This window comes from Aeromonas taiwanensis (assembly GCF_000820165.1).
Classification (GTDB): Bacteria; Pseudomonadota; Gammaproteobacteria; order Enterobacterales; family Aeromonadaceae; genus Aeromonas; species Aeromonas taiwanensis.
In genome coordinates, this window is record NZ_CDDD01000059.1 from 56129 (window position 1) to 97930 (window position 41802).

42 protein-coding genes and 1 tRNA gene (1 of these 43 running past the window's edge) are annotated in these 41802 nt (G+C 62.2%); 19 read left to right on the plus strand and 24 right to left on the minus strand.

Annotated features, from left to right (window positions below):
* Together rpoD and BN1136_RS11420 are read left to right on the plus strand one after the other, a co-directional pair.
* Positions 1–537: the 3' end of an RNA polymerase sigma factor RpoD gene (rpoD, locus tag BN1136_RS11415; RefSeq protein WP_289711753.1), read on the plus strand. The gene continues 1359 nt to the left of window position 1, outside the view; the window shows 537 of its 1896 coding nt (coding positions 1360–1896); its start codon lies beyond the left edge, outside the window; its stop codon occupies positions 535–537.
* Between the two features lie 185 nt (positions 538–722).
* Positions 723–799: transfer RNA gene (locus BN1136_RS11420), tRNA-Ile, on the plus strand.
* A 50-nt stretch (positions 800–849) separates the two neighbouring features.
* Here BN1136_RS11420 and BN1136_RS11425 read toward each other — a convergent pair.
* From BN1136_RS11425 to purH, 6 genes are all read right to left on the minus strand, one after another.
* Positions 850–1320, minus strand: coding sequence for a tetratricopeptide repeat protein (locus BN1136_RS11425; protein ID WP_043764160.1), 471 nt, complete (start codon positions 1318–1320; stop codon positions 850–852).
* A gap of 135 nt (positions 1321–1455) precedes the next feature.
* Positions 1456–4032, minus strand: coding sequence for an alpha amylase C-terminal domain-containing protein (locus tag BN1136_RS11430; protein ID WP_043764161.1), 2577 nt, complete (start codon positions 4030–4032; stop codon positions 1456–1458).
* Between the two features lie 266 nt (positions 4033–4298).
* Positions 4299–4853, minus strand: coding sequence for a cytochrome b/b6 domain-containing protein (locus BN1136_RS11435; RefSeq protein WP_043764162.1), 555 nt, complete (start codon positions 4851–4853; stop codon positions 4299–4301).
* Positions 4834–5208, minus strand: a complete 375-nt coding sequence (locus tag BN1136_RS11440) for a cytochrome b562 (protein ID WP_043764163.1) — start codon at positions 5206–5208, stop codon at positions 4834–4836. Before BN1136_RS11440 ends, BN1136_RS11435 begins: the two co-directional genes overlap by 20 nt.
* A 322-nt stretch (positions 5209–5530) precedes the next feature.
* Positions 5531–6820, minus strand: coding sequence for a phosphoribosylamine--glycine ligase (purD, locus tag BN1136_RS11445; RefSeq protein ID WP_043764164.1), 1290 nt, complete (start codon positions 6818–6820; stop codon positions 5531–5533).
* Positions 6821–6931: 111 nt separating this feature from the next.
* Positions 6932–8524, minus strand: coding sequence for a bifunctional phosphoribosylaminoimidazolecarboxamide formyltransferase/IMP cyclohydrolase (gene purH, locus BN1136_RS11450; protein WP_043764165.1), 1593 nt, complete (start codon positions 8522–8524; stop codon positions 6932–6934).
* 434 nt (positions 8525–8958) lie between these two features.
* Between purH and zntR the strand changes: the two genes are divergently transcribed.
* The 3 genes from zntR (at position 8959) to BN1136_RS11465 (ending at position 10267) form a co-directional block, all read left to right on the plus strand.
* Positions 8959–9396 (plus strand): Zn(2+)-responsive transcriptional regulator, encoded by a 438-nt coding sequence (gene zntR / locus BN1136_RS11455; protein WP_043764212.1) that lies wholly within the window; start codon positions 8959–8961, stop codon positions 9394–9396.
* Positions 9386–9922, plus strand: a complete 537-nt coding sequence (locus BN1136_RS11460) for a dihydrofolate reductase family protein (protein ID WP_043764167.1) — start codon at positions 9386–9388, stop codon at positions 9920–9922. Before zntR ends, BN1136_RS11460 begins: the two co-directional genes overlap by 11 nt.
* Before the next feature lie 126 nt (positions 9923–10048).
* Positions 10049–10267: an alternative ribosome-rescue factor A gene (locus BN1136_RS11465; RefSeq protein ID WP_043764168.1), complete on the plus strand. Its 219-nt coding sequence runs from the start codon at positions 10049–10051 to the stop codon at positions 10265–10267.
* A 113-nt stretch (positions 10268–10380) separates the two neighbouring features.
* Here BN1136_RS11465 and hemW read toward each other — a convergent pair whose 3' ends face one another.
* Together hemW and rdgB are read right to left on the minus strand one after the other, a co-directional pair.
* Entirely contained in the window at positions 10381–11526 is a 1146-nt protein-coding gene (gene hemW / locus BN1136_RS11470; protein WP_043764169.1) for a radical SAM family heme chaperone HemW, read from the minus strand.
* A 133-nt stretch (positions 11527–11659) separates the two neighbouring features.
* Positions 11660–12256: an RdgB/HAM1 family non-canonical purine NTP pyrophosphatase gene (gene rdgB, locus BN1136_RS11475; RefSeq protein WP_043764171.1), complete on the minus strand. Its 597-nt coding sequence runs from the start codon at positions 12254–12256 to the stop codon at positions 11660–11662.
* Positions 12257–12488: 232 nt separating this feature from the next.
* Between rdgB and BN1136_RS11480 the strand changes: the two genes are divergently transcribed.
* The 3 genes from BN1136_RS11480 (at position 12489) to BN1136_RS11490 (ending at position 15359) form a co-directional block, all read left to right on the plus strand.
* Positions 12489–13652 (plus strand): multidrug effflux MFS transporter, encoded by a 1164-nt coding sequence (locus BN1136_RS11480; RefSeq protein ID WP_043808509.1) that lies wholly within the window; start codon positions 12489–12491, stop codon positions 13650–13652.
* A 106-nt stretch (positions 13653–13758) separates the two neighbouring features.
* Positions 13759–14808 (plus strand): oxidoreductase, encoded by a 1050-nt coding sequence (locus BN1136_RS11485; protein WP_043764172.1) that lies wholly within the window; start codon positions 13759–13761, stop codon positions 14806–14808.
* Positions 14809–15113: 305 nt separating this feature from the next.
* Positions 15114–15359 carry a hypothetical protein gene (locus BN1136_RS11490; RefSeq protein WP_043764213.1) on the plus strand — a complete coding sequence of 82 codons (246 nt, stop codon included), beginning with the start codon at positions 15114–15116 and terminating at the stop codon, positions 15357–15359.
* 76 nt (positions 15360–15435) lie between these two features.
* On the opposite strand, the gene BN1136_RS11495 is transcribed toward BN1136_RS11490, so the two are convergent.
* Both BN1136_RS11495 and BN1136_RS11500 read right to left on the minus strand, forming a co-directional pair.
* Positions 15436–15891 carry an NfeD family protein gene (locus tag BN1136_RS11495; protein WP_043764173.1) on the minus strand — a complete coding sequence of 152 codons (456 nt, stop codon included), beginning with the start codon at positions 15889–15891 and terminating at the stop codon, positions 15436–15438.
* Entirely contained in the window at positions 15888–16808 is a 921-nt protein-coding gene (locus BN1136_RS11500) for an SPFH domain-containing protein (protein WP_043764174.1), read from the minus strand. Before BN1136_RS11500 ends, BN1136_RS11495 begins: the two co-directional genes overlap by 4 nt.
* Positions 16809–17003: 195 nt before the next feature.
* Between BN1136_RS11500 and cysG the strand changes: the two genes are divergently transcribed.
* The 5 genes from cysG to cysC all read left to right on the plus strand — a co-directional run bounded on the left by cysG (position 17004) and on the right by cysC (position 23313).
* Entirely contained in the window at positions 17004–18428 is a 1425-nt protein-coding gene (gene cysG / locus BN1136_RS11505) for a siroheme synthase CysG (RefSeq protein WP_043764176.1), read from the plus strand.
* A 103-nt stretch (positions 18429–18531) separates the two neighbouring features.
* The gene (cysD, locus tag BN1136_RS11510) at positions 18532–19440 is read left to right on the plus strand and encodes a sulfate adenylyltransferase subunit CysD (RefSeq protein ID WP_043764177.1); all 909 of its coding nucleotides are present in this window, start codon (positions 18532–18534) and stop codon (positions 19438–19440) included.
* A gap of 24 nt (positions 19441–19464) precedes the next feature.
* Complete coding sequence (cysN, locus tag BN1136_RS11515; RefSeq protein WP_043764178.1) at positions 19465–20892, plus strand: sulfate adenylyltransferase subunit CysN; 1428 nt, start codon at positions 19465–19467, stop codon at positions 20890–20892.
* Positions 20893–20896: 4 nt separating this feature from the next.
* The gene (locus tag BN1136_RS11520; RefSeq protein ID WP_043808511.1) at positions 20897–22621 is read left to right on the plus strand and encodes an SLC13 family permease; all 1725 of its coding nucleotides are present in this window, start codon (positions 20897–20899) and stop codon (positions 22619–22621) included.
* A gap of 101 nt (positions 22622–22722) precedes the next feature.
* A complete protein-coding gene (cysC, locus tag BN1136_RS11525; protein ID WP_043764179.1) occupies positions 22723–23313 on the plus strand; it encodes an adenylyl-sulfate kinase in 591 nt (196 codons plus the stop codon).
* Between the two features lie 1092 nt (positions 23314–24405).
* Here the strand turns inward: cysC and BN1136_RS19895 are convergent.
* The 10 genes from BN1136_RS19895 to BN1136_RS11570 form a co-directional block, all read right to left on the minus strand.
* Positions 24406–25209 carry an HNH endonuclease gene (locus BN1136_RS19895; RefSeq protein WP_081843920.1) on the minus strand — a complete coding sequence of 268 codons (804 nt, stop codon included), beginning with the start codon at positions 25207–25209 and terminating at the stop codon, positions 24406–24408.
* 680 nt (positions 25210–25889) lie between these two features.
* A complete protein-coding gene (locus BN1136_RS11530; protein WP_043764180.1) occupies positions 25890–27530 on the minus strand; it encodes a methyl-accepting chemotaxis protein in 1641 nt (546 codons plus the stop codon).
* A gap of 236 nt (positions 27531–27766) precedes the next feature.
* Positions 27767–28609 (minus strand): TIGR03899 family protein, encoded by an 843-nt coding sequence (locus tag BN1136_RS11535; protein ID WP_043764181.1) that lies wholly within the window; start codon positions 28607–28609, stop codon positions 27767–27769.
* A gap of 120 nt (positions 28610–28729) precedes the next feature.
* On the minus strand, positions 28730–29203 hold the full coding sequence (locus tag BN1136_RS11540; RefSeq protein ID WP_043764182.1) for a DUF3299 domain-containing protein: 474 nt from the start codon (positions 29201–29203) through the stop codon (positions 28730–28732).
* A 208-nt stretch (positions 29204–29411) separates the two neighbouring features.
* Positions 29412–30659 carry an ABC transporter permease gene (locus tag BN1136_RS11545; RefSeq protein ID WP_043764183.1) on the minus strand — a complete coding sequence of 416 codons (1248 nt, stop codon included), beginning with the start codon at positions 30657–30659 and terminating at the stop codon, positions 29412–29414.
* A 55-nt stretch (positions 30660–30714) separates the two neighbouring features.
* A complete protein-coding gene (locus BN1136_RS11550; RefSeq protein WP_043764184.1) occupies positions 30715–31401 on the minus strand; it encodes an ABC transporter ATP-binding protein in 687 nt (228 codons plus the stop codon).
* A gap of 4 nt (positions 31402–31405) precedes the next feature.
* Entirely contained in the window at positions 31406–32008 is a 603-nt protein-coding gene (locus BN1136_RS11555; protein ID WP_043764185.1) for a DUF2796 domain-containing protein, read from the minus strand.
* 34 nt (positions 32009–32042) lie between these two features.
* On the minus strand, positions 32043–32333 hold the full coding sequence (locus BN1136_RS11560; RefSeq protein WP_043808512.1) for a hypothetical protein: 291 nt from the start codon (positions 32331–32333) through the stop codon (positions 32043–32045).
* A 44-nt stretch (positions 32334–32377) separates the two neighbouring features.
* Positions 32378–32920, minus strand: coding sequence for a YtfJ family protein (locus tag BN1136_RS11565; RefSeq protein WP_043764188.1), 543 nt, complete (start codon positions 32918–32920; stop codon positions 32378–32380).
* Between the two features lie 204 nt (positions 32921–33124).
* Positions 33125–34003 carry a hypothetical protein gene (locus BN1136_RS11570; RefSeq protein ID WP_043764189.1) on the minus strand — a complete coding sequence of 293 codons (879 nt, stop codon included), beginning with the start codon at positions 34001–34003 and terminating at the stop codon, positions 33125–33127.
* A 124-nt stretch (positions 34004–34127) separates the two neighbouring features.
* Between BN1136_RS11570 and BN1136_RS11575 the strand changes: the two genes are divergently transcribed.
* Positions 34128–34478 carry a hypothetical protein gene (locus BN1136_RS11575; protein ID WP_152552650.1) on the plus strand — a complete coding sequence of 117 codons (351 nt, stop codon included), beginning with the start codon at positions 34128–34130 and terminating at the stop codon, positions 34476–34478.
* A 25-nt stretch (positions 34479–34503) separates the two neighbouring features.
* On the opposite strand, the gene ppa is transcribed toward BN1136_RS11575, so the two are convergent.
* On the minus strand, positions 34504–35034 hold the full coding sequence (gene ppa, locus BN1136_RS11580) for an inorganic diphosphatase (RefSeq protein WP_005335667.1): 531 nt from the start codon (positions 35032–35034) through the stop codon (positions 34504–34506).
* A gap of 234 nt (positions 35035–35268) precedes the next feature.
* Here ppa and mpl point away from each other — a divergent pair, with 234 nt between their 5' ends.
* Positions 35269–36636 carry a UDP-N-acetylmuramate:L-alanyl-gamma-D-glutamyl-meso-diaminopimelate ligase gene (gene mpl, locus BN1136_RS11585; protein WP_043764190.1) on the plus strand — a complete coding sequence of 456 codons (1368 nt, stop codon included), beginning with the start codon at positions 35269–35271 and terminating at the stop codon, positions 36634–36636.
* Complete coding sequence (locus BN1136_RS11590) at positions 36636–37247, plus strand: flavin prenyltransferase UbiX (RefSeq protein WP_043764215.1); 612 nt, start codon at positions 36636–36638, stop codon at positions 37245–37247. Before mpl ends, BN1136_RS11590 begins: the two co-directional genes overlap by 1 nt.
* A gap of 72 nt (positions 37248–37319) precedes the next feature.
* Here the strand turns inward: BN1136_RS11590 and BN1136_RS11595 are convergent, their stop codons facing one another.
* Complete coding sequence (locus BN1136_RS11595; RefSeq protein WP_043764191.1) at positions 37320–37931, minus strand: TetR/AcrR family transcriptional regulator; 612 nt, start codon at positions 37929–37931, stop codon at positions 37320–37322.
* Between the two features lie 201 nt (positions 37932–38132).
* Between BN1136_RS11595 and hpt the strand changes: the two genes are divergently transcribed.
* The 3 genes from hpt (at position 38133) to BN1136_RS11610 (ending at position 40461) form a co-directional block, all read left to right on the plus strand.
* Positions 38133–38663: a hypoxanthine phosphoribosyltransferase gene (gene hpt, locus BN1136_RS11600; RefSeq protein WP_043764192.1), complete on the plus strand. Its 531-nt coding sequence runs from the start codon at positions 38133–38135 to the stop codon at positions 38661–38663.
* Between the two features lie 110 nt (positions 38664–38773).
* Positions 38774–39691 (plus strand): ABC transporter ATP-binding protein, encoded by a 918-nt coding sequence (locus BN1136_RS11605; RefSeq protein WP_043764193.1) that lies wholly within the window; start codon positions 38774–38776, stop codon positions 39689–39691.
* Entirely contained in the window at positions 39688–40461 is a 774-nt protein-coding gene (locus tag BN1136_RS11610; RefSeq protein ID WP_043764194.1) for an ABC transporter permease, read from the plus strand. Before BN1136_RS11605 ends, BN1136_RS11610 begins: the two co-directional genes overlap by 4 nt.
* Before the next feature lie 60 nt (positions 40462–40521).
* On the opposite strand, the gene BN1136_RS11615 is transcribed toward BN1136_RS11610, so the two are convergent.
* Both BN1136_RS11615 and panC read right to left on the minus strand, forming a co-directional pair.
* Positions 40522–40869: a putative quinol monooxygenase gene (locus BN1136_RS11615; RefSeq protein WP_043764195.1), complete on the minus strand. Its 348-nt coding sequence runs from the start codon at positions 40867–40869 to the stop codon at positions 40522–40524.
* Positions 40870–40887: 18 nt separating this feature from the next.
* On the minus strand, positions 40888–41742 hold the full coding sequence (panC, locus tag BN1136_RS11620) for a pantoate--beta-alanine ligase (RefSeq protein WP_043764196.1): 855 nt from the start codon (positions 41740–41742) through the stop codon (positions 40888–40890).
* Between the last annotated feature and the right edge of the window lie 60 nt (positions 41743–41802).

Consider the following 41802-nt stretch of genomic DNA (forward strand, 5'->3'; position numbering starts at 1 on the left):
CGTCAGGCCATCACCCGCTCCATCGCGGATCAGGCCCGTACCATACGTATCCCGGTGCACATGATCGAGACCATCAACAAGCTCAACCGTATCTCCCGTCAGATGCTGCAGGAGATGGGTCGCGAACCGAACCCGGAAGAGCTGGCCATGCGCATGGGCATGCCGGAAGACAAGATCCGCAAGGTATTGAAGATCGCCAAAGAGCCCATCTCCATGGAGACGCCCATCGGCGATGATGAAGACTCCCACTTGGGCGATTTCATCGAAGATACCACTTTGGCCCTGCCGGCCGATGCGGCCACCAGCGAGAGCCTGCGCAACGCGACCCGCGAGGTGCTGGCCGGCCTGACCGCCCGCGAAGCCAAGGTGCTGCGCATGCGTTTCGGTATCGACATGAACACCGACCACACCCTCGAGGAAGTGGGCAAGCAGTTCGACGTCACTCGTGAACGTATCCGTCAGATCGAAGCCAAGGCCCTGCGCAAACTGCGCCACCCGAGCCGCTCGGAAGTGCTGCGCAGCTTCCTGGACGAGTAACCCTCGACCATCTGCTCCGGCTTGGAGCCGCAGCCAAAAAGCCCCGCCATGCGGGGCTTTGTTTTATCCGCCGTATGGGATGACCGAGTCCCTGTCGAGATGGACAAAATCTCGCCAAGTGGTTGATATGACTATGGACGGGTTATCTCGCATCCCCTATAATCCACGCCGCAAACCAGCATCATGGCCCCTTAGCTCAGTTGGTTAGAGCAGTCGACTCATAATCGATTGGTCGCCCGTTCAAGTCGGGCAGGGGCCACCACATTTCAGCCAAAGCCGCTCCTCGTGAGCGGCTTTGTCGTTTCTGGCGTGTCACCAGCGTCTGTCCAGATCCTCGGCATAGAGGGCGATGGCGCGCCGATAGGGTGCGATCGCGGGATCCGTGGTCGTTGCCGCCAGCACCGCCAGCAGGCTCTCCATCCCCTCCTTGTGGCGTCCCAGGTTGTAGCAGGTCATGGCACGAAACACCTTGAACTCCACGGCATCGGGGAAGCGGGCCAGCGCCTCATCGAAGGTGGCCAGGGCCTCGGCATAGTGCCCCGTGGTGCGATATGAGCTGCCGAGGCCGAGCCAGGCACCGCGCAAGGATGCATTGCCCAGCCCCAGTTCGATTGCCTTGCGGTAGAGCGGGATGGCCTGGGCCTCGCGCCCGAGCATGTCGTGCAGACTGGCCACCTCATAATGCAGCTCGGCGTGGGCCGGGTGTTCGATGAGTTGCAACAGGCTGTGCTGGCGGGCTTCCTCGATCCGTCCCTCGGCCTTGAGAGTATTCAACTGTTTCATATGCGCTCCTGCATGGGGATGAAGGATCAGTATGCCTGTCTATGGGGTGGCGGGGAACGTGCCATGGGGCCATGAAAAAGGCCTCCCGCCGATGGCGGGAGGCCTGGTTACAATGCATTGGGCGTGTGTCCAGCCTTACTGGGCGCTCAGGCTGTAGGCCAGGGTCTGGTCATTGAAACGCACCACGTAGACGCCAACCACTGCGGTGGCGATGTCTGCCCCGGCCAGCTCGGCCACGCCATCCTTGTTGGTGTCGCCGTAGTTCTGGGTCCAATCCCCCTTGACGTCGAACTTGAAGCGCTGGCCGCCGTTGCCATCCCCGCTACCGGTGAAGGTGACGCTGGCCTGCCAGAGGTGATCCCCCACCAGTGACATGGGTGTGGTGCCCCAGCTGTTGGTGGTGCCGCGAATGTTGAGGCTGGCGACATTCTTGGCATAGGTGACGCTCACCGGGGTTAGGCTGTATTGCAGGGTCTGATCGTTGAAGCGTACCCGGTACTGGCCGGTGACCGTGGTGTAGATGTCGCTGCCAGTTAGTTCGGCCACGCCGTCCTTGTTGCTGTCGCCATAGTTCTGGGTCCAGTCCCCCTTGACGTCGAACTTGAAGCGCTGGTTGGTCTGCCCGTCGAAGGTGACCAGGGCTTCCCATTGATTGTCGGCGACCAGCGTCATGGCAAGGGAGCCCCAGGCATTGGGGGTGCCGCGGAAGTTCAGGGTGGGCAGCACGCTGGCATAGGTGCCGTTGTCGTCGGTGACGGTCACGGTGGCGCTGGCACTGGCGGTCAACCCTTCCGCATCGGTCACGGTGACCGTCACGGTATGGGTACCCGGGGTATCGAACCGGACTGTCTCCGTGGCGGCGGTGCCCCCGCTGGACCAGCTGTAGCTCAGCACGCCGCCGTCATCGCTGGAGGTGGAAGCGTCGAATACCACGCTCTCGCCCGTCTTGACGCTGAGGGTCTTGGGGGAGAGGGTGGCCACCGGTGCCTGGTTGCTGGTGAGGGGGGTGACCGTGTAGCGCAGATCGCTCTCGCTCAGGGTGATGCGGTAGGTGCCCGCCCCGCTGACCAGGATATCCTTGCTGCTGCCCTTGTCGGCGATGCCATCCCCTTCGTTGTCGCCGTAGTTCTCGGTCCAGTTGCCGAAGACATCGAACTTGAAGCGCTGGGTACCGGTGGCGTCACCGTTGCCGGTCAGGGTGAGGGTGACGGACCAGACACGGTTGGCATCGACGGTCATGGGGGTGTTGCCCCAGGCGTTGTGGGTACCGCGCAGGTTCATGCTGCTGAACTTGTTGCCCGGCAGGATGGAACCGCCGCAGGGGCTGGCCTTGGTGCAACCGGCGAGGATGGCTGCGGCCTTCATGCCGGGCACGTTCAGGCTGGCCTTGCCGCTGCCATCGACGGTCACATAGCCGCCGCTGCAGTAGTCAGTGCCCCCCAGGAGGTTGCAGTACTCGCCGGCCGGCAGGCCGGTCTGCACCGAGGCCACCAGGCTGCCGCTCTCGTTGTTGATGGCGACGAAGCCCTTGTCACCGCGGCCGAAGGCTATCTGGTTGTTGCCGTTGTCCCACCAGTGGCTGACGGGCTGGCCTTCGGTTCTGTTGTGGAACAGGGCCATGTTCATGATGGTCGGGCGCCGCTGTTCGCAGTTCCACTGGCTGTCGGAGCAGGGCGTGCTGCCTGGTGCCCCCTTGTCGGTTTCATAAGTGCTCATGTTCTCGAAGCGGTAACCCGACATCACCTGCTTCCAGCCATAGGGCCAGGCCATCATGAAGGTGTTGGCCAGCTCATAGCGAGCGCCGTTCATGAAGGTGAGCATGCCACCGCCACCATGGCCCCGCTCGCGGTCGTGGTTGACCACGAAGACGAAGGCCTTGTTCGAGGGGAGCAGGCCCCAGCTCTCGCCCAGGGTCTTGAGGTTCTTGATCTGGCCGTTGAAGTTGGCGGCGAGATCCGTGCCGTATTTGAAGTCGGTGACGGTGTCTATGTAGGTGTAGCGAGGGGGCTGGATGTCGGTGGATTCCCCGCCTGCGCCGATCACCTCGAGGTAGGCTCTGGGGCTGCCCGCCTTGTCGAGGATGGCCTTCACGTCGGCCGGGGCCATGTGCTTGGCCGCATCGATGCGAAAGCCCGCCACGCCCCAGCCGAGCAGGGTCTTCATGTAGGTGGCGATCTGATCCTGCACGTAGGCGGAGCCGGTATTGAGGTCCGGCATGCCGTAGAGGGCGCCGTTCCAGACGTTGTTGCTGTCGCCGTAGTTGGTGATGTCGCCGCTGTGGTGGAAGTCGTTGTAGCCGAACTGGGGATACTGGAATTGCCCCGAGTTGTAGCTGCCACCGCCGGTGGCGGTGCCGGTGCCCGAGGCCAGCTGGTTGAAGACGGCGTCGGCGTAGACCTTGACCCCGGCCGCGTTGCAGCGGGCGATCATGCTTCTGAGCTCCGCCTCGCTACCGCCGAAGCTGTTGAAGTTGCTGAAGCTGACCGGTTGATAGACGGTCCACCAGACCTGGCTGCCCTGCTTGTGTTCGGCGGGGGGGGTTATCTGGACGCCGCCGAACCCCTTGGGCCCGAGCACGGTCTCGCACTCGTTGGCGATGTCGTTGAACTTCCATTGGAACAGGTGAACCATGACCCCTTCGGCGCTGGCAGTGTGGCTGAAAGAGCCGAGTGCTGCCGCCAGCAGGGCGGTTCGAAACAGTGTGGTGTGCATGACGATTTTCCCTTCGATCTTGTTATTGACGTATCACTGTCTATGAATCGAACGGACAACAAACTTCCTCGTTCAGCTCAGTAGCATTCATGAAAATCTGCTGGTTGAACATTGAACAGCCTGAATTAATTAAGAAATGTGAATGAAAATGCTTTCATGCGTCCCTGTCGGAAGAGGACGCGACAGCGCCTGTGCAGGTCGCTGCACGGGCCGGGAGAAGGGCGGGGGAAGAGACAAGAACGGGGCCCGCCAGGGCCCCGGGAGAGTCAGGTGTTGGGTTCCTGTTGCTGAACCCGGGCATCGCGTCTGCGCCTTGGCAGCATGCGGGTCACCAGGTTGCTGCGCTGGCGCCAGGAGGTGTAGACGACGGCGCTCAGGTGCAGGGCGATCATGCCCTGCAGCGCCCAGGTACACCACTCGTGCCAGTCATCGGCCCCGAGCTCGAAGCCGGTCTCGGTGTTCTGGAACCAGCCGGTACCGGCCGTCGCCAGGACGAGCAGCCAGAGTGCCCAGACAGCCAGCTTGCCGCTGCCGTGATGGCCGGGCGTGGGCGGGGTCCGCTCGCGCAGGGCATCGGCCTGCTGCCGGAAGTCCTCCCTGCTCGGGATGAGGGCGCGCAGGCGGGCGGGGCCGCGTGCGAAGGTGAGCCCCCACAGCAGGCGCAGTCCGATCAGCACCATGACGGCGTATCCCATCCGCTCGTGCCACTCCTCTCCCGCTTCGTTGAGCCAGAGATTGCCGATACAGATGGCCGCCACCCCCCAGTGGGTGAGGCGGACCAGACCATCCCAGTGGAAGGGATCAGCCTTTCTGCTTGGCATAGTTGTGGTACTCCTTCTTCAGGTCGTTGACCTTGGCCAGGTGAGCCTGGGCCTTCTCCTGGTCTCCGGCCTGCAGGGCCGCCAGGCTGGCGTCCAGCTCATTTTGTACCTTGTTCATGCCTTCGAGGAATTTCTCCTTCTTGGCGGCCGGCATGTTCCTCTCCTTGGCCACATCCAGCTGGGCCTTCATCTCCTTGATGTGTTTCTCCATGGTGGCCGCATCGTCGGCCTTCACGGCCTGCTTGTAGTTGAAACCGATCTTCTTCATCGGTTGCTCCAGATCGCCGGCCACGGCGGGCAGGGTCATCAGGCCGAACATCAGGGGCAGCAGCAGGGGACGCACAGTTTTCAGCATGGGATTTCCTTATGAGACGACGAAATTGCAGGTTCTTATGACACTCATATGAGTGCGCTATCGGCAGCATGATGCCACGAAAGCTGGCCAATTGTATGGGGAAAGTGCGACTGATTGTGACGAAATGTGTGCATCCTGCTGTACGAATGTAACCGAACGGAGTGTGTCAGACATCGGATGCCAAGCGGGCGAAACGGAAGGCTGAAGTCCACCAAGGCGGCCTGGCAGCAGCATGCGGGGAGTCCGAATGCAGTGGGGGGGCTGCACTCCGGCAACAAAAAAGGGCCCGGGGGCCCTTGTCTGCGAGGTAGCAAGTGACGGCTTATTTGGCCAGCTCGCGTTCGATGGCGCGCCAGCCGATGTCGTTGCGGTAGAAGACGCCGTCCCACTTGATGCGCCCTGCCAGCTGATAGGCCCGTTGCTGCGCCTCGGCGACCGTGTGGCCGAGGGCCGTGGCGCACAGCACGCGCCCCCCGGCGGTGACTACGGTATCGCCTTCCATGCGGGAGCCGGCGTGGAATACCTTCTCGCCGCTCGCCTCTTCCACCGGCAGGCCGCTGATGGGCTTGCCCTGCTGGTAGTCGCCGGGGTAGCCGCCCGCCGCCAGCACCACGCCGATGGCGACGCGGGAGTCATAGATGGCTTCGACCTGATCCAGCTTGCCGGCGCAGGCTGCCAGGCAGAGCTCCACCAGATCGGAGCGCATGCGCAGCATGATGGGCTGGGTCTCGGGGTCGCCGAAGCGGCAGTTGAACTCGATCACCTTGGGGTTGCCCTCGGCGTCGATCATCAGGCCGGCGTAGAGGAAACCGGTATAGACGTTGCCCTCGGCCGCCATGCCGCGCACGGTCGGCATGATCACCCGCTCCATCACGCGCTGGTGCACCTCGGGGGTGACCACGGGCGCGGGGGAGTAGGCGCCCATGCCGCCGGTGTTGAGGCCGGTATCGCCATCACCGACCCGTTTGTGATCCTGGCTGGTGGCCATGGGCAGCACATGCTCGCCGTCCACCATGACGATGAAGCTCGCCTCTTCCCCGTCCAGGAACTCCTCGATCACCACCCGGGCGCCGGCATCGCCGAAGGCATTGCCGGAGAGCATGTCGCGCACCGCCTCTTCCGCTTCGGTGAGGGTCATGGCGACGATCACCCCCTTGCCAGCGGCCAGGCCGTCAGCCTTGATCACGATGGGGGCGCCTTTCTCGCGCAGGTAGGCCAGGGCTGGCTCCACCTCGGTGAAGTTCTGGTACTCGGCGGTCGGGATGGCGTGGCGGGCCAGAAAATCCTTGGCAAACGCCTTGGAGCCTTCCAGCTGGGCAGAGGCGGCGGTCGGGCCGAAGATGGCCAGCCCCTCGGCGCGGAACGCATCGACCACCCCTTTCACCAGCGGCGCTTCCGGCCCGACGATGGTCAGACCGATGTGCTGCTCCTTGGCAAACGCCAGCAGGGCCGGGATGTCGGTGGCCGAGATGGCCACGTTCTCGATGCTTCCTTCGTGGGCGGTGCCGGCATTACCGGGGGCGACGAAGACCCGGGTCACCAGGGGGGATTGCTTGGCCTTCCAGGCCAGGGCGTGTTCACGGCCGCCGTTGCCAATGATCAGTACTTTCATCGTATCGCTCGCTTCTATTCGGGGCCACTGGCGGGCCAACAGCCTGCGCCAGTGAAAAATAGCCAGGTGAAAAGAGACAACAAAAGGGCCGCCAGCGGCGGCCCTGATCCATCAGTGACGGAAATGGCGCATGTTGGTGAACACCATGCACATGCCGTGTTCGTTGGCGGCGTCGATCACCTCCTGGTCGCGCATCGAGCCACCGGGCTGGATGACGCAGGAGATACCCGCAGCAGCAGCGGCGTCGATGCCGTCGCGGAACGGGAAGAAGGCGTCGGAAGCCATGACGGAGCCCGCCACGGTCAGCCCTTCATCCTCGGCCTTGATGCCGGCGATCTTGGCGGAGTAGACCCGGCTCATCTGGCCGGCGCCCACGCCAATGGTCTGGCCGTCTTTGGCATAGACGATGGCGTTGGACTTGACGAACTTGGCGACCTTCCAGCAGAACAGCAGGTCTTTCAGTTCAGCCTCGGTCGGCTGGCGCTGGCTGACCACGGTCAGATCCCCCAGGGTCACCATGCCGAGATCGCGCTCCTGCACCAGCAGGCCGCCGTTGACGCGCTTGAGGTCAAACCCTTGCGCCGGGGCAGTCCACTGACCGCACTCCAGCAGACGCACGTTCTGCTTGGCGGCGACCGCGTCGCGGGCTGCCTGGCTGATGCTGGGGGCGATGATCACTTCCACGAACTGGCGGGCCACGATGGCCGCGGCGGTGTCGCCGTCCAGTTCGCGGTTGAAGGCGATGATGCCGCCAAAGGCCGAGGTGGGGTCGGTCTGGTAGGCGCGATCGTAGGCGGTCAGCAGGTCGTCACCGATGGCGACGCCACAGGGGTTGGCATGCTTGACGATGACGCAGGCCGGCTCGCTGAACTCCTTCACGCACTCCAGCGCCGCGTCGGTGTCGGCGATGTTGTTGTAGGAGAGGGCCTTGCCCTGCAGCTGGGTGGCGCTCGCCACCGAGCCCGGTGCGGCCTGTTCTTCGGCGTAGAAGGCGGCAGCCTGGTGGCTGTTCTCGCCGTAGCGCATGTCCTGTTTCTTGATGAACTGGGCGTTGAAGGTACGCGGGAAGCGGGACTCTTCATCCCCTTCCTTGTTCTCGCCGTAGGAGGGCACCAGAGTGCCGAAGTAGTTGGCGATCATGCCGTCGTAGGCGGCGGTGTGCTCGAAGGCTGCAATGGCCAGATCGAAGCGGGTCGCCAGAGTCAGGCTGTTGCCGTTGCCATCCATCTCGGCGATGACGCGGTCATAGTCGGAGGCCTTGACGACGATGGTGACGTCCTTGTGGTTCTTGGCAGCGGAACGGACCATGGTCGGACCGCCAATGTCGATGTTCTCGACGGCGTCTTCCAGGGTGCAGCCAGCTTTGGCCACGGTGGCGGCGAAGGGATAGAGGTTGACGACGACCATGTCGATGGGGGAGATGGCGTGCTGGGCCATGATGGCGTCATCCCGGTCGCGGCGGCCGAGGATGCCACCGTGCACCTTGGGATGCAGGGTCTTGACCCGACCGTCCATCATCTCGGGGAAGCCGGTGTAGTCGGAGACCTCGGTGACCGGCAGGCCGGCATCGGCCAGCAGCTTGGCGGTACCACCGGTGGAGAGCAGGGCCACACCCCGCGCGTCGAGTGCCTTGGCAAATTCCAGGATGCCAGTCTTGTCAGACACACTCAGCAGTGCGCGGCGAATGGGTCGAGCTTGTTCCATCACTCTATCGTCCTCAGCATAACGGGGACCGTTCCATGGGAGGCGAGGCTCAACACACAGAGAGTCCCCAAATAAATGGAAGTGGGGGATTTCGCAAACCACTCTCGCCAGAAGGCTGGCCGTTGGCAAAAGCGTTTTAGGAAATGCCCGCTTGACGCGACGCTCTCTTGTGGGCGCGTATTCTACACAAAAAATGTGAGCCGTGGTGGATTTTTTAAAGAGACAAAGCCTTGTGGGATGCGGCGTTAAACGTTTTCCGGTGATTTTTTGTGAAACGTTTGTCTTTTCAGTGTTTTGGGGATAAAGGGCCATGATGGAGCGGGTTTGCTGCCCCTTTCCTGCCTTTGGCTGGCAATCGCCGGGCAAAGGGGCGATAGTGGAGGCCGGTTTATATTGAGTACCATGTCGGGGATGTCATGCAGGGGGAGAGGACCATGTATCGGATCGGGGAACTGGCCAGGGCGTGCGGGGTGAAGGCGGACACCCTGCGCTTTTACGAGAAGAACGGCCTCATCTCGCCGGGCCTTCGCAACGAGTCGGGCTATCGCCTCTACGGCGAGCAGGACAGGCGGCGGCTGGAGTTCATCATCCGCGCCAAGTCGGTAGGCTTCTCCCTGGCGGACATCGGCGAGCTGCTCGCTCTCGACACCAACAAGGCCAAGGTTACCTGCCAGGAGGTGAAGGCGGTGGCCGACGCCAAGCTCGAACAGGTGGAGCAGAAGATCGTGGAGCTGACCCGTTTTCGCGAAAACCTGAGGGAGCTCTCCGACATCTGCTGCGGCGGCCCGCGTTCGGCGGAGCACTGCGCCATCCTGGAGACCCTGGAGTCCGGCGCCCCCTCCCGCCACGAGCATCACGACCATGAGCACTGAACTGCAGCGCCCCCGGGTCAGTGCCTTTCTCGCCCTCTCCCTCGACGGCTTTATCGCGGGGGAGGGGGGCGATCTGGCGTGGCTGGCACCCTATGGTGGCGACAGCCAGGAGGCGACCGGCTATGCGGGCCTGATGGCGAGCACGGATACCCTGCTGATGGGGCGCAACAGCTACGACACCGTGAGCGCCTTTCCCGAGTGGCCCTACGGGGACAAGCCAGTGGTGGTGCTGACCCACAGGGCGGCCGAGCCCCGCACCCACGTCACTTTCCGGCAGGGGGCGTTGCCACAGGTGCTGGATACGCTCTGGCAGGAGGGGAGCCGCCACCTCTATCTGGATGGTGGCGATCTGGTGCGCCAGGGGCTGCAGGCCGGGGTCGTCGACGAGCTGACCCTGTTCTGGGTGCCGGTCACCCTGGGGCGCGGGGTGTCGCTCTTCTCGGGGGCCCTGCCCGGTCGGCTCGCCCCCGTCTCCAGTACCCTGCTGTCGAGCGGGCTGGTGCGGGTCGTCTATCAGCCAGCCTGACTCGCCCGCCTGACCCTTGCGCGGGGGAGGCAAGAGGCGCACAATCTGCGCGTTTTTCGCCGCCTGCCCCAGGCCTGTGGTGGCAGGGGCGATGGGCAAACACGACAACCCCATCAAGGAGCCCATATGGCCAAGAAGAAGGTGACCGCCGTCACCGCCGAATCCGCCTGCGATCATCAGCGTGGCATCATCCAGGACAATCACCTCAAGGCACTGGTCACTTCGCCCCTGTTCCAGGCCAGGGTCGAACCGAGCAAGAAGGGCAAGGGCAGCTATCAGCGCAAGGCCAAGCACGGCAAACGGTGGGAGCCCGGCCAACAGCAGATGGTATGCGTCTGCTGCTGAGCGGGTTTCCACCCCTTCATCTCAAAACAATCAGGGCGCCCATGGCGCCCTGATTGTTTTTGCGAAAGCGACCGTTTGCTCACGGCTTCGCTGCAAGATGTGTGAACGCCTTCTTACTCGTCCATAAAGAGTTCGAGCAGCACGTTGAGGTAGCGATGGCCGAGGGGGGTGAGCTGCCAGCTGTCGCCGAGATCCTCGATAAGCTCCTTGCTTTGAGCGATGGTCAGCATGGTTTCTACCCGCTCCAATTCAAGGCCGGTGTAGGCCTCGAACTCCGCCTTGGGGGCCGGTTCAAACAATCTGAACCGGTTCATGAAGTACTCGAGCGGCAGATCGTCCGCGCTCACCTGCCACTGCTCGTCCAGATAGGGGCGGCTCGGGTCCAGATAGCCTTTCGGGTGCTTCACCTTGGCGGTGCGCAGGATCTGCTGGTTGGCGAGGTCCGTCACCTTGCCGTGGGCGCCGCAGCCGATCCCCAGATAGTCGCCGAAGCGCCAGTAGTTGAGGTTGTGGCGGCACTGGTAGCCCGCCTTGGCATAGGCCGAGATCTCGTACTGCTGATAGCCCTGGGCGGTCAACATGGCGTGGCCCTGCTCGTAGATGTCCCACAGGGTGTCATCTTCCGGCAGTTTGGGCGGCTTGGAGGCAAACGCCGTGTTCGGCTCTATGGTGAGCTGATACCAGGAGAGGTGCGGCGGCGCGCAGTCGATGGCCTGCTGCAGGTCATAGAGGGCATCGTCCAGGCTCTGATCCGGCAGGCCGTGCATCAGATCCAGGTTGAAGGTGGGAAGCGCGATGGCGTGGGCCAGTTCGGCCGCCTTGCGCGCTTCCTCGGGGCCGTGGATGCGGCCGAGGCGGGTCAGCTTCTCTTGCTGGAAGCTCTGCACCCCGATGGAGATGCGGTTGATGCCGGCCCGCTGGAAGCCGGCGAACTTGTCCGCCTCCACCGTGCCCGGGTTGGCCTCCATGGTGATCTCGCAGTCCGCCGTCAGGGGAATGCGTGCGCGCACCCCGTCCAGCAGGGCCTGCATGGCCGCCACGGAGAGCAGGCTCGGCGTGCCGCCACCGATAAAGATGGAGGAGAGCGGCCGTCCCTGGGCCCAGTGCAGGTCTTGCTCCAGATCCTCCAGCAGGGCCGCCACGTACTCGAGGTGGGGCAGCTCCCCCTTCTGGGCGTGGGAGTTGAAGTCGCAATAGGGGCACTTCTGGACACACCAGGGCACGTGGATATAGAGGGAGAGGGGCGGCAGTTGCAGCATGGAGTTTCCAGTATTCAAAAAATCAAAAGGGGTCGGGTGGCCCTGGCTGCCGATGACAACGGGCCGGGCGCCGCCAAAGAAACGGGGGCCGACGGCCCCCATTGTAGATGACAACGCGGCTGGAGGCAGCGCTTTAGTTGACCGCCGCCAGGGCTGCTTTGAGTTTGGCCAGGGCCTGGCCGCGGTGGCTGAGCTGGTTCTTCAGCTCGGCCGGCATCTGGGCTGAGGTGCAGTCGTGGTCGGGGACGAAGAACACGGGATCATAGCCAAAGCCGTGCTGACCGCGGGGCTCGTCGATGATCATCCCCTCCCAGCTCGCCTGGCAGATGAGGGGGGTGGGGTCGTCGGCGTGGCGCATGTAGACCAGCACGCACCAGAAGCGGGCGCTTTTCAGGTAATCCGGGGCGCCCTTGAGCTCGGCCAGCAGCTTGTCGATGTTCTCCTTGTCGCTGGCACCAACGCCGGCAAAACGGGCGGAGTAGACGCCGGGACGGCCGTGCAGCAGATCCACTTCCAGGCCGGAGTCGTCGGCCACGGCGGGCAGGCCGGTGACGCGGGCGGCGTGACGGGCCTTGATGATGGCATTCTCGACGAAGGTGGTGCCGGTCTCATCGGCATCGGAGACTGAAAACTCGCTCTGCGGGATCACCTGGATCTTCATATCGGCCAGCATGGCGGCCAATTCCTTCACCTTTTTCTGGTTCCCTGTTGCCAGGACAAGCTTGTTCATCACACACCTCCGCAAAAATAATCTGCGCATTCTATGCGGGGGCGGGGCCGAGTAAAAGCGCAATTGTCCGATGCTGGGTTTCGTTCGGGCTACAATCTGTCCGGCGTGACAGGTAGATAAAATACATCTTTCCCGTAGGGAATAACCGAAGTGATTAAATACCATTTCAATTCATTACTGTGAGTCAGTAGACTCGCGCACCAATCGATATTCCTAGGGCTTGAGGTGACTGATGCCATTGATTCTTCTGCTTGTACTCCTGGTGTTGTTCAGCCCGCTGGCCATCGACATCTACCTGCCCGCCATCCCGCAGATGGCCGAGCAACTGGGGGCCGAAGTGACCCTGATGCAGGGCACCATTACCTGGTTCCTGTTCAGCATGGGGATGGGACAGTTGCTGGTGGGGCCGCTCGCCGATCGCTATGGCCGCAAACCCGTGGCCCTGGGCGGCGTGCTGCTTTATGGCCTGAGCGCGCTGGGCGCCGGTTTTGCCGCCAGCCTAGGTGAGCTGATGCTGGCGCGGGTGTTGCAAGGCCTGGGGGCCTGTGCCACCTCGGTTGCTGCCTTCTCCGTGGTACGTGACAGCTATGGCCCCAAGAAGAGTGGCCAGATGATCTCCTACCTGAACGGCGCCATCTGCTTCATTCCCGCGCTGGCCCCTCTGCTGGGTGGCTGGCTCACCGCCAAGGCCGGCTGGTCGGCGAACTTCTGGTTTATGGCCGGGTACGCCGTCGTGGTCGGCAGCTGGCTGCTGTGGCGGATGCCGGAGACTCGCCCGGAAGAGACCAGCAGCAGCGGCCCGCTCATCAGCTGGTCCCGCTACAGCCCGGTGCTGCGCTCCCCGAGCTTCCTGTTCAACGCGGCCCTGTGCATGCTGGCGATGGCGGTGATCCTGGCCTATGTCACCGCGGCGCCGGTGCAGCTGATGGTGAAGCTGGGTCTGGACATGAACGGGTTCAGCTACTGGTTCACTGCCAATGCTGTCCTCAACATCCTGGCCTGCTTCCTGGCTCCTCGCTTCATCGCCAGGGTAGGGCCGAGACGGACCCTGCGCCTCGGCCTGCTGGTGCTGCTGATCTCCGCCATCTCCCTGACGCTGGCCATGCACATCCCGCATCCGCTGGCCATGATGGGGCCGGTGTTCCTCTCCAGCATCGGCTTCGCCATGATCCTGGGCGCCGCAGCCGGCATGGCCCTGGCTCCTTTCGGCCACTGCGCCGGCACGGCGGCGGCCCTGCTCGGTCTGTTCCAGATGAGTGGCTCTGGCGCCCTGGTGGGGCTCACCGGTGCCTTGATGCCGGATCCCCTGAGCCAGCTGGCCCTGCACATGTGGCTGTTGCTGCCCCCCTTGCTGGTACTGATGACACGTCAGGGGCGGCGCTTGTGTTTGCAATAAATCCTGTGCTCTGATGAGCACACTCAGGGGGCCTTGAGCCCCCTTCTCTTTATGCAGGCGATGGCTCGCCTGCTCCCCATGACATGCTACCCGTGGAGACAACCGCATGAGCCACACAATCAACGCCGCCCTGGTGGGTTATGGCTTCGCAGGGCAGACCTTTCATGCCCCCTTTCTGACTACCACCCCCGGTCTCGCCCTGCGCTGGGTGGTGAGCCGGGATGCCGCCAAGGTGCAGGCCGAGTTGCCCGGTTGCCTCGTCGGTTCCCTTGACGAGGTGCTGGCGGACGACACCGTGGATCTGGTGGTGATCGCCACGCCGAACGACACCCATGCTCCCATCGCACGCCAGGCTCTGCTGGCGGGCAAGCACGTGGTGATCGACAAGCCGTTCGCCCTGGATCTGGCAGAGGCCGAGGCGCTGGTGGTGCTGGCCGAGGAGCAGCAGCGCCTGCTCAGCATCTTCCACAACCGGCGCTGGGACGGGGACTTTCTCACCGTGCGCCGCCTGCTGGCGGAGGGGGCGCTGGGACAGATCGCCCAGTTCGAATCCCATTTCGACCGTTATCGCCCCGAAGTGCGCCAGCGCTGGCGCGAGGCGGGTGGCCCGGGCTCCGGCCTCTGGTTCGATCTCGGCCCCCATATCCTGGATCAGTCCCTGCAGCTGTTCGGCCAGCCTGACTGGATCCAGGCCGATCTCGCCCGGCAGCGCCCGGGGGCGCTGAGCGACGACTACTTCCACGTGGTGCTGGGCTACGGCGAGAAACGGGTCATTCTGCACGGCAGCTGTCTGGTTTCCGCCACCATGCCCCGTTTCGTGGTGCACGGCAGCGAGGGCTCCTTCATCAAGTTCGGCATGGACGTGCAGGAAGAGCAGCTCAAGCAGGGCAAGCGCCCTCCGGCGGCGGACTGGGGTGCGGATCCGCAGCCCGGCCAGCTCAGCCGGATCCGGGACGGCGAGCTTGTGCAGCAGACCCTGGCCGGTGAGGCGGGGGACTACGGCGCCTACTACCGCGCGGTCTGTGCCGCCATCAAGGGAGAAGGGGCCAACCCTGTGCCCGCCCCCGAGGCGCTGGCGGTGATGGCGCTGCTGGATCTGGCCAGGGAGAGCGACAGCCAGGGGCGGCGTCTTCCTTGTCAGAAGCTGTCTGATTGAGGCGATTTAACGGCTCGACGGGCGGAAGGTAAAATGACAATTTTTGAGTATCATTCGACTCTAAGTTGGTGTTTTGTTGTCTCGTCTTGCGAGTTTGTGGGTGCTTTATATTAATATTTGTCGTTAAAGTAGTTTCTCTTATCAAAGCAACGAGAAAATATCATTGTGATACGCGTTTTCATCGGGCGCGTATGGAGATATATTTCGCGCGCCTTCGGGCTCATGCCGGTGGTTTTTCTGCCGGGAGCCGGGGCGCTGTGATGGTCATTCACACCATCTCTCCATCTTTTTTTGAGGGTATGCACATGAACAAAGTACTGGTAGCCGGTATCCTGGGTCTGATGTTGACCGCCTGTGGTCAGAAAGAAGAAGCCGCCGCGCCGGCCGCTACTCCGGCTGCAGAAGTTGCTGCCACTGTTGAGAACGCCGCTAGCGAAGCGTCTGCTACCGTCGAGAAGGCTGCTTCCGAAGCGACCGCTACTGTCGAGAAGGCTGCTGCTGACGTAGCCGAGAAGGCTGAAGCCGCAGTGAGCGATGCCAAGGCCAACTAAGCCAGCACCTCATTGAAAAACGGGCCCGGCGCGAGAGCGCCGGGCCCGTTTTTTTATGGCCGGGAGGCGGGCCCGCTCAGGGCAGCGGCTCCACCAGCAGAATATGGGAGTCATGCCCCGTCACCCTGACCCTGGTGCCCGCAGGGAGCGACTGACCGCAGCGCACCGTCCAGACGGTGTCATCCAGATGGACCCGGCTCATGCCCTGGCTGACGTCGTCCAGCAGGGTCAGCTCCCGCCCCAGATAGCTCTGCATCCGCTCGTTGATGGGGGCGGCGGCGTCCTGCCCGGAGCGATCCCGGCGGTGCTGCCAGCGCCACCAGGCCCAGGTGGTGAGCAGGGACTGCACCGCAAACAGCAGCAGTTGCGCCTGCCAGCCGAAGGGCCAGACCAGCAGCAGGAGCCCCACCTCCAGGGCGGCGATGCCGGTCCAGAGCAGAAAGCCCACCGACCCCAGCACCTCGATGGCCAGCAGCACGAAGCCGAGCCCCAGCCAGTGCCAGTGGGTCAGCCCCTCGAACAGGGCTGTCATGACTTGCCGCCCTTGTCATCCTTGAACAGCTCGGCCATGCCGGCCACGGCGCCGATCAGGCTGCCCGCCTCCAGCGGCATCATCACCACCTTGCTGTTGGGGCCTTCACCGATGCGGGCCAGGGCCTCGGTGTATTTCTGGGCCACGAAGTAGTTGATGGCCTGCAGATCCCCTTCGGCGATGGCTTTTGACACCATGTGGGTCGCCTTGGCTTCCGCCTCGGCGGCCCGCTCCCGCGCTTCGGCGGCGAGGAAGGCGGCCTGACGCTCGCCCTCGGCTTTGAGGATCTGGGACTGCTTCTCCCCCTCCGCTTTCAGGATCTTGGACTGGCGCACCCCTTCGGCCTCCAGCACCTCGGCCCGTTTCTGGCGTTCGGCCTTCATCTGGGCGTTCATGGCTTCGACCAGCGCCAGCGGCGGACGTACATCCTTGATCTCGATCCGGGTCACCTTGATGCCCCAGGGGGCGGTGGCCGCATCCATGGTGCGCAGCAGCTTCTCGTTGATGGTGTCGCGCTGGGAGAGCATCTCGTCCAGCTCCATGGCGCCGAGTACGGTCCGCATGTTGGTCATGGTCAGGTTGCGGATGGCGCTGGTGAGATCGTTGACTTCATAGCCCGCCTTGCGGGCATCCACCACCTGCACGAAGCTGATGGCGTCTATGGTGACGTTGGCGTTGTCCCGGGAGATCACCTCCTGGGCCGGGATGTCCAGCACCTGCTCCATCATGATGATCTTGTGGCCGATGCGATCGATGTAGGGGATCAGCAGGTTGAGGCCTGGCGAGAGGGTGCGGGTGTAGCGGCCGAAGCGCTCTACGGTCCAGTTGAAACCCTGCGGCACTATCTTTATCCCTGCGCTCAGGGTGGCGAGTACCAGGAATATGAAGATCCCCAATACAATCAATGACTCATTCATGATTAAGCTCCTTATGAAACACTTTCACTAGCCTAGGGTCTGGCGCCATCCACCACAAGGGATTCATATCCCTTTGCCGCAATACGGCTTTACTAATTACCAAAACGCATTAAAGAGCATTTTTTATTATTTTGAGGGATAAGCGCTCCTGCCTATAGTCGCCCCAGATGTCGCGATGCCGAGGAGTGGGCCCTGATGGATTATTTACCTATGTTTGCCAGGTTGGAAGGCCGCCCGGTACTGCTGGTGGGCGGGGGCGAGGTTGCCCTGCGCAAGGCGCGCCTGCTGCTGGCGGCAGGTGCCCGCCTGACCCTGGTCTCCCCCGAGCTCGACCCCGGCTTCCACGAATTTGCCGGCCGCTTCACCCATCTGGCGGAGCGCTTCGAGCCTGCCCATCTGGCGGGCCAGATCCTGGTGGTGGCCGCCACCGACGATCTCGAAGTGAACGGCCTGGTCTATCAGAGCGCCACCGAGCGCGGCCTCTTCGTGAACCTGGTGGACGACCCCGAGCGCTCCAGCTTTATCTTCCCCTCCATCATCGATCGCAGCCCCATCGTCGTGGCCGTCTCCAGCGGTGGCAAAGCCCCCGTGCTGGTGCGCCTGCTGCGCGAGCGGCTCGAGAGCCTGCTGCCCCGCCACCTCGGTGGTCTGGCCGAGCTCTCCGGTCGGGTGCGCAGCCGGGCCAAGCAGGTGCTGGCTTCCCTCTCCGATCGCCGCCGCTTCTGGGAGCGCGCCTTTGCCTCCAACACCCTGGCCGGTCTGATTGAGAAAGAAGATTGGCAAGGTGCCGAGCAGTGGCTGAACGAGGGGCTGGACAAGGCCCGGACCGAGGTGGGCGAGGTGGTACTGGTAGGGGCGGGCCCGGGTGATCCTGGCCTCCTGACTCTCAAGGCGCTGCAACAAATTCAACAGGCCGAGGTGGTGCTTTATGACCAGCTGGTCTCCGCCGAGATCCTGGACCTGGTGCGCCGCGATGCGACCCTGGTGTCGGTCGGCAAGAAGGCGGGGGCCCACAGCGTGCCCCAGGAAGAGACCAACCGCCTGCTGGTGGAATACGCCAGGGCGGGCAACCGGGTGGTGCGGCTCAAGGGGGGCGATCCCTTCATGTTCGGCCGTGGCGGCGAGGAGCTGGAAGTGCTGGCAGAGGAGGGCATCCCCTTCTCCGTGGTGCCCGGCATCACGGCGGCGGCCGGTGCCACCGCCTATGCCGGCATTCCGCTCACCCACCGCGACCATGCCCAGAGCGCCGTCTTCATCACCGGCCACTGCCAGAAGGAGGGCAAGGAACCGGACTGGCAGCAGCTCGCCACCACCAACCAGACCCTGGTTATCTACATGGGGCTGATGCGCTCCGAGCACATCCAGCAGCAGCTGGTGAGCCATGGCCGTGGCCAGAGCACCCCCATCGCCATTATAGAGCGGGGCACCACGGCCCGTCAGCGCGTGCTGACCGGCACCTTGGCGGAGCTGGCCGAACTGGCCGCCCAGGCGGTGAGCCCCTCCCTTATCGTCATCGGCGAGGTGGTTTCCCTGCGCAAACAGCTGGCCTGGTTTGGCGAGGCGGCGCAAGGGCGAGAGGCCGACAGCGGCCACGAGCTCAAGCTGGTGAGCCTGGCCTGAGGCCGAGACGCGAATCGATTTGACGGTGCTGCCCAGGCGGCACCGAACTGAACCCAGACCGCGCCCCGACCAGGCGCGAGCGCAATGAACCGAGGACCCAGACATGGACCGTGAAAGATTGACCCATCTGCAGCAACTGGAAGCCGAGAGCATCCACATTATCCGCGAGGTGGCTGCCGAATTTGAAAACCCGGTGATGATGTACTCCATCGGCAAGGACTCCTCCGTCATGCTGCACCTGGCCCGCAAGGCCTTCTACCCGGGCAAGATCCCCTTCCCTCTGCTGCACGTGGACACCAACTGGAAGTTCAAGGAGATGATCAAGTTCCGGGACGAGACCGCCAGGAAGTACGGGCTGGATCTTATCGTTCACAAGAACCCGGACGGGCTCGCCATGGACATCAACCCCTTCGTCCACGGCAGCAGCAAGCACACCGACATCATGAAGACCGAGGGGCTCAAGCAGGCGCTCAACAAATACGGCTTCGATGCCGCCTTCGGCGGTGCCCGCCGCGACGAGGAGAAGTCCCGGGCCAAGGAGCGGGTCTACTCCTTCCGCGACAAGTCCCACCGCTGGGATCCCAAGAACCAGCGCCCGGAGCTGTGGCGCGTCTACAACAGCCAGGTCAACAAGGGTGAGAGCATCCGGGTCTTCCCGCTCTCCAACTGGACCGAGCTGGATATCTGGCAATACATCTATCTCGAGAACATCGACATAGTGCCGCTCTATTTCGCGGCCATGCGTCCCGTGGTGGAGCGCGGCGGCATCAAGATCATGGTGGATGACGATCGCATGCCCATCGGCCCGGAAGATGAAGTGAAACAGGAGCTGGTGCGCTTCCGTACCCTCGGCTGCTACCCGCTGACCGGGGCCATCGAGTCCAACGCTACCACCCTGCCGGAGATCATCGAAGAGATGCTGCTGACCACCTCGAGCGAGCGGCAAGGGCGACTCATCGACCACGATCAGGCCGGCTCCATGGAGCAGAAGAAGCGTCAGGGCTATTTCTAAAAAAATGTTCTAAGGAATCGCATCATGAACAACCATATTCAGACCGCCATCAGCGAACAGGGCATTGAAGCCTACCTGCACGCCCAGCAACACAAGAGCCTGCTGCGCTTTCTCACCTGCGGCAGCGTGGACGACGGCAAGAGCACCCTCATCGGCCGCCTGCTGCACGACTCCCAGCAGATCTATGAAGATCAGTTGAAGGCGCTGGAGTCCGACAGCCAGAAGCTCGGCACCACGGGCGAGAAGCTGGACCTGGCCCTGCTGGTGGACGGCCTGCAGGCGGAGCGCGAGCAGGGCATCACCATCGACGTGGCCTACCGCTACTTCTCCACCGCGAAGCGCAAGTTCATCATCTCGGACACCCCGGGCCACGAGCAGTACACCCGCAACATGGCCACCGGTGCCTCCACCTGCGATCTCGCCATCATCCTGATCGACGCCCGCAAGGGAGTGCTGGATCAGACCCGTCGCCACAGCTTTATTGCGAGCCTGCTCGGCATCAAGCAGTTCGTGGTGGCGGTGAACAAGATGGACCTGGTGGGGTTCAGCCAGGAAGTGTTCGAGCGCATCAGCGCCGAGTATCGCGAGTTCGCCAAGAAGCTCAGCGTCGACACCATCCACATCGTGCCGGTCTCCGCCCTGGACGGTGACAACGTGGTCAACCAAAGCGACAAGCTGGCCTGGTATGAGGGTGAAACCCTGCTCTCCCTGCTGGAATCTGCCGAGGTGGAGCGCGAGCTGGAGCGCCATCCGGTGCGCCTGCCGGTGCAGTATGTGAACCGCCCGAACCTCGATTTTCGCGGCTTCGCGGGGACCCTCGCCTCCGGCATCCTGCGGGTCGGCGACCGCCTCGCTGTGCTGCCGTCCGGCAAGGAGAGCACGGTGACCCGCATCGTCACCTTCGACGGGGATCTGGAGTATGCCCTGCCGGGTCAGGCCATCACGGTCACCTTCGCGGACGAGATCGACATCAGCCGGGGCGACCTGCTGGTGGATGCGGCGAAAAAGCCCCAGGTGACCCAGAACGTGCTGGCTCACATCGTCTGGATGGGGGAAGAGTCCCTGCAGCCGGGCCGGGTCTATGACGTCAAGCTGGCCACCAAGAAGAGCCGCGGCCAGGTGGAGGCCATCCGCCACCGCATCGAGATCAACAAGCTGGACGAGCTGCCGGCCTCCGAGCTCAAGCTCAACGAGATCGGCCTGTGCGAATTCAGCCTGACCGATCCGGTGGCATTCGATCCCTACCAGGAGATCCGCGATACCGGCAGCTTTATCCTGATCGACCGGCTGACCAACGTCACCGTGGGCGCGGGCATGATAGTGGAAGGGCTGGCGGCCAAGGCGGTGGCAGGGCAATACAGCGAGTTTGAAATCGAGCTCAACGCCCTGGTGCGCAAGCATTTCCCCCACTGGCAGGCGCTGACCATCAGCAACGCGTCGGACAAGGAATAAGCCCATGACCTGGCAACAATCCCTGGTGCTGGGTCTGCTGGCTGCCCTCGTCGCCCTGCTGATCCAGGGCCGACTCCGCCCGGCGCTGCTCTTCTCGGGCGCCGTGCTCATCACCTACCTGAGCGGCCTGGCGGACATCAACGCCGTGGTGGCGGGCTACACCAACAGTGCCCTGCTGACCCTGGTGCTGCTGCTGCTGGTGTCGCTCGCGGTGGAGAAGACCCGGGTCATGAGCTGGTTCGCCAACCTGGTGGGCACCGGCTCCTTCAACAAGGTGCTGGTGAAGGTGTGGTTCTCCACCGCCTTCCTGTCGGCCTTCGTCAACAACACCGCTGTGGTGGCCTCCATGCTGGGGGCGGTCAAACGCAACCCCAACCATGCGCCGTCCCGGCTGCTCTTGCCCATGTGCTTCGCGGCGACCTTTGGTGGCGTGCTGACCCTGATCGGCACCTCCACCAACCTTATCGTCAACAGCTTCCTCATCAAGATGGGGGCCAAGCCGCTCGGCATGTTCGACTTCTTCATGGTGGGGGCGGGGACCCTGCTGACCGGCCTGGTCGCCGTGCTGCTGTTTGCCCGCCACCTGCCGGAGCAGGACACCGAGATGAGCCGGGAATCCGGCTATTTTCTCGAGGCCAAGGTGGGCCCCGGCTCCCCCATGGCCGGGCGCAGCGTCAAGGACAACGGCCTGCGCAGCCTGAAAAGCCTCTATCTGGCCGAGATCATCCGCGGCGATCAGGTGATCTGCCCGGTGCAGCCGGAGCACGAGTTGCACGAGGGTGACATGCTGCTGTTTTGCGGCGACGTGGAGAGCGTCGGCGTGCTGCAGGAGCTCAAGGGGCTGGATCTCTACGGCCAGCACCGCCTCAACGGCCAGCACCTGGTGGAGGTGATCGTCAGCCACAGCTCGCGCCTGGTGGGTCAGACCATCAAGGACGCCGAGTTTCGCACCCACTTCGATGCGGTGGTGCTGGCGGTGCGCCGTGGCGAGACCCAGCTCACCGGCGGCCTCGGCCAGATTGAACTGCATGCAGGGGACACCTTGCTGCTGGCCCCCGGCCCCAAGTTTGCCGGCAACAAGTCCCTCTCCCGGGAGTTCGTGGTGGTGAGCGGGCTGGAGGCCTCCACCCGGCTCGATGGCAAGCGCAGCGCCGCCGTGGTGCTGGGTTTCCTCGGGGTGCTGGCGCTGTCGGTATTCGAGCTGGTGCCGCTCTTCAAGGGGCTGCTGGTGATGCTGGTGGTGCTGCTGTTTACCCGCATCCTGACCCTGGACGAGATCCGCCGCCGCTTTCCGCTGGATATCTGGCTGGTGGTGGGCGGGGCGCTGGCCATCGCCGATCAGCTGGAGCAGAGCGGCCTGGCCAAGCTCATCGCCGACTGGCTGATGGGCGAGTTCAACGGTGCCAGCCCCTTCGTCACCTTTATCGGCATCTACCTGTTCACCCTGGTGCTGACGGAGCTGATGAGCAACAACGCCGCGGCGGCCCTGGCCTTCCCCATGGGATACCAGCTGGCGCTCAGCATGGACGTCTCCACCATGCCGTTTATTCTGGCGGTGCTGTTCGGGGCGAGCTCCAGCTTTATCCTGCCCTACGGTTATCAGACCAATCTGATGGTCTATGCGGCGGGCAACTACAAGATGCCGGACTACCTCAAGCTGGCCCTGCCGGTCTCCCTGGCGTACAGCATCGGGGTGATCGTCATGGTGCCCCTGCTGTTTCCGTTTTAAGGGCTGATATCGGGGCCATGTTAAGGTCGCTAAGGCCGCTTATGTTAAGGCAGAAAGCCAAGGCGCTGGCGTAAAGGCGTGAGCGTCACAAGGAGTGTTAAATGAGCAATATCGTGTGGCACGACCATGCCGTGGGCAAAGAGCGTAGGGCCGAGCAGAAGGGACAGAAGCCGCTGGTGATCTGGTTCACCGGGCTCTCGGGGGCGGGCAAGTCCACCCTGGCGGGGGCGCTGGAACAGGCGCTGGCGGCAGCGGGCAAGCACACCTATCTGCTGGATGGGGACAATGTGCGCCACGGCCTGTGCGGCGATCTCGGCTTCGATGACGCCGCCCGCCAGGAGAATATCCGCCGGGTCGGCGAGGTGGCCAAACTCATGGTGGATGCGGGCCTCATCGTGCTCACCGCCTTTATCTCGCCATTCCGCGCCGAGCGGGATCTGGTACGCAATCTCGTGGGTGAAGGGGAGTTTGTCGAGGTGTTCGTAGATGCCCCCCTGAGCCTGTGCGAAGAGCGCGATCCCAAGGGGCTCTACAAGAAGGCGCGAGCGGGGGAAATCCGCAACTTCACCGGTATCGATTCAGCCTATGAGGCACCGGAAAGCCCTGAGATCCACCTGCTTAACGCCGGCAAGCCGGTGGAAGCGCTGGTGGATGAGTTGCTGACCGCCCTGCGGCAGGGGAACTACATGTAGTTGTTGAGTGGCGCCGTCTTACGCCGGGAGACGGATTGCTATCCCGGCAACCGTGTATTCACTCGGACAGCAAGCTGTAAGCAGCAAACAGATCGCAGGCGTGGGGAGCAAGGGCAGAGGAACCCTCTTTGCCCGTCTCGCCAGCGTGCCATTGAATCGGAAGAACATATAACAACCGCCCTGCAGCCGTTAAGTTGGCCACCACGTGCGCTAATGCGCTGGCGGCAGCCACTATAAGTAAAAGTTGGGTCATCAGCGGAAAACCCATAAATCCAGCTTATAGTGGCACCAGTGAACCTTGAGCCACCGCAAGGCAGCCGATATCAATCCCGCAAGGTTATTTCCCGATCCTTGCTTATATCGTGGCGGGGCTATTCGCGATTGTCCGAATACGCTGCGCTATTCGAACCTACGGGTTGACCGCGTTGCGGCAGCGTGGGCTGATAAACTGATGTCGATTTGCTTTACCGGGCATCAATAGCAGAGTGGGCCTTGGCCCCTTTGTTTATTTCCTGCCCATGATGCCCCTTGTTGTCAGTCACTAACAGCTTCATGGCGGTTTGTTAACCGTTCACCCGTTAGAAGTTAAACCGTTAATGCTAACTTTTCTTGATGTCATCGATAAATCCAAGATCTGTTAATTCCTCTTCACGCTCTTCTGTTTTAAATGGTTTTGATACAAACAATAAATATGAATTCGATATTGTGCGCATTTCTATAATCAAGAAATTTTTCCGGATTTACCTTTGATAATTAGGCTGTGAATATAATGGTTATCGCTATATTTAATTGTCATAGAGCCAAAAATAAATATTATAAGCAATCTGCTTGAGCTCTAGGGGGCATGAGCATGTGACTCCGCTTTATATTGGATGTTGTGTTTTTATTTATTTAAAACCTACACGCTAACAAATAAATTTTTGATTTCAAGGGGGCACCCTTTTTACCATTAATCTAAATGGCCATAAACCAATTGTTGTCAGGATGCCAAAGGTGGCGCCCCAAAACACTCCCCCAATAATGCTCATTAATTACGACGCATTCTTGTCTTTTTAAGGGTGACATCGACTTATGGGACACCCGAAAACCGTTCTACATGATTTTTTTTGTTTGGATTCTCTTCAAATTTGAGTTGATGATTTTTCTTAATTCCAAAACAGGTTCTTTAGATTTAATACGATGCAACATAGCATGGCAATTTGGGCATACAGGGAGTAAATCCGTCTTGTAATTAACCTTATATTCTTCACCAATATCTGATATTGGAACTAAATGATGAACATGAATAAATCCCTTAGCCACGTCGCCATAGATCATTGATAAGTCAATCTTGCAAACATTGCATGTAGTTCCATGGTGTTTTATGCACAGATCCCTGGCTTCTTTACTACGCTCATACCTATTGACAAATATTTGTTTTTTTAAACCTTCCGTTAATATAAGTGACGAGTCGATTTCATCTGGGAAGAATACGGTATCAAAATTAATATAGAAATATTTCTCAATATAGTTAAGTAACTTTGGTTCTTTATCTAATTTTTTAGGGCCTTGAGGCGCAGCTCTTAGACCATGTTTCAATAATCTTTCAAGAGAGAGTTTGGGGCTGTTAATTTGTTCAACCAATTCCAATCGCATGTAAACACCAAGCAAAGACTTCTCATGTTCTTCTTGATTAGTCCAATATTTTATGTCATCACGAATTTCTTTTGAATTTAAGTTTGTTTTGGTGATAATGCATTTATATTGAATCCTTCCTACAGGTTTAGTCACATAAATATAAACAGTATCTAGATTTTGGTATTTTATTGTACCTTGACGCCAATCGATGAATCCGTGATCTTTAAAAGAGGATGCGTGATCGTATACCTCTGAATTTGCTGAGATCAGCCAATGCATAAGTGTTTCCTAAAAATTGAAACAGTGATGAAATTGAAGGCGGCATTAACACGTTAATACCGTCTTCCATCTAACGTCGCTCTGTCTTGATGCAGGAAATATAAATAATATATAAAATCAATTGTTTACATTCCTGCCTCTGAAGCTGGGCGTGTTCTTTTGACGCCCTTTTTTCGCAGCCATTACCACAGCTTAGAAAGACAGCTAAGGTATTGGCGTCAGCAAGGCTACCGCCCCTGAATTCCAGCCTCCAGCCTGCTGCGCTTTCCCTGCGGTGTGGCTCTGGTCTGGCTCATGGCTGACTCCGACGAGAGGGTTTCCAAACGATAATGTTACCGAACGGGGCCGGGTAGGGAAGGGGAAATTGGTCGTTTCTCGGGCAAGATCAATAAATTGACTGGCATGGTGGGGTGATGGGGCGTCCCCGCGCCCAGGGTGCATGGGAATGGGGCGGTTGCTATCTGGAGTGAGAATCCTGGAGTGGGAGTCTGGTCGGGCATTGAGGGAGGGGGCCGACGTGCTCGGTGATGCGCCCCTCGACCCAGCGAAGGGCGCTATGCCATTGCCGGTACGCCAGGGCGCTGGGACAAGGACTGCTGTCGGCGCTATCAGGGGGACTTTCGCGCAAGGGGCCCGGTATCGGTCACGATACCGGGCCCCTTCGTCTTCTAGGGCTCTTGTCAGCGGGCGGCGAGGGCCGCGGGGGCTTTTATGGTCAGCTCGGGGCCGTCGGCAGGGGAGGGCGGGGCCGGGTGTGGCTGGAACTGGCGTACCAGCCGCTCCAGCTCGCCGAGTTGGCGCACCAGCTGGACTATGCCCTGCACGGCGTGGCGGCTGCCCTGGCTGGAGTCGTCCGCCAGGGTCTTGATGTTGAGCACGCTGCGGTCGATGTCGGCCGTGACCTGGGATTGCTCCTGCACCGCCTGGGCTATCTGGTTGCTGCCGGCGGCCACCTGCAGCAGGCGGTCGCTGATCTGTTGCAGCACGTCGCCGGTGGCGGCGGCCTTGAGGCGGCAGCTGGCGGAGAGCTTCTCCCCTTGCGCCATGGCCTGCTCCGCATCCCCGGCACTGGCTTGCAAGAGGCTTATCATCTTCTGGATCTCGCCGGTGGAGGACTGGGTCTTGATGGCCAAGGATCTGATCTCGTCCGCCACCACCGAGAAGCCGCGGCCCGCCTCGCCGGCCCGGGCCGCCTCGATGGCGGCGTTGAGGGCCAGCAGGTTGGTCTGGTTGGCGATGTTGTTGATGACGTCCAGGATGCCGTCGATGGCCCGGCACTGACCGGCCAGGGCCTCGATCACGGCGCGGGAGGTGATGAGCTCGCCGTGCATCCCCTCCACCTCTTCGATGGTGGCCTGCACGCTGCGATTGCCCTCCCGGAACAGGTCGGCGGTCTCGTCCAGCCGGTCGGAGGCGGCAGTCGAGCTGTGGGAGACCTCGCGGATGGACTCCGCCATCTGGGTGATGGCGGTTGCCACCTGGCTGGTCTGGGCCTGTTGCTGCTGCAGGTTGCCGGTGATGGTCTCGGCGTTGTGCAGATCCGTCTGGGCGGATGTCAGGATCTGATGGCAGGTCTGCTGGGTGCGGGCCAGCACCGCATTGAATTCCGCCTGGTTCATCTTCATGGCGAGTTCGACGGCAGCCAGGCGATCGACCCGGCCGGTGTAGAGCAGCTGCATCAAGGGGTTGTCAAAACGGCTGCGGGCCAGGGTCTCTAGCCGCGCGAGGCGGCGGGAGAGGACCTGGTTGATGACGAACGCCAGCACCAGGGGCAGGGCGCCGAGGCCAAGGGGCCAGCCGATGCCCTGCTGGTAGCCGAGGGCAAGCAGGGCCGCGAGGCCCAGCAGCAGGCAGAGAGCGAGCGCGAGCGTGTGGGAGAAGGGGGGCAGGCGCAGTGCCAGGGGGGTCTTGCCCTCGCGCAGCGCGGCGTAGACGCTTTCTGCCCGCTGCTTGACCCCCTCGTCCGGCGCCGTGCGCACGGACTGGTACTCCACCACCTTGCCACTCGCGTCCTGAATGGGGGTTACGAAGGCGTTGACCCAGTAGTGGTCCCCGTTCTTGCAGCGGTTCTTGACCGGGCCCATCCAGCTCTTCCTCTCCCGCAGGTGGGCCCACATGTCGGCGAAGGCCTGGGGCGGCATGTCGGGGTGGCGTACCAGGTTGTGCGGCGCGCCCTGCAGCTCCGCCAGGGTGAAGCCGGCTATCTGGCAGAACTCGTCGTTGGCATAGGTGATGCGACTATCCAGATCCGTGGTGGAGATGAGGTTCTGGTGCTCGGGGTAGAGGCGCTCACGCTGGGTAACGGGTTGGTTGATTCTCATGGCAGTGTCCGACTGTGACGAGGTGATGAGTCCCGTTGCAAGTCGTGCACCAGAGTGGTCGAAAACGCTCAAAAGGCGCTCAAGGCGAATAATGTTCGACCAAGGTCCGTAAAGAGCCAAAAGGGGCGTCAGGGTCTCGGTAGCGGGTTGAATCGATTCGCTTTTTGAGAGCCATTTTGGCAACGGCGGGGGTGGTTTCGCAATTTGGCAAGGGGCCGCCCGGGGTACCGAAGAGATCAGGCGGGCGTGTCGGCCGTGTTTGCGGGGATCTGGGTCTCGATCTGCAGGTGGGTGGAGAGCAGGGTCTTGAGATCCTGCAGGTACTCTTCGAGAGGCGGCTCCTCCAGCAAGAGGGCGAGCTCGTTGCCGATGGGGGTGAGCCGGTAGTAGAGCAGGGTGAGGTTGCTCTGGCGCAGGCGCAGGCGCCAGCGCTGGTTGCCGAAGGCCAGTTCGACGCCCTCGGCGGGCAGGGGACCGGATTCGAGTTCGCCACGGTGCAGCAGGCCGAGATCGCACAGCAGCAGCAGGGCGCTGTAGGGCACCCGGTATTTGCCGAGCCCCATGCGGGTGACCTTGGCGCGGCTCAGCAGCCCCGCCCCCTTGTGCATGCCGAGCAGCAGGCGCTGCTCGTCGCTCCCCTCGTAGTGGCAGGAGAGGGCGCAGATCCGCTGGAACAGCTGGGCTTCCCGCTGGGTCATCTCCTTGAGGGTATTGAGGGCACGGATGGAGAAGCGACCCGGGGTCGCCACCTCCAGGGCGAAGATCCGCCCCCACAGCTGCTGCATGGGCACCATGCTGATGTCTTCCGCCAGTTGCAGGAAGCGGGTCAGCCAGTCGCCGTCCATCTCGCCGCCGGCGGCCGTCTCTGCGCAGTGGCGGGTGGCCATCACCATGATGGCTTCCAGGTTGCGCTGGCGGGCGGCCTGTTCCGCCAGCTGGCGAAACTGGGCGCGCTGCTCGAAGGTGCTGTCGCTGTTACGGGTGAGCATGCCATCGATGCCACGGCTGCGGGCCAGGCGCAGGGTCTGCTCCTGGCTGCTCAGGATGGAACTCTCTTTCTTGGGGGGCAGGTCAGCCATGCTGGCTCCGTGATCGCGGGGTCCGGTAGTGAATGTTACTCCAACCGTGCGCCCGGACAATCCCCTTGGCGGGGTGACCACGGCAAAGAAAATGGCCTCCCGCAGGAGGCCATCAGGGGCTTACTCTTCGTAGACGCTGACGTCGACCGCGTCCATGGAGTAGGAGGCGGTGGCCATCTCGTGGCTGGAGCTGACCGTGCGCATCTTGCCCTTGACCCAGATGGCGTCCCAGAGGTCATCCACCGGCGCTCCCTTGGGGTAGCTCACGTAGATCACCTGGTTGGTGGGGGGCGGCGGCACGTGGATGCAGGCGCCGAAGTAGGGCACCAGCAGGAAGGCGGTGACCGTCTTGGCATCCCCTTCCAGGGGCACCACGAAGCCGGGGATGCGCACCTCCTGCTGGTCGAGCTTCTTGTTGACGCCCCCCACAGGCTGGGGCACCGAGGCCAGGTTGCCGTCATGGCTCACCTGGGGCGGGGGCAGCAGCTTCTCCCCTTCCGGGATGAGCACATCCCAGTCGATGGTCTTGTAATCGGCTGCCATGGCGGGCAGTACCAGCAGGCTGGCCAGCAGCGCCACTATGTTCCACTTCATTTTCTGTCCTTCTTTCTCTTGTCGGGTACGTCCAGGGTCAGACGCGGATGCGGATGCCATCGCGCGGGCTGTATCGCAGAGTGGACGCGGGCGGCAGTGCAGCCCCCGTCCATCGTGTCATCGTCATATCCGGATGCTCATGCCATCGCTCAGGCTGTAACGCAGAGTGGACGCGGGCGGCGGTCAGCCCCCGTCCATCGTGTCATGGTTATATCCGGATGCTCATGCCATCGCTCAGGCTGTAACGGTAGGCGCGGGCGGCGGGGAGCAGGCCGATGACCATGCCCGCCAGCCAGACCAGCCCCAGCAGTTGCCATTCGTAGGCGCTCGGCAACCCCAGGCTCAGTTGCAGGCCATAGTGGCTGAGCAGCCAGGGGGTGGCAAGCCCCTGGCCGAGGTAGAGCACCGCCACCCCGACGGCCATCCCCACCGTGGTGAGTGCCATGGCCTCCAGCGCCAGCAGCAGGAAGAGGTGGCCAGGGCCTGCCCCCAGGGAACGCAGGATGGCGAGCTCGCGGCGCCGCTCGTTGAGGCCGGCGAGCAGGGTGGTCAGCATGCCGATGAGGCCCGCCACCACCACGAAGCCCGCGATGACCGAGAGCGCTGTCTCCGCCACGCTCATCAGCCCCCAGAGCTCCTGCAGGGCGGCCCCCGGCAGGATCGCCATCAGGGGCTCCTGCGGGTAGGTGTTGATGCCGCGTTGCAGCTGGAACGCCAATATCCGGTTGCTCAGGCCCACCATAAAGGCGGTGATGGTCTTGGGGGTCAGATCCTGCGCCAGCGCCTGCTCGGGGGTGACGTTCTTGCTGTGGCGGCCGGTGTCCCAGCCGAGGTGAATAGCCTCTATCCCCGCCAGCGGCACATGGATGGTGCGATCGATGGGAGTGCCGGTCGGCGCCAGTATCCCCACCACCTTGAACGGCAGGTTGTCGTGCTGGCTGAATGAGGTGCTACCGGCGCCGTGGGCGATGACGATGGCTTGATCCAGCTTGTAGCCGAGCTTTTCGGCCACCTGGGCACCGAGCACCGCCTCGAACGGCGTGTCGAACGGCCGCCCCTCGCGCAGCAGCAGCGACTGCTGCTGGCCGTACTTCAGGTGGGTGAAGTAGTCCCCGTTGGTGCCGAGCACCCGGAACCCCTTGTGGGAGTCACCGAGGGAGAGGGGAATGGTCCAGGCGATGCCGGGCCTGGCCTTGATGGCCTGATAGGCCTCCCACCCCACGTTGTTGGTGGGGTTGCCGATGCGAAACACCGAGTAGAGCAGCAGGTTCACCTGACCGGAGCGGGCGCCGACGATGAGATCGGTGCCGGAGACGGTGTTGGCGAAGCTGTCGCGCGCCTGGCTGCGCACCCGCTCCACCCCGAGCAGCAGGGTGACGCTGATGGCGACCGCCAGCAGGGTGAGCCCGGCGGTGAGGCGGCGGGCCCAGAGGCTCTTGAGGGCGAGGGTCAGCATGCGCACCTCCGCGGCGAGGCGTGGCGGGGGAAGGCGGACAAACAGGTGCGGGTCATCATGCGGCCCTCCGGTTGAGCTGTTGCAGGTTCTCCACCCGGGGGAAGAGCGGCTCCAGATAAGGGTCGTGGCTCACGAAGACCAGGGTCGAGCCCTGCCGGTCGCACTCCTCGAACAACAGCTTGATGAAGGCGGCCCGGTTGTCGGTGTCGAGGGCCGAGGTGGGTTCGTCGGCGATCACCAGCGGCGGCGAGCCGATGAGCGCACGGGCGGCGGCCACCCGCTGCTGCTGGCCGATGCTGAGGGCATGGACGGGGCGATGCAGCGCTTCGGCTGGCAATTGCAGTTCCCCCAGCAGGCGGCGGGCCTCCTGCTCCGGGCTCCCTTTCAGGCGAGCCCGCTTGGCGGGGGAGAAGGTGAGGGCAGCGGTCACGTTGTCCTGCACCGATAAAAACGGCAGCAGGTTGAACTGCTGGAAGATGTATCCCAGATTGGCCGCCCGGAACTGGTCGCGGGCACGGCCACAGAGCCGGGCCAGGGGCTGGCCCAGCACCTCCAGGGTGCCGTGGTCGGCGGTCTGGATCCCGGCCAGCAGGCCGAGCAGGGTGGACTTGCCACAGCCCGACGGCCCCTTGATGAAGACGCGCTCCCCCTCCTGGATACGAAGGGCGGGCAGATCGAGGACAGCCTCGTGACCCGGCCAGGCAAAGGCCAGCTCGCGGATCTCAACCACGGCATTGTTCATGGCGTTACCAGCTCAGCTTGTTGGCGGACGGGGTGAGCTCGGCCGCAGTCTGGCCGGTGGGCAGTATGCCCTGCACGCTCAGCTTCTCCAGGCTCGGGTAGCGGCCAAACAGGGTGGCTTCCAGGCCGGTCAGCTTGGCCGGGGTCTCGCAGGTGTAGGTATACATGGCCCCGAGATCGGCATGACCGGCGTCATCATGATGGTGGTCATCGTGATCGCTGGCAGCCTTGTCATGGTCATGGTCATGGTCATGGTCATGGTCATGGTCATGGTCATGGTCGTGATCTTCCTTGGGGACATTGAGCTCCTGTTGGGTCAGGGTGCAGCCGGCGGCCGGGTCGAGGCGAAAGAGGGCGTCGGGCTGCTTGAGCAGGGTCATGGCCTCGGCATAGCGGGCCTTCTCCTCGTCGCTCCTGGCGGCGTGTTCGAAACCCACCAGGTCGGCGGCGGGGGCCTGCAACTCGACCATCAGCTGCTTGCCGTCGAGCACCAGATTGAGGTGGCCGTGGCCGTGCTCGTGGGCACCGTGGCCGTGACTGTCGTGTTCATCGTGGTTAGCCTGGGCGCTAAAAGCGGCAGCGGCCAGCAACAGGGTGACTGCTTTCATCGTTAATCCTTTGAAAAAATTGGAAGAAATAGATTTAACCGGAGAAGGGATGAAGCAGTGGCGGGGCACGAATGCGGCAGCGGGTCGACGGGGTGGACGCTATGGCGGGCAGACGCGCATCGGCGGGCAGGCCGGCGGTAATCTGCAAAAACGGGGCGGGCAGGGTCGGGGTCAGCGCCAGCTTGCCATCCAGATGCAGGGCGCAGAGGATGCAGGCGTGGCTGTGACCGGGCAGGTCGGCTTCGAGCGGATGCTGCGCCAGCGCCGGTTGCAACCACAACCAGCCCAGCAGCAACAACCAGATCTTCAGCTTGGTACGACCCATAGACCCCTATGAAAGGGGCGCCATCAGCGCCCCTCTTCTCTGACTCAAATGTGGGACTGAATGAGCCCCATCACCTTGGTTATCTCGGTGGCATCGAGCTGGCCATCTTTGGCAAACAGCACCTTGCCCTCTTTATCCAGCAGTATGATGGCCGAACTCTCCGGCGCGAGATCCCAGGCGTTGCGGGCCATGCCCTTGGCATCCAGCACCATGGAGGACCAGGGGAACTCCTTCTTGCTGTCCTCGGCGCTGCTCTTCACAAAGCCGGACGTGCCCCAGATGGCATCATTGCTGTTGATGATGGTCACGGTCTGGTACTTGTCGTGGGGCAGCTTGGCCGCCTTGATCGCCTCGATCATGGGGGCGTTCAGCTCCTTGGCGCTGGAGCGACCCGCGATGTGCTGGATCAGGAAGACCTTGCCGTTCAACACCTTGCTCTGCCAGGGTTGATAGCCGATCTCTTTCTCTTTGAGCACCAGCTCCCCGCTGTCGCTGATATTGACCAGCGGCACCTGGGCCGACTCCTTGAAGTTGTGAGCCATGGCCAGGGTTGGCAGCAGCGCCAGAGTAAGCACGAGATGTTTCATCCGTATGACACTCCTTTGTGATGTTATAACGATTTTTGGATCGAGGGAATGGGACCCTGGACATCCTAAACTGATCGGATCTGTTTAAAAAGTGTTAAATCTTCGAGGGTGGGGTGGTGGCTGTGCCAGTGATTTTTCCCACCCCCGAAGGAGGGCGGCAAGGATGGCACGATGCCGGTGAAAATCAAATATTGATGGCGGTGTTCAGTAGAGGGGTTCACTCACCAGGGGGATCTGGGCCATGGTCATCTGCTGGGCCAACAGGGAGGAGCCGGTCAGCAGCACGTGGCGCTGGTTGCCGATCACCAGGGTATCCCCTTGCAGGCCGCTGTCCGCCGTGATGGCGAGCCAGGCCGGCGAGACGCTTCCGATGCTGATGTTCGGGTAGATGATGCTGAGACTGTATTGCGGCGCGAGCTCGGCCAGGAGGCTGGCCATCAGCAGCGCCTTCTCGTCGCTGTCGGCCTTGTTAGCCTGCAAGGCTTGCAAGGGCGGCGCGAAGTGGTCCATCTGCTCGGGTGGGGTGGGGATGCCGCTCAGCCACTCCTGCACCAGGGCGACGCTGGTGGCGAGGTCCTTGGCCAGAAACTGCCGGGCCAGGGGTTTGAGATCCCCCTTGAACTGGTAGAACAGCTGGGAATAGTTGGGACGCACGCAGGGCAGTTTCTGGTTGGCCGGGTGGATGCAGGGCTGGACGCGCATCTGGTAGAAGGCATCCTCCTGATATTGCCGGTAGGCCTGCCAGAACTGGATGGATTCGAAGCTGCTGTCGTGCAGGGTGAATGCCTGCTCCAGGTTGCGGAACTTGGTCGCCGTCTCGGGGCTGTGCTCGTTGATCTGGTTGATGCTGTTGTAGAGGCGGGGGCTGATGTAGGAGTAGAGCGTCTCCAGCGGGAAGTTGAGGGCGGTATCGAGTTGCGTCATCTCGTGGCGGCTGGCGGAGAAGACGCGCTCATCCTTGGTCAGTTGCAGGTGCTTGCGCTGCCCGTCGGCGGATTGCCACTGCCAGCTCAGATTGATCTCGTTGGCCCCCGCAGTGGAACCGAGAAGCAGGCTCCACAGCAGCCCTAATGCCAGTTTCATGGTGTGCGTCCAGCCAGGGTCGATAATAAACAACTAGGTGAGTGACCGGCATTTGGATTGGTCTGGTGATGGGAATATTGGTAATAGTCTGATTTGGTTTTAAATTTAATTTGGGAAATAAGTCATGCAGGAAATGATCATGAAGCTGGTTCCAGTGCTTCTGCTGGTGTTGGGAACGTCGTCGGCACAGGCGGGGCAGGTCATCGTCAATCAGGGGCTCTCCAGTGCGGACACCTTCGCGCTGCGGGATAAACTGGCGCGGGAGCATGAGTGGCAGGAGTGGCTGCGCTTCCAGCAGGCCGTCAAGTGGCTGGAGGTGCTGCCGGTCAATTGCGAGGTGGTGGGGGGCGCCGGGCAGGAGTACCGCTGTGGTGACGACTATTACCGCCCCTATCGGCAAAACGGGCGCGACCTCTACATTCAGGGGGATCCTCCCGGTCCGTCCCCGCAACGACCAATAAAAAAGGCGCCCTGAGGCGCCTTTTTCACGAAGGATAAGCTTATTTGGCAGCGTAACGCTCGGCAGAGGTCTTGATCTCTGCTTCGGCAGCGGCCTTGTCGCCCCAGCCTTCGACCTTGACCCACTTGCCCGCTTCCAGCTCTTTGTAGCGCTCGAAGAAGTGCTGGATCTGGGCTTTCAGCAGCTCGGGCAGATCGTTCACATCCTGGATGTGATCGTACTGCTTGGTCAGCTTGGAGTGCGGCACGGCCACGATCTTGGCGTCTTCGCCAGATTCGTCGGTCATCTTCAGCACGCCGACCGGGCGGCAGCGAATGACGGAGCCGGCCAGCAGCGGGTAGGGAGTCGGAACCAGCACGTCGACCGGATCCCCGTCCAGGGACAGGGTGGCGTTCACATAACCGTAGTTGCACGGGTAGAACATCGGGGTGGACATGAAGCGGTCAACGAAGATGGCGCCGCTGTCCTTGTCGACTTCGTATTTGATCGGGTCGGCGTTCTGCGGGATTTCGATGATGACGTAGATGTCGTCAGGCAGGCTCTTGCCGGCCGGTACCAGGTTCAGGCTCATGACGTTTCCTTTGAGTGTTGGAGTCAAGTTTGCAGGCCGACATTATAGCGATGTCCCGTGAAATGACCATATTTCGAGGGCAGGGAGCCGGGGGCAGGGATGCCATCTCTCCCGGCATTGTCCGATTTCTGTCGTCTTGCCATGGCCGACTCTCCTCTCGCCATGGTCGCGGCTTGTGCCATCAGGTCAACAGATCCTAGAATGCGCACTCCCTTTACTGGAAAAGGCAGTGGTATGCACATTCACATTCTCGGGATCTGCGGCACCTTCATGGGTGGTCTGGCGGTGTTGGCAAAGCAGCTTGGCTATCGGGTCACCGGCTCGGACGCCAACGTCTACCCCCCCATGAGCACCCAGCTCGAGCAGCAGGGCATCGAACTGACCGAAGGGTATGATCCCTCCCAGCTCGACCCGGCCCCGGATCTGGTGGTCATCGGCAATGCTATGAGCCGTGGCAACCCCTGCGTGGAGTATGTGCTGGATCGCAACCTGCCCTATATCTCCGGCCCCCAGTGGCTGCTGGAGCACGTGCTGCAGGATCGCTGGGTGCTGGCCGTGGCGGGCACCCATGGCAAGACCACCACCGCCAGCATGCTGGCCTGGGTGCTGGAGTACGCCAAGCTCGAACCCGGTTTCCTCATCGGCGGCGTACCGGGCAACTTCCCGGTCTCCGCGCGCCTGGGCTCTGCGCCCTTCTTCGTCATCGAGGCGGACGAGTACGACTGCGCCTTCTTCGACAAGCGCTCCAAGTTCGTCCACTACCATCCGCGCACCCTGGTAATGAACAACCTGGAGTTCGACCACGCGGACATCTTCCCGGATCTCGCCGCCATCCAGCGCCAGTTCCATCACCTGATGCGCACCGTGCCGAGCAACGGCCGGGTGCTGTTCCCCCAGGCAGATGACAACCTCACCACCGTGCGGGAGATGGGCTGCTGGAGCGAAGTGGAGCTGGTGGGTCAGGACGACGCCAAGTGGAAGGCGGTCAAGCTGGCCGACGACGGCTCCGCCTTCGAGGTGTGGCTGGATGGCGAGAAGCAGGGGGAGGTGCGCTGGGAGTGCATCGGCGAGCACAACGTCAACAACGGCCTGATGGCCATCGCCGCCGCACGTCATGCGGGCGTCATGGTGGAGCACGGCATTGCGGCCCTGTGCCGGTTCAAGTCCCCCAAGCGGAGGATGGAACTCAAGGGCGAGGTCGCGGGTGTCAGCGTCTATGACGACTTCGCGCACCACCCCACCGCCATCGAGACCACCCTCGGCGGCCTGCGCGCCAAGGTAGGCAAGGCCCGCATCCTGGCGGTGCTGGAGCCGCGTTCCAACACCATGAAGCTGGGGGTGCACAAGGAGGAGCTGGCGGGCTGCTTCGAGGGTGCCGACGAGGTGCTCTTCTTCCAGCCGCCCAACATCGGCTGGGATCTCGGCGAGGTGACCGCCCACATGCGCCGTCCGGCCCGGGTCTTCGACGAGCTGGATGGGCTGATTGACACCCTGGTGGCCGAGAGCCGCGCGGGGGATCATATTCTGATCATGAGCAACGGCGGCTTCGGCGGCATCCATGGCAAGCTGATCGCCCGCCTCCAGGAACGGCAAGAGGCATGATGAACAAGGCCATTACCCTGGCGCTGACCGGCGCCTCCGGCGCTCCCTATGCCCTGCGCCTGCTGGAGTGTCTGGTGCAGGCGGACTACAAGGTCTACCTGCTCGCCTCCTCCGCCGCCCGCGTGGTGCTCAAGACCGAGCAGCAGCAGGATTGGCCGGGCGGTCCCAAGGAATTGTCTGCCTATCTCTGTCGTCAATACGGCGCCAAGGAGGGGCAGATAGTGGCCTGCGGATCGGCGGAGTGGTTCTCACCGGTCGCTTCTGGCTCGGCAGCGCCAAAACAGATGGTGGTCTGTCCCTGCTCCATGGGCACTGTCTCGGCGATCGCCAGCGGCGCCTCGGACAACCTGCTGGAGCGGGCGGCGGACGTGGTGATCAAGGAGCGCGGCCAGCTCATCCTGGTGCCCCGCGAGAGCCCCTTCTCGGCGATCCACCTGGAAAACATGCTCAAGCTCGCCCGTCTTGGAGTGACCATCATGCCTGCGGCGCCCGGCTTCTATCACGAGCCGAAGCGCATCGAGGATCTGGTGGACTTCATGGTGGCGCGGATCCTGGATCACCTCGGGATCGCCCACGAGCTGACCCACCGCTGGGGCTATGCCCAGCCCTGATAGGGCGCGAGGCGGATAAAAAGAAGCGGCGCCGACCTGCGAAGGTCGGCGCCGCTTCTGTTTGGGGGAACATCAGGCCTGGATGGGGGCCGTCACATACTTGAACAGGAAATCGGTCACCTCTTCCCGGTTCGGACGCTGGGGTTGATTGATCATCTGCATCATGACGTAGCCAAAGCCGGTCAGGGAGCGGGCCAGATCCTGAGCCGACAGCACGCTCTTGATCTCGCCGTTGTCCATGGCGGTCTGGAGACGGGGGGTGATCATGGCCATCATCTTGTCCAGCAACCGGGTGTAGCGGGGCCACACCTCTTCCCGCACCGAGGAGCTCCATTCCAGCCAGATGCTGGCATGGTCCGGCATGTCATAGGCCGCATCGACGGCGAGTTTCACATGGCGGTGGATGCACTCCCTGGCGGATCCCTGGCCGTTGTAGGCCTGATCAAGGATCTGCTGGACGTAGGCTTCGATCTCCGTCAGTACTTCATCGACCAGATCTTCACGGGTATTGAAATAGTTGAAAACAGTGGCGACGGAGACCTTGGCCTGTTCGGCAATCTCGGCATGCCCCGCACGGCCGATGCCGCGGCGGGAAAATACCTCGACGGCACACTCCATCAATTGATCCCGACGAGCCTCCGGCGACAGCCGGGTTCGACGTCTTATTTCTGCGCGTGGTTCCATAGTATTTTCATCTAATAGTTATTGATTATGGTGTTTATAGTATTGTCACCGATAATGCCCGAAGGCTTGCTAACTCTATCAAGTAAAATAAGCCGATAAAAGCATCACGTATGCCTGACGCCTCTCGGTTGGAGTGGTAGAATCCTCGGTTTTGGTGTTAATGAACGGCCAATAACCCTTTGGCCATTATTGGAGTATGTGATGAAACACATTGTCGAGGTGATGATCCCCGAGGCCGAGGTCGCAGCCCGCATCGCCAAACTGGGTGAAGAGATCACCGCCCGTTACCAGGGCTCCGAAGAAGTGGTCATGATCGGCCTCCTGCGCGGCTCCTGCGTCTTCCTGGCCGACCTCTGCCGCCAGTGCCAGTTGCCCATCACCCTGGACTTCATGACCGCCTCCAGCTATGGCTCCGGCATGCACAGCACCCGCGACGTGCGCATCCTCAAGGATCTGGATGACGACATCAAAGGCAAGGACGTGGTGATCGTCGAGGACATCATCGACACCGGCTACACCCTCAACAAGGTGCGCGAGATCCTCTCTCTGCGCGAACCCAGGTCCCTGGCCATCTGCACCCTGCTGGACAAACCGTCCCGCCGCGAGGTGCAGGTTCCGGTAGACTGGATCGGTTTCTCCATTCCGGACGAATTTGTGGTGGGCTGTGGTATCGACTACGCCCAGAAATATCGTAATCTGCCGTTCATCGGCAAGGTCGTTCCGCAGGAATAAGCCAGGCTCACAGTGGCGAAAGCAGGATGGCGTTTCACCATCGACTGCTTGCAGGCGGCCTTGGCCGCCTTTTCTGTCTCGGGATGGGCTCATCCATCACAGGGGTTGCAATGAACGCATTGGAAATCAGCGGTCTGAAGAAGACCTATCAGGGGGGCGTCGAAGCCCTCAAGGGTATCGATCTCACCGTCAAGCAGGGGGATTTTTTCGCCCTGCTAGGTCCGAACGGAGCCGGCAAGTCCACCACCATCGGTGTGATCAGCTCCCTGGTCAACAAGACCCAGGGCAAGGTGAAGGTGTTTGGCTACGACATCGACACCGATCTGGAGATGGCCAAGGCCCAGCTCGGCCTGGTGCCCCAGGAGTTCAACTTCAGCATGTTCGAGAAGGTGAGCCAGATAGTGACTCACCAGGCCGGCTTCTACGGTGTGCCGAAGGCCGAGGCCAAGGTGCGCGCCGAGAAGTACCTGCGCCAGCTCGATCTCTGGGACAAGCGCGACATGGCGGCCCGTACCCTCTCCGGTGGCATGAAGCGCCGGCTGATGATCGCCCGTGCCCTGATGCACGAACCCAAGCTGCTGATCCTGGATGAACCGACCGCCGGGGTGGACATCGAGATCCGCCGCTCCATGTGGAGCTTCCTCAAGGAGCTCAACGAGCAGGGGGTGACCATCATCCTCACCACTCACTACCTGGAAGAGGCGGAGATGCTGTGCCGCAACATTGGCATCATCGACAAGGGCCGCCTCATCGAGAACACCAGCATGAAGAGCCTGCTCGGCAAGCTGGGCCGCGAGACCTTCCTGCTGGATCTGGTGCCGGGCAGCCGGGCGCCGAACCTGCCCGAGTTCAACGGCCGGATGCAGGACGAGCACACCCTGGAGGTGGAGCTGGAGAAGAGCCAGTCCCTCAACAGCCTGTTCGAGCAGCTCTCCGCCCAGGGGGTGCAGGTGCTGAGCATGCGCAACAAGGCAAACCGGCTGGAAGAGCTGTTCGTCAATCTGGTAGAGGAGGGTCGCAAAGCATGAACCCCATGACCTATTACATCGCCTTCAAGAGCATCCTGGCCAAGGAGGTGAGCCGCTTCACCCGGATCTGGATCCAGACCCTGGTGCCGCCCGCCATCACCATGAGCCTCTACTTCGTCATCTTCGGCAACCTCATCGGGTCGCGCATCGGTGACATGGGGGGCTTCAGCTACATGGAGTTCATCGTGCCCGGCCTCATCATGATGTCGGTCATCACCAACTCCTACTCCAACGTCGCCTCCTCCTTCTACAGCGCCAAGTTCCAGCGCAACGTGGAGGAGCTGCTGGTGGCCCCGGTGCCGAACTACATCATCATCGCCGGCTATGTGGGCGGTGGCGTGGCACGCGGCCTCTGCGTCGGCCTCATCGTCACCCTGGTGTCGCTGTTCTTCGTGCCGCTGCAGATCCACCATCTGTTCAGCGTCTGCGTGACCGTGCTGCTGACCTCCATCCTGTTCTCCCTGGGGGGGCTCATCAACGCGGTGTTCGCGAAGTCGTTCGACGACATCAGCATCATCCCGACCTTCATCCTGACACCCCTGACCTATCTGGGGGGCGTCTTCTACTCCATCAGCCTGCTGCCGCCGTTCTGGCAGGGCGTCTCCCAGGTGAACCCCATCATCTACATGGTGAACGCGTTCCGCTACGGCTTCCTCGGCATCTCCGACGTGCCCCTCGGCACCGCCTATCTCATCATCATCGGTTTCATCCTGGTGCTGTACGGGCTGGCCTGGTGGCTCATCTCCCGCGGCACCGGTCTGCGCCACTGAGGCGCAAACCGGCCAGCAAAAAGGCGCCCTCGGGCGCCTTTTTATTTGCACGTTTCGGCGTCAGAGCGCCGGGGCGTCATAGTCCGCCGGTTCGTCGCTGTAGACGCAGACGTTCCACTTGGCGGCCAGGCCGTCATCGGCGAGGCAATAGCGCTCGAAGAAGGCCTTGATTTCGCTGCGCTGGCAGTGGGCCTCGAAGCTCGCCATGTCGCGCCAGATCTCGTTGAAGACGATGGGGAAACTCTCCCCCTCGGCGAAGGGGCTCTGGAGGTGGCGGGTGACGATGTACTGCAGACAGCCATCCTCGCGCAGGGTGTTGGGCTCGAGCCCCTGCAGGACCCGGAACAGGGCCTGCTCCTGGCCCGGCTTGGGCTGGAACTGGGCGATGCAATATACCTTCTTGGACATCTTCTCTCCTTGCCGCGATCAGCCCCTGAGGGTGACCACGCGGTTGTCGATAAGGCGGGCCTTGCCCAGATAGGCGGCCATCAGGATCACCAGGCGCTGGCTCTCGGCGCTGGCGGATTCGAGGGTATCGGCATCGACGATGTCGATGGCATCGGTCCGAAAGCCTGCGTTGTCGAGGCGCTGGCTGGCGCGGGCCACCAGGGAGGGGAGGTGACGATCCCCCCCTTCGATCTGCTCGGCGATCCAGTTCATGGTGCGCGCGAGCTCGGGGGCCAGGGCGCGCTCGGCGGCGGTCAGGTAGCCGTTGCGCGAGGAGAGCGCCAGGCCATCCTCGGCACGCACCGTGGGCACGCCCACGATCTCGATGGGCATGGCCATGTCGGCCACCATCTTGCGAATGAGCGCGAGCTGCTGGTAGTCCTTCTGGCCGAAGCAGGCCACGTCAGGCTGCACCAGGTTGAAGAGCTTGGTGACGACGGTGCTGACCCCGCGGAAGTGCCCCGGGCGCAGCGCCCCTTCCAGCAGGCTGGAGAGGCCGGGCACCTCTACGAAGGTCTGGCTCGCGAGCCCCTGGGGATACATGATTTCCGGGGTCGGGGTAAAGACCATGTCCACCCCGGCGGCCTCCAGGGCGGCGCAATCCTGCTCCAGGGTGCGCGGATAGTTGGCGAGATCCTCGGCCTTGTCGAACTGCAAGGGGTTCACGAAGATGCTGACCACCACCTTGTCGCCATGGCGGCGGGCCTCATCGACCAGGGTCAGATGGCCCTGGTGCAGATTGCCCATGGTGGGCACGAATGCGATGGCACGGCCTTCGCGATGCCATTGACCTATCTGTTCGCGTAGCGCGGCGGGATTGTTCACAACCAACATCGACAGTTCACCTTCAGAGGAATCAAAAAAGAGAGGGGTCATGCAGTCAGAGGGGAGGGC

Bases quoted from the DNA above. Each gene is read 5' to 3' on its own strand.
- BN1136_RS11615 (WP_043764195.1), bottom strand. From the start codon at position 40,869: ATGTCCAAGAAGGTATATTGCATCGCCCAGTTCCAGCCCAAGCCGGGC.
- mpl (WP_043764190.1), top strand. From the start codon at position 35,269: ATGCACATTCACATTCTCGGGATCTGCGGCACCTTCATGGGTGGTCTG.
- BN1136_RS11490 (WP_043764213.1), top strand. From the start codon at position 15,114: ATGAACAAAGTACTGGTAGCCGGTATCCTGGGTCTGATGTTGACCGCC.
- BN1136_RS11595 (WP_043764191.1), bottom strand. From the start codon at position 37,931: ATGGAACCACGCGCAGAAATAAGACGTCGAACCCGGCTGTCGCCGGAG.
- cysC (WP_043764179.1), top strand. From the start codon at position 22,723: ATGAGCAATATCGTGTGGCACGACCATGCCGTGGGCAAAGAGCGTAGG.
- BN1136_RS11485 (WP_043764172.1), top strand. From the start codon at position 13,759: ATGAGCCACACAATCAACGCCGCCCTGGTGGGTTATGGCTTCGCAGGG.
- BN1136_RS11560 (WP_043808512.1), bottom strand. From the start codon at position 32,333: ATGGGTCGTACCAAGCTGAAGATCTGGTTGTTGCTGCTGGGCTGGTTG.
- rdgB (WP_043764171.1), bottom strand. From the start codon at position 12,256: ATGAACAAGCTTGTCCTGGCAACAGGGAACCAGAAAAAGGTGAAGGAA.
- BN1136_RS11425 (WP_043764160.1), bottom strand. From the start codon at position 1,320: ATGAAACAGTTGAATACTCTCAAGGCCGAGGGACGGATCGAGGAAGCC.
- BN1136_RS11605 (WP_043764193.1), top strand. From the start codon at position 38,774: ATGAACGCATTGGAAATCAGCGGTCTGAAGAAGACCTATCAGGGGGGC.
- BN1136_RS11460 (WP_043764167.1), top strand. From the start codon at position 9,386: ATGAGCACTGAACTGCAGCGCCCCCGGGTCAGTGCCTTTCTCGCCCTC.
- BN1136_RS11590 (WP_043764215.1), top strand. From the start codon at position 36,636: ATGAACAAGGCCATTACCCTGGCGCTGACCGGCGCCTCCGGCGCTCCC.
- BN1136_RS11610 (WP_043764194.1), top strand. From the start codon at position 39,688: ATGAACCCCATGACCTATTACATCGCCTTCAAGAGCATCCTGGCCAAG.
- BN1136_RS11565 (WP_043764188.1), bottom strand. From the start codon at position 32,920: ATGAAACATCTCGTGCTTACTCTGGCGCTGCTGCCAACCCTGGCCATG.
- ppa (WP_005335667.1), bottom strand. From the start codon at position 35,034: ATGAGCCTGAACCTGGTACCGGCCGGCAAGAGCCTGCCTGACGACATC.
- BN1136_RS11465 (WP_043764168.1), top strand. From the start codon at position 10,049: ATGGCCAAGAAGAAGGTGACCGCCGTCACCGCCGAATCCGCCTGCGAT.
- BN1136_RS11500 (WP_043764174.1), bottom strand. From the start codon at position 16,808: ATGAATGAGTCATTGATTGTATTGGGGATCTTCATATTCCTGGTACTC.
- BN1136_RS11520 (WP_043808511.1), top strand. From the start codon at position 20,897: ATGACCTGGCAACAATCCCTGGTGCTGGGTCTGCTGGCTGCCCTCGTC.
- BN1136_RS11545 (WP_043764183.1), bottom strand. From the start codon at position 30,659: ATGCTGACCCTCGCCCTCAAGAGCCTCTGGGCCCGCCGCCTCACCGCC.
- panC (WP_043764196.1), bottom strand. From the start codon at position 41,742: ATGTTGGTTGTGAACAATCCCGCCGCGCTACGCGAACAGATAGGTCAA.
- zntR (WP_043764212.1), top strand. From the start codon at position 8,959: ATGTATCGGATCGGGGAACTGGCCAGGGCGTGCGGGGTGAAGGCGGAC.
- BN1136_RS11530 (WP_043764180.1), bottom strand. From the start codon at position 27,530: ATGAGAATCAACCAACCCGTTACCCAGCGTGAGCGCCTCTACCCCGAG.
- BN1136_RS11440 (WP_043764163.1), bottom strand. From the start codon at position 5,208: ATGCTGAAAACTGTGCGTCCCCTGCTGCTGCCCCTGATGTTCGGCCTG.
- BN1136_RS11575 (WP_152552650.1), top strand. From the start codon at position 34,128: ATGCAGGAAATGATCATGAAGCTGGTTCCAGTGCTTCTGCTGGTGTTG.
- BN1136_RS11550 (WP_043764184.1), bottom strand. From the start codon at position 31,401: ATGAACAATGCCGTGGTTGAGATCCGCGAGCTGGCCTTTGCCTGGCCG.
- BN1136_RS11480 (WP_043808509.1), top strand. From the start codon at position 12,489: ATGCCATTGATTCTTCTGCTTGTACTCCTGGTGTTGTTCAGCCCGCTG.
- BN1136_RS11430 (WP_043764161.1), bottom strand. From the start codon at position 4,032: ATGCACACCACACTGTTTCGAACCGCCCTGCTGGCGGCAGCACTCGGC.
- BN1136_RS11495 (WP_043764173.1), bottom strand. From the start codon at position 15,891: ATGACAGCCCTGTTCGAGGGGCTGACCCACTGGCACTGGCTGGGGCTC.
- purH (WP_043764165.1), bottom strand. From the start codon at position 8,524: ATGGAACAAGCTCGACCCATTCGCCGCGCACTGCTGAGTGTGTCTGAC.
- hpt (WP_043764192.1), top strand. From the start codon at position 38,133: ATGAAACACATTGTCGAGGTGATGATCCCCGAGGCCGAGGTCGCAGCC.
- purD (WP_043764164.1), bottom strand. From the start codon at position 6,820: ATGAAAGTACTGATCATTGGCAACGGCGGCCGTGAACACGCCCTGGCC.
- BN1136_RS11535 (WP_043764181.1), bottom strand. From the start codon at position 28,609: ATGGCTGACCTGCCCCCCAAGAAAGAGAGTTCCATCCTGAGCAGCCAG.
- BN1136_RS11540 (WP_043764182.1), bottom strand. From the start codon at position 29,203: ATGAAGTGGAACATAGTGGCGCTGCTGGCCAGCCTGCTGGTACTGCCC.
- BN1136_RS11435 (WP_043764162.1), bottom strand. From the start codon at position 4,853: ATGCCAAGCAGAAAGGCTGATCCCTTCCACTGGGATGGTCTGGTCCGC.
- cysN (WP_043764178.1), top strand. From the start codon at position 19,465: ATGAACAACCATATTCAGACCGCCATCAGCGAACAGGGCATTGAAGCC.
- cysG (WP_043764176.1), top strand. From the start codon at position 17,004: ATGGATTATTTACCTATGTTTGCCAGGTTGGAAGGCCGCCCGGTACTG.
- BN1136_RS11570 (WP_043764189.1), bottom strand. From the start codon at position 34,003: ATGAAACTGGCATTAGGGCTGCTGTGGAGCCTGCTTCTCGGTTCCACT.
- BN1136_RS19895 (WP_081843920.1), bottom strand. From the start codon at position 25,209: ATGCATTGGCTGATCTCAGCAAATTCAGAGGTATACGATCACGCATCC.
- hemW (WP_043764169.1), bottom strand. From the start codon at position 11,526: ATGCTGCAACTGCCGCCCCTCTCCCTCTATATCCACGTGCCCTGGTGT.
- BN1136_RS11555 (WP_043764185.1), bottom strand. From the start codon at position 32,008: ATGAAAGCAGTCACCCTGTTGCTGGCCGCTGCCGCTTTTAGCGCCCAG.
- cysD (WP_043764177.1), top strand. From the start codon at position 18,532: ATGGACCGTGAAAGATTGACCCATCTGCAGCAACTGGAAGCCGAGAGC.